Raw genomic sequence first — 54,282 nt, forward strand, 5'->3', positions numbered from 1 at the left:
GGAGTACCAGGCGGCGCAGTTCAAGCGGGTGCGCAAGGACGGCAGGCCCGTCTGGATCGAGGGGTCCTACAACCCGATCCTCGATGCCACCGGCAAGGTGGAAAAGATCGTCAAGTTCGCGACCGACGTTTCCGACCAGATCAAGCTGCTGGCCGACCTGAAGACGCTGATCGACAACAATTTCGGCGACATCGACGCGGCGATCGGCCTCTCCCTGGCCGAGGCCGGATCGGCAGCCCGCGCGGCGGACGAGACGGCCGGAAACGTGCAGACGATCGCCGCGGCGGCCGAGCAGCTCGCTTCCTCCGTGGGCGAGATCTCCGGGAACATGGCAAAATCCCGCATCGCCACGGAAAATGCCTCCGAGCAGGCAAGCCTGGGTGCGGAAAGCACCGAGAAACTGACTGCTGCCGCCCAGGCCATGAGCGGGGTGGTCAGCCTTATCCAGAGCATCGCGGGGCAGGTGAACCTGCTGGCGCTGAATGCGACCATCGAGGCGGCGCGCGCCGGCGAGGCTGGCCGGGGCTTCGCCGTGGTGGCGGCCGAGGTGAAGAACCTGGCCAGCCAGACCGCCCTCGCCACCGAGAAGATCGCGCGCGAGATCGAGGGCGTCCAGTCCATCTCCGACACCGTCACCGGCACGCTCTCGGCGATCCGCCAAGCGGTGGAATCGGTGCGGGAGAGCGTGGCCGTGACAGCTTCCGCGGTGGAGGAACAGAGCGCCGTGACCAGCGGCATGTCCGCCAGCATGGGCAGCGCATCGAGCGCCGTGCGCACCGTCTCAGCCAGTGTCGGGCAGATCTCCGCGGCCGTGAACCAGGTGGCCACGGCCGTCTCCAGGACGAAGGAGGCCGCACAGGTTCTCGTGCGCTAAAGCCCTGCCCTGGCGAGCTCGGGGAGCAGGGTCTAACCTCGGCTCGGAGGAACCGCCATGACCCCGTCGAGCCCCGAAGCCCTCGCTGCATCCGTGCCGGACGGCGCGCTGCTGGCCTTGCCGCCCGACAACTCCCTTCCCTCCGTCGCGCTGGCCAAGGCGCTGGTCCGGCGGGGGGTGCGCGGGCTGCGGCTGCTGGGCGTGCCCGTCTCGGGCTTCGCGACGGACCTGCTGATCGGCGCGGGCTGCGTGGCGGAGGTGGAGACGAGCGCGGTCTCTCTCGGGGAGGCGGGCTTCGCGCCGCGCTTCTCGTCCGCCGTGCGGGCGGGAAGCATTGTCGTGCGGGACGCGACCTGCCCGGCCATCCACACGATGCTACAGGCCGCCGAGAAGGGCGTGCCCTTCATGCCGCTGCGTGGGGTCATCGGCAGCGACATCCTGGCGCACCGCCCGGACTGGCGGGTGGTGCAGAACCCGATGTCCGAGGCGCCGGACCCGATCCTGCTGGTGCCGGCCCTGCAGCCGGACGTGGCCGCCATCCACGCCGTCATGGCGGACGAGGCCGGCAATCTTTGGGTGGGGCGGCGGCGGGAGCTTGCGACCCTTGCCCATGCCTCCCGCCGGCTGCTGGCGACGGTCGAGCGGGTGGTGCCCGGCAACCTGCTGGAGGACGAGCGCCTGGCCGCCGGCACCATCTCCGCCACCTATGTCGAAGCCTTCGCCGTGGCCGAGCGGGGGGCGCATCCTGTCGCGCTGCTCGATGAGTACGGCTTCGACGCCGCCTATGTCGCCACCTATGCCCGCGCCGCGCGGACGGAGGAGGGTTTCCGGGCCTGGGTGGAGGAACATGTGTTCGGCCAGGCCGCCCGGATCGCCGCCGAATGAGCGCGGTGCAGCCCGAGGAGCGGCTGGCGGCGGCGCTGGCGCGGCTGATCCTCGACCCCTCGGCGCCGCCCGCCCGCCACATCGCCGTCGGCGCCGCCTCCCCGATCCCGGCAGCGGCCTGCTGGCTGGTCGCGAAGTCCGGCCGCCCCGTGCGGCTGTCGCTGCTGCACAAGCGTTCCGGCAACCCCTTCACCGAGGGATCGCGCGAGCTGTTCGACCTCACCGGGCAGGGGCGGATCGACCTCTTCTTTCTCGGCGGCGGGCAGATCGACGGGGAGGCGAACCTCAACCTCATCGGCACCGGGGAATGGCCAGGAGACGGGGTGCGGTTTCCCGGCAGCTTCGGCTCCGCCTTCATGTACCTTATGACGCCGCGCACGATCCTCTTCCGCGAGGAGCACTCGCCGCGCGTGCTGGTGCCGCGCGTCGCCCATGTCTCGGCCGCCGGTGTCACCCCGCCCGAGGTGTTCCGGCGCGGCACGGCGCAGGCGCTGGTCACGGGCCGCTGCGTCTTCCGCTTCGACGCCCAGCGGGCGCGCTTCATGCTGGAGAGCGTCCACCCCGGGGAAAGCCTCGCCTCCATTCGCGCCGAGACGGGGTTCGACTTCGATGCACCAGCCGAGGTGCCGGTGACGCCGGACCCGACCGCCGCGGAACTGGCCCTGCTGCGCGGCCCGGTCTGCGAGGAGATGGCGGAGACCTATCCCGATTTCTGCGCCCGCGTGTGGGACCGCGCCGCCGTGGCCTGACCTTGGCGCGGCGCGGCGCCCGGCCCATGGTGCGCGCCGCTTACCGGAGGACCGCCCATGCGCATCGTGGACCTGAAGGAGGTGACGGCGCCGATCGCCTCCTCCATCGCCAACGCCTATATCGACTTCAGCAAGATGACCCTGTCGCTCGTCGCGGTCGTGACGGATGTGGTGAGGGACGGCCGACGGGTGGTGGGCTACGGCTTCAACTCCAACGGCCGCTACGGCCAGGGCGGGTTGATCCGGGAGCGTTTCGCCCCCCGCCTGCTGGAGGCACCGCCGGAATCCCTGCTGAACGACGCCGGCGACAACCTGGATCCCGACCGGATCTGGGCCACCCTGATGAAGAACGAGAAGCCGGGCGGGCACGGGGAGCGGTCCGTCGCGGTCGGCACGATCGACATGGCGGTTTGGGACGCGGTCGCGAAGATCGCGGGCAAGCCCCTCTTTCGCCTGCTGGCGGAGCGGCACGGGCGGGAGGCCGACCCGCGCGTCTTCGTCTATGCCGCCGGCGGCTACTATTACCCGGGCAAGGGCATCGAGCAGCTGCGGGCGGAGATGCGCAGCTATCTCGACCGCGGCTACTCCGTCGTGAAGATGAAGATCGGCAACGGCATCGCCGAGGACCGCCCGCGGATCGAAGGCGTGCTGAAGGAGCTGGACGGCAAGGCGCAGCTGGCGGTGGACGCGAACGGCCGCCTCGGCCTCGAGGACGCCATCGCCTACGCCAAGATGCTCCGCGACTACCCTCTCTTCTGGTACGAGGAGGCGGGCGATCCGCTGGACTACGCGCTCCAGGCCGCCCTGGCGGAGTTCTACCCGGGCCCGATGGCGACGGGGGAGAACCTGTTCAGCCACCAGGACGCCCGCAACCTGCTGCGCTACGGCGGGATGCGCCCGGACCGGGACTGGCTGCAATTCGACTGCGCGCTCTCCTACGGTCTCGTCGAGTATCAACGCACGCTAAAGGACCTGGAGGTCGCGGGCTGGTCGCCTTCCCGCTGCATCCCGCATGGCGGGCACCAGATGTCGCTGAACATCGCGGCCGGGCTGGGGCTGGGCGGCAACGAGAGCTACCCGGACCTTTTCCAGCCCTATGGCGGCTTCCCCGACGGCGTGCGGGTGGAGGACGGGCACATCACCATGCCCGACCTTCCGGGCATTGGCTTCGAGGGCAAGTCCGACCTCATCAAGGTGATGCGCGACCTCGCGGCCTGAGGGGATGCGCCCGGCGGCGGGGGGGGGTCAGGCCTTCCAGGCCTCCATCGTCGCCCGGGCGCATTCGTGCATGACGGTCAGCGCGCGCACCGTGGTGTCCGCGCCGATCACGAAGGGGTTGCGGCCTGCCGAGGGCATGGCCGCCAGCTTCGTGATCGCCTCGTCGTAGCCGGCGTGATTCGAGATGAAGACATCCACGTTGCGCTGGCGGGCGATGTCGCGCAGGCGGGCAGTGGCGTCGATGTAGCCCTGCAGGCGCTCAATCCGGTCGGGCTGCGCCCCGAAGTTGAAGGCGGTGCCGCCCCAGAGCAGCGCCCGGTGCTCCTGCCCGCCCTGCCGGACGGTGAAGAGAAGGGAGATGGTGCCTCTAGTATGGCCCGGCGTCACCAGCACCTCGACGGCGGTGTCGCCGAGGGTGATCCGGTCTCCGTCCCTCACCGCGACGTCGCGCTGGGGCGGGCGGCCCCATTCAGGCGCGTCGAATTCGAGCTTCGTTGCCATCATCGTCCAGTCGGCATCGGACGCGACAATCTTCGGCGAGGCGACGCGCTTCACCCAGCCGGCGCCGCCGTAGTGATCGCCGTGGCCGTGGGTGATGACCAGATACCGGATCTGCGCGGGGTCGAGGCCGAGGCGGCGCATGCCCGCGCCGATGACGCGCTCCGCCTCGTCGTCGTTGTTCAGGGCGTCAATCAGGATCAGCCCGTCGGAGGTGCGGATGATCCAGGCGCTGACCCAGCGGGCCCCGACGTAGAACAGGTTGTCGAAGGCCTGGCCCGGCGGCGGCACGGGCTGGTTGATGAGCGGGCCGAGATCCACCTGCGGCGCGGCCGGAGGCGTGAGCGCGGTGTTGCCCAGCCGTAGATAGGCGCCGAGATCGTTGCCGGCCGCCTCCTTCGCGAGGTTCAGGTGGCGCTGCACCGCCGGCGGGACGGCGGCGCCGGCCGGCAGGGCGGGAAGCGCCACCGCCGCGCAGCACGCGCAGCCCAGCGCCAGGAAGCGCCGCCGCCCGGGCTCGACCGCCTCCGCCCGCAGGGTTGTCCTCTCGGTCTTACGCCAGAAAGACATCGTCTCGTTCCTGCTCCCCGCGCAGGACAGAAGGCTCCCACCCCGGGGAACTGTAAAGGATGTGCGAGCCTCCGGGGCAGCCTTGAGCGCGGCGCCGGGCAAGGGCAGAAACAGGGCACGGAGGAAGAACCATGACCGACGCGCTGCCGACCACCGAGACCGGAGCGGATTCCCGCGCCGTGAGCCCCGGCGCCCTGGCCGGGATCAGGGTGATCGACCTCACCCGCGTGCTCGGCGGTCCCTACTGCACCATGATCCTGTCGGACCACGGGGCGGAGGTCATCAAGATCGAGCCGCCCCAGGGCGACGAGGTCCGCGCCTGGGGCCCGCCCTTCCTGGATGGCACCGCCAGCTACTTCCTCGGCGTGAACCGCAACAAGCGGAGCATCGCGCTCGACCTCTCCAAGCCCGAGGGGCGTGAGGTGCTGCTGCGCCTGCTGGAGGGCGCGGACGTGCTGGTGGAGAACTACAAGCCCGGCAGCATGGAGAAGTGGGGCATCGGCTACGACAAGCTGAGCGAGCGCTTCCCGCGCCTCGTGCACTGCCGCGTCTCCGGCTTCGGCGCCACGGGGCCGCTCGGCGGGCTGCCCGGCTACGATGCCATCGTGCAGGCCATGGTCGGGCTGATGTCCATCAACGGGGAGCCCGGCAGCGGGCCGCTGCGGATGGGAACGCCCGTGGTGGACCTCGCGACCGGTCTCTACTCCACCATCGGCATCCTCATGGCGCTGCAGGAGCGGGAGCGTTCCGGCCGCGGGCAGTATATCGACATGACGCTGCACGACTGCGGCATGGCGCTGCTGCACCCGCAGGCGGCGAACCACTTCCTCAACGGCAAGCGCCCGGCGGCCACGGGCAACCCGCACCCGAATATCTCCCCCTACTCGAAGTTCCGCACGGCCACCTGCGAGATCTTCGTCGCCTGCGGGAACGAGCCCGCCTGGCGGAAGTTCTGCGGCTTCCTCGGCCTGGAGCACCTCGTGGACGACCCGCGCTTCGCCACCAACGGGGACCGGGTGGTCAACCGCGCGGACCTCGACACCATCCTCGCCGCCCGGCTCCACACGGAGGATGGGCACGCGCTCTGCGACCGGATGCTGAAGGCGGGGCTTCCCGCCGGGCCCGTGCTCTTCGTGGACGAGGCCGTGGCCGCGCCCCACACGGCCGCCCGCAACATGGTCGCCGAGATTGGCGAGTTCCGGGCGCTGAACACCCCCATCAAGCTCTCCCGCACGCCCGGCGGCGCCCGCGCCGTGCCGCCCGCCTTCAACGAGCACGGAGAGGAGGTCCTGCTGGCCGCCGGCTACACGGCGGAGGAGGTGGCGGCGCTGCGCGAGAAGGGCATCCTCGTCGCGACGCCGCGGGGCTAGGGCCCGGTCAGGGGCACGGCCGGGCTGACCTCTCCGCCCGGCTGCTCCATCCGCGTCCTCGCCCGCTGGTAGGAGCGGAAGGAGAGCGGGATCATCGCCGCATAGGCCAGACCGGCCGCGGCGATGGCCGCCCAGGGCTCCGCGACGAGCAGCGCGACGTAGCCGGCGGCGCCGAGCAGCAGCGGCAGCACTGCCTTGCGCGGCACCTTGTAGTTCTTGAAGGACCAGGTCGGCAGCGTGCTGACCAGCAGCCCCGCGACGACCACGAGCACGAGGGCGGAGAAGACCGGGTGGCGGATGGCGCCGGCGAGGCCCGTCCAGCCCCAGCCCTCGAAGGCGAGGGCCGCGAAGATCGGAAAGAGCGCGAGCCCTGCCCCGGCCGGCGCCGGCACACCCGTGAAGAAGCCTGGCGGGCGGGGCGCGGCGCCGGGCTGGAGCGGCGCGTCGATCGCCGCGTTGAAGCGCGCGAGGCGCAGCGCCATGCAGGCGGCGAAGAGAAGGCAGGGGATGAAGCCGAAGCCCCGGGCGTCGTGCAGCGTCCAGAGGAAGAGGATGAAGGCGGGCGCCACGCCGAAGCAGAGGAAATCCGAGAGGCTGTCGAACTCCGCCCCAAAGCGGGAGGTGGCCTTCAGCAGCCGCGCCAGCCGCCCGTCGATCCCGTCGATGAAGGCTGCGACGACGATAAGGGTAACCGCCAGCTCCCACCGGCTGTCCAGGGCGAAGCGGATCGCCGTCATGCCCGCGCAGAGGCCGACCATCGTGAGGATGTTCGGCAGCAACCGGTTGAAGGACAGGCCGGGCAGCCGGCCGGAGCCCTTCGGCCGGAACCGCTGGGGGGCGAAGCGGAACCGGCGCGGCGGCATGCCCATGCGCCGTCAGGCCCGGATGGGGGCGGCGACGGGAGAGGCGAGGTCGGCGATGATCGTCTCGCCGCCGATCATCGTCTGACCTACCTCCACCAGCGGGCGCACACCCTCGGGCAGGTAGAGGTCCGTGCGGCTGCCGAAGCGGATGATACCGAAGCGCTCGCCCACACGGACGCGGCTGCCCTCGCGCACGTCGCAGAGGATGCGGCGGGCGATGAGGCCCGCAATCTGCACCACCGCGATATCGCGCCCGTCCGCCATGCGGATGGCCAGCGCGTTGCGCTCGTTGTCCACGCTCGCCTTGTCGAGGGAGGCGTTGACGAAGGCGCCGTGACGGTAGGCGATGCGGGTGACGGTGCCGTCGATCGGCGCTCGGTTCACGTGCACGTCCAGCACCGAGAGGAAGATCGCCACCCGCCAGCGGGCGGCCGGGCCGAGGCCCAGCTCCTCCGGCGGCACGGCGGGCTCGACCGAGACCACGTGCCCGTCGGCGGGCGCGATGAAGAGGCCGGGGCGGGTCGGCGTCACGCGCTCGGGGTCCCGGAAGAAGTAGAGGCAGAAGCCGGTGAAGGCCGCGCCGAGCCAGAAGAGCCAGCTTCCGAGGATGGCGCCCCCGATCACGGCGACGCCGGCGCCGCCGATAAGGAAAGGGCGCCCTGCCGGGTGCGGGGGCGCAATGACGAGGCGCAGGCTGTGCCCGAGTGACATGATGATCCAGGAGAAGGGGGACAGGGAGCGGACGAGTGCGCGTTATGGTTTCTCCCGCCCGCCCGGACAACCCTGAAGCTGCCCCCGGCGCCCCCGCTCAGTCCGCGAGCGGCAGGGTGAGGACCTGGCCGGGGAAAATCCGGTCGGGATGGCGGACCCCCTCGCGGTTGGCGCTGAGGATCACGGTATAGCGCGCCCCGCGGCCGTAGCTGTCGCGGGCGATGCGCCAGAGGTTGTGCCCGGGCTGGACCACCAGGCGCCCCTCGCGGAGGAGGCCGGGGGGAAGGAACTCGCGAGTGAAGGCCACCTGGATCCGCCCCGCCGGGGTTGCGCGGCCGGGCCGCGCCATCTCTTCCACCCGGAGGATGTGCTGGCCCGCCACCGGCGGATCCTCGAGGCCGAGGGACCAGCGGCCGGTCTCGTCCGCCGCGGTGTCCCCGAGGTGTCGGTCATCGGCGTAGACGCGAAGCCGCGCGCCGGGCGAGGCGGTGCCGGCGAAGCCCATGCCGCCTGCTTCGTCGTAGTCCAGCACGTCGAGCCCGAGCGCCACGGGACCGGCCGAGGGGGAAAGGCGGCGCGGGGCCGCGGCGCCAATCGGGGGGAGGAGAAGCACGAGGGAGGGAGGCGCCGCCGATCCAGGGCCGGCCGGCGCGGTGGCCAGCAAGCTGGCCAATGGCGGTTCCACCCGGGCCGGGCCCACCACGAGCACCGTGTCCGGGCCTCGCAGCTCCTCACCGCCGGGGAGGCGCGAGCGGAGCGACAACTCGCGCGGGCCGCCGGCGAGGGGCTCCGGCGGCAGGATAACCCATTCCCCACGCCCGTCCGCGCGGGCGCGGCCGATCTCCTCACCGCTGTCGAGCAGCACCACCTCCGCCCCCGGCGAGGCTCGGCCCGCCGTCACGGCCATCCCGCGGGCGCCGAGGCGGACCACGTCGAAACGAGGCAGGCCGGCGGTCGGACGGGGCGCCGGCTCTGCCGGAACATCGGCTGGCAAGGGCCCGGCGGCCGGGCCGGGAAGAGCGCCGGTGGCCGTGCCCGCCCCGCGCCAAGGCGCCGCGCCAGGTTGTTCCCTCGACCCGTGGTAGGCCCCTGCCGCCAGGGCAGCGAGAACCGCCGCGCCGCCGGCGACTCGCAGGCGCGCTGCTCTTGTCATGGGCACGCAACTAAGCCGCGCGCCCCTGCCCCCACAAGGGCACATCCGAGGCGGTGCCCTGCCTGCCGTGGCCAGGAGGGCCTGGGCGAGGGCCCCTCACCCTCCCTATCCTCACCTCCACGGTGGCGAACGGAGAGGCCGATGGCGGAGCCGACGGAGCGGGCGCAGGGACCGCTGGTGAAGGTGAAGGTCTGGGATGGCTGGATCCGGACGGTGCATTGGGCGTTGGTCGTGTTGATCGGCTTCTCCTGGTGGGCCGCCGAGACCGAGCGCTACGAGTGGCACATGCTTTCGGGCGAGGTGATCCTGACGCTGCTGCTGTTCCGCCTCGCCTGGGGGATCGCCGGTTCCGACACGGCGCGCTTCACGCGCTTGCTCCGCTCCCCGGTGGAGGGGTTTCGCCACCTGCGCCACCTCGCGCGGCGCGAGCCGGACACGGAGATCGGGCACAACGCGGCCGGGGGGTGGATGGTGCTGGTCATGCTGCTCGCGCTGCTGACCCAGGCGGTGTCCGGCCTCTTCACCGACGACGGCATTCTGACGAAGGGGCCGCTCGCGCGCAGTGTCTCCGGCGCCACGGCGGATGCGGCGCGGAGCATCCACCTGATCAACTTCGACCTCATCCTCGTGCTCGTCGCGCTGCACGTGGTGGCGGTGCTCGCCTATGCGGGGCTGAAGCGGCACGACCTCGTGCGGCCGATGGTCACGGGCTTCAAGCGCATGCCGGCGGCTCTGGCCGCGCGGGCGCCGCGGCTGGGCAATCCCTGGCTTGCCCTGGCGCTGCTGGCCGTCGCCGCCGGCATCGTGACGATGATCGCGCGCCAGGGTTAGGGGGAGGCGCGAGCCCCTCCCCCGCCCGGTTCAGCGGCCGCGGAAGTTGCGGTGGCAGGCGCCGCAGGCACCGCCCATGGCGCGAACGGCCTGGGCGGTCGCCGCCGCGTCGCCGCTGGCGGCGGCGTTGCGCAGCGCGCCCGCGGCGTTCACGGCATTCGCCGACGCCGCCTCGAAACCCGCCCGGTCCGCCCAGACGCTCGGCAGCGCCTTCGAGCCGTTATTGTCGGAGCCCGGCGGGAAGAGCGCGGGGAAGCCCGTGAAGAAGGCGATCATGTCCTCCGTGCGCGGCACCGTCTCGCGCACGTTGCCGCCGGCGGAGGCCACGGGGGTGATCGCCTCCAGATGCCCCTGCATGCGCTTCAGCCCCTCCTTGCGGGTGGCGACTGGGTCGGGCTGCGCGAGGGCGGCGCCGGTGCCGAGAAGCGACAGGACAGCGAGGAGAGCGGCGAGATGGGGCATGCGATGCGCCATGAGGACCTTCCGGGTTGAATGACGGCAGCGTAACCGTCTCCGCGCCCGCCGCACCGCGATTCGGCAGCCCATCCCTGCTTTTCACCCCATTACGACGGCCGTGTCGCGCCATCGTCACGCCTGCCCTTGCCGACATCTCGGCACGGCGCTATACGCCGCCGCCCGGACGTTGTCGTGACGGAGCGTAGCTCAGCCTGGTAGAGCACTGTGTTCGGGACGCAGGGGCCGGAGGTTCGAATCCTCTCGCTCCGACCATCGACAGCACCGCGTGAACCCCGCTAGGCGCCGCCTGGCGGGGTTTTTCGTCAGCGGCTGCCGTAGCGGCAATCCACGTGGCCGATCTGCAACAGTGCGGCACCGTCCGCACGCAGCACCCCGTGCGAGCCGTTCCGTTGGCATGCCAATCGCAGGATGGCGCCCTGCCACGCCGGAGCGTGAATGGGGATCAAGCCATGAAAACAAATGCCGTCGCTGCCGTCACACTCGCCCTCGGCCTCTCGCTCGCCGCCGGTTCCGCCGGGGCCTTCGAGCTCGAGGATGCCGGGCTGACCATCGGCCTCACGCCCACCATCTCGTCCGACTACCTCTTCCGCGGCGTCAGCCAGACGCAGAACCGCCCAGCAGCGCAGGGCACGATCGACATCCAGCACACCACGGGCTTCTACGTCGGCGCCTTCATCTCGAACGTCAGCTTCCTGGGCACGAATGCCCGGCAGGAGGTCGACGCGCTGGCCGGCTGGCGGACGACCGTCGCGGGGGTGAGCCTGGATCTCGGCGGCATCGCCTACACCTATCCCGGCTATCGCAACCCTACCGGCTCGGGGCTCTACGACCTGCAGTACTTCGAGGTCTCGGCCAAGGCGTCCTACGAGTTCGAGCCGGTGAAGGTGCTGGCGGCGATCAACTACTCGCCCAACTACCAGCTCGAGTCCGGCACGGGCGTCTATGTCGAGGGCGGCGTGGAAGTGGCGCTGCCCTTCAACCTGACCCTCGGCGGCCGCGTCGGCCACCAGTGGATCCAGAACAACACCCGCTGGGGCTCGCCGGACTTCACGAACTGGAACGTGACGGTCTCCACGAAGCTCTACGACTTCGTGCTCACCGCCGGCTACTTCGACACCGACCTCAACCGGGGCGAGTGCTTCGCCGGGCAGAAGATCTGCGCCGCGCGCGGCATGGTCTATCTCAGCCGCACCTTCTAACGGCGGGAACGGGACGGGCGGCGCGGGGGCTCTTTCCGCGCCGCCCAGTACATCAGCCGGCTGGCCGGCCAGACCCAGGCAATGCCCGCGACCGTGAAATACAGGACGTGCAGCGTCCAGTGGCCCGGCAGCACGGCGTCGGCCAGCGCCACGACCGCTGCGATGTAGAGCAGGAAGCCCAGGATTCCGGCGATGACCGCCACGGGAATGCGCGACATGCCCGCGCTCCTGCCGGATTCCGGGCGCAGTGGCCAGCCCTTTCGCGGCGCCCCTCCCCTTTTGGCAAGGCTCCTCGTCCACAGCGCCGGCGCTTCGCGCAGGCAGTGATTTGCGCAGGCCGGGGCCGGCCCTTATGAGGCGGACGCCCGAACGGAGCCCCGCGATGAACGACAGCCCCGCCGCCAGCCCGCCCGAGAACCAGGTTCTCGACCTGAAGCGGCACATCCGCGGGATCCCGGATTTCCCGAAGCCGGGCATCCTCTTCTACGACATCTCGACCCTGCTGCGGCACGGGCCGGCCTGGAAGGAGGCCATGCGCCGCCTGGCCGACATCGTTCGCCCGCACCGGCCGACGCTGCTCGCGGGGATCGAGAGCCGCGGCTTCCTCGTCGCGGCGCCGCTGGCGCTCGAGCTAGGCCTCGGCTTCGTCATGCTCCGCAAGCGCGGCAAGCTGCCGGGCGCGATCATCGGGCTGAACTATGCCCTCGAATACGGCACGGACCGGATCGAGATGCAGGCCGATGCCGTGCGCCCCGGAGACCGCGTGGTGGTGCTGGACGACCTGCTGGCCACGGGCGGCACCCTGGCGGCCTGCATCGCGCTTCTGCGCCAAGCCGGCGCGGAGGTGCCCGCCGCGGCCGCGCTGATCGAGCTGACCTTCCTCAAGGGGCGCGAACGGCTCGGCGGCACGGCTTTCGAGTCCCTCGTCGCCTATGACGACTAGCGGCGGTCGCCACATTCCTGCCCCATCGCGGCGGCAGCGTCCGCCAACATGACCGCCCTTCCGCCGCCGGGCCCGCGAGGCGACACCCCCCTGACTCGTCGGGCGCTTGGCCGGGGGGCGATGGGACTCGGCGTGCTGGGCGCCGCCCCTGCCCGGGCGAGCGAGGGCGCGACGATCCTCGCCCCAGGGCCGGAGGACGGTGACTGCGCGCGCTGGGCCGTGCGGGCGGGCCAAGCCCTGGCGCGCGGGATGCAGCGGCCGGGCACCATCCGCCTCGCCCTGCTCGGCGGGCCCGATGGGGTGACGGCAGCGAACCGCTTCGCCACCCTCGACGGTGCCGGGGGCCCCAGCCTTCTCGCCCTGCCCGGCTGGGCCTGCCACGCGCGCCTGACCGGATCACCCCGCGCGCGCTTCGAGCCGCGCGCCTGGGTGCCGCTGCTGCTCTCCTGGCGTGGGGCGGTGCTGGCGGGGCGGGGGCCCCTGCCCGGCCGCGGCGGCGCGCCACTGAGGGTCGCCATGCCTTCCGCTGAGGTGCCGGAGGCGGCGGCCCTCGCCGCGCTGGATCTGCTCGGCCTGCCGGCGCTTCCGCTGGTGGGCATGCCCGAGGCCAGCTTCGCAGCGGGTGGGGCGGACGCGCTGATCATCCTCGGCCCCGAACCGCTGACACGCGCGCAGGCGATGGGCGCCACGCCATGGTATGGCTTCCCGGGCCTGGCCGAGACCGAGCGGGCGGAGCTTGCCCCCTTTCCCCTCGCCGCACCCCTGGCGCGCGCGGTGGTGGCCGCCGTGGCGGCCCTGCAAATCCGGGCAGCGCTCGTCGCGCCCGTGCTGAGCCCGGCGGACAGCCTGGCCGCGTGGCGGATGGCTGCTCCGCGCTGGCAGGAGGAGGAGCGGGCGACCGCCGGGGATGATCAGCCGCTGGTTGGAACCTCCGCCGCCGAGGCCTTCGCCCTGCTGACCCCGCCGCCGGATGCCGTGCTCGACTACCGCAACTGGCTCGATCGCCGGCTCGGCTGGCGCGCGGGCTGACAGCGCCTCGTTAGCCGCCAGATAGGGCCGACCGACAGGCCACAGAGCGGCACGGCCACCGTGAGCACGCCCGCTTCCCACCGCGAGAAGCGTGCGGGCATCGACGGGACTCGACGGTCCCCGCGAGTCAGACGCCCGACCGTCGCGTCTCAGCCGAATAGGCTGAGCAGCGGGGAGCTCGCGCTGCCGGCGTTGTTGGCAGACATAACGTAGCGCTCCGCCAGCTTCGCGGCCTGCTTCGGATCGCTCAGCTTCGACAGGTCGACGCGCGAGGTGATGGCCCGTGCCTGGGTGGTCACCTCCTGGATGGCGAGGGAAGCCGGCAGGCCGAGCGCACCGGTGACCACGCGCCGCAGCACGGCATCGCCGAGCACCTCGTAGACCGAGGGTGCCTTCCCGGTGGCCATGCGCTTCTCGAAATAGAGGGCGTCCGAGATGCCCGAGGCTTCCCCATCCTTCGAGAGGCGCCACTCGTAGGAGGTGTAGCCGTCGATGAGCTTCTGCTGGACGGCGGGATCGCGCAGCGCGTCCATGCCACGCTTCGCGAGGTTGAGCGTGGTCGCGGCCGACTTCCAGCGCGTGTCGGACAGCTTGGCCACGACGGACTTCGGATCCTTGGGGTCCGATGTCAGGGCGCGAACCGCGAGGCCCGGCACGTCCGTCGCGTCCGGAAGCCCGAGGGCCGGCAGCAGCACGGCCGAAACCCGTGGGTCGCGCAGCGCTGTCTCGACATCCTTCGCGCGCGAAATCCCCTCCTTGAAGCGGGTGATCGCGAGCTTGACCGCGGCCTCCTTGGCGGTGGCAGCGACGCCCTTCGTCTCTGCGCCGGCGGCAGAGGCTCGGCGGAGCGCGGCCACGGCGCTGGCGGCATCCGCGGTGGCGGAGGTGCCGCCACCACCGAGCAGGGCAAGGGCGATCGAGCCGGACATGCCCCCACCCCGCCCGTCAGCCCGTTCCGGCCAGGCCAGCCGCGATGTTCTCGTTCACCTCGATAAGGAAGGCGAGATCAGGCTTCTCGGACTCCATCTCCTTCAGCACGGTGCGGCCGACGGAGATGATGGAGGCGCGGAGCGGCGGCGGCAGGCCGTTGGTGGGATCGACCAGCACGCCTTCCACCGCGAGCCAGAGGCGGCGGTTGTCGGAAAGGGCACGCGCGCGGCGCAGCGTGCTCTCTGCCCCGCCATCCAGCGCAGCGCGGAGCGAGCCGGTCACACGGCGGAACACGTCGGCCTCCTGCGCTCTCACCGGCATGGCCGACCTCGCCGCCCGATAGGCGGAAAGCGGGTTGCTGTGCTGCATCATGCGGTCATCTCCTCCGGCACGGGACGGGAGTTGGGTGGTGGGGCAATGCCGAGCACCGCCTCCTCGTGCCGCATCACGCGGCGGGCGAGCTTGAGGGCGGTGTAGCAGTCATCCTCCTCGGCCGCGGTCAGCGCGCGGTCGAGCATGGCGGAGGCCAGGGCCGAGGTGGTCGCGGCCTGGAACTCCGCGATCAGGACGCGGGCGGCTTCCAGACCCCGCTCGCGCTCGTCTTCCGTGCCGATATAGGCGGTCTGCAGGGCGAAGTAGATCCGGCGCGCAGGGGTATCCGCGGCCTCGGGCGAGAGGATCTGCTTGCCGAAGAGGAAGCGGGCCTTTGCCGTCAGCTCGATGCGCGTGCGGTTGCGGAAGCGTATGGGTGCACCATTCACGACCATGAGGTCGCCCTGGCGCAGCTCTAGAACCAACGTGGACACGATCTTCGCGTTCCTTCGTGGTAGGCGGTGGACGGCGGGCGGGGCCGTCGCCGCACCGCAGCCGGGGGCGTCTCGCCACCCGGCGCGATGGAGGGGAAACGGAGCGTGGCACCGTGGATCTTTCACGGCGCCGCACCGTTCAGCGGAAGAGGCTCAGCAGGCTCTGCGGCGCCTGGTTGGCGATGCTGAGGGCCTGAGTGCCGAGCTGCTGCTTGATCTGGAGCGACTGAAGTTTCGCGCTCTCCTTCGCGAGGTCGGCATCGACCAGGGCACCAAGGCCCGTGTCCAACGACACCATCTTCTCCTTGTTGAAGGATACCTGGGCATCCAGGTAGTTGTTGTTGCCGCCGAAGGTGTTCAGCGCCGTGTTGATGGCCCCCATCTTCGTCGTGAAGTCGCCGCCCGAGGCCAGCGCCGAGGCAGCCGCCTCCGCGCTGGTGGGCTTGTCCGCAATGGTCAGTGTCGTGCTGTCGACGGCCGAGAGCGTGTAGGTCGTGCCCGTCTCGTTGCGCACCGTCGCGATGTCGCCGCCGCCGGCGTCGGTGCTCGTGCTCAGCAGTGTGCGGCCGTTGTAGGTGGCATCCGAGAGGAAGTTCTCGACCTGCTTCTTGAGCCCGTCGTACTGCGACTCGTACTGCGAGCGCTGGTCGGTCGAGAGCGTGCCGTCGGCGAGCTTCACCAGCACGCCGCGGATGTTGCTCATGGTGTCCGAGACCTTGGTGAGCCCCGCGAGGGTGGTGTCGAGCACCCCCTTCACGCCGCCCATCTGCTCGTTCGCCGAGGTCAGGCCCGCGATGTCCGCGCGCACGGACTGGGCGACGGCGAAGGCCGCGCCGTCATCCTTGGCATCCGCCACGCGATAGCCCGTGGAAATGCGCTTCTGCGTCACGGCCAGCGCGTCGTTCGTGCGATTGAGCGACTGCAGCGCCACCTGCGCGCCGACATTCGTGTTGACTGAGTTCAGGGCCACGTCTTGCCCCTTTCCTGTCCGAAGGAGGCCTCTTCAGGCCTCACCCGTTGCGTTCCGCCTTTTGCGGTGAGAGCTCATCCTGAGCCCGGCGCGGTTAACAGGGGTTGAATCGGGGCATCAGCGCAGGAACTGCGTTAGTGACAGTCCCGAGAGCATTGAAAGGGCTTTCCAGGACGCCTGCAGCCGGTTCTGCGTGTCCTGCATGGCCGCGAGCGTCGAGGCGAGGTCCACCTCCTCAACATCCGCGAGCTGGGTCTTGAGGGTGACGCCGAGCTCCTCATGGCGGGTCTTGGCAGCCTCGAGCTTCGCCTCGGACATGCCGAGGGCGCCCGACTCGACACCTAGCCCGGTCATGGCGGATTTCAGCGCCCCGGTGATGCCGCCGAGCACCTTGTCGAAATCCTGCCCCGAGGCGGTCTTGTCGGGCGTGAGGCTGGCGAGCGTCATCAGCCCGCGCAGGAGGTCGCGTGACCAGCCTCCCTCCTCGGGGCTGCCGGGGTTGGCCGGCTCGGTGGCGTTGCGGTTGGCGAAAAGGCCGACGGCGACCGCCTGGCCATCCTCGGCGAGGACGTTCGGGCGGGCATCCTGCCGGCCCCGCGCGGGATCGAGGAGGTAGTCGGAGAAGGGGGTGTCTCCCGGCGCGGTGCTGCTGGCCGCCGCCAGCGCTGCCGCGTTCACCGCGTCCCCGTTGCCGGGCGCGAGCGAGGCGACCGCGTCCGCGATGCCCTGGGCCATGGGCGTCGCCATGATGCCATCAGGGTCCGGAATGGGCGGGTTCGCCGTGTCCGCCCCGCTAAAGAGGTAGTCGCTGCCGGATTTCGCGTTCAGCAGGGAGGCCACCTGCCCGATCGCCTGCCGGGCGCTATCCGCCAGGGCGCTGATGCGGCTGGTGTCGGCGCGGCTGATCTTGCCCGCCTGGGTGAGGAAGTTCTCCGCGATGGAGGAGAGCTGCGTCATCGTGCTCTGGGCGATGGTGGTGCGGCTCAGCGCGCGGTCGATCGCCTGCGCATGGGCCTCGCCCCGGGCCACCCCGCCGCGCAGGTTGATGGCGCGCCCCGCTTGCCCGGCGATGTCGCCGTAGAAGGTGCCGCGCTTCCCGTCCACCGACTGGGCGGAAAGCGTGCCGAGCTGCGTCTTCAGCGTCGAGGACTGCGCGATCAGCCAGGCCAGGCTGCCGTTCCCCACTCCTGCTATCGCCATCACCGCACCGCCTGGAGAAGGTTGTCGTACATCGACTGCACCACCGAGAGGATCCGGGCATTGGCCGAATAGGCGGTCTGCAGCGTGACCATCGCCGCCAGCTCCTTGTCCATGTCCACGCCCGAGCGCGCGGCAAAGCGGGTCTCGAGGGAGGTGAGCAGGTCCCCGCTGGACTTGCCCTCCACCTCGGCCACGGCGCGGAGGGAGGTCTGGGAGGAAACGACCTGCGCCGCCTGATCGCCCAGTGTCCTTGCCGCCCGCAGGCGGGAGGAGAGGGTTCCGTCGGGCCCGAGGCCGGTGATCGCGAAGCCGGGCTGGGCGGTGCCGGGCGCGACCTCCGGGCCGAAGGTGCGGTTCAGCACGCGGTCGAGCAGGGTGGTGAAGTCGGCCGGGCCGCCCGGGGGATTGGGCGTGAAGCCGCTCGCCCCGCCGGCGCCGTCCGCCACCGCGTGGGAACCGTCCCGCAGCTGGGCCGGTTCCGCCCTGACCGCGGCGTTCACCCCGATGAAACCGGCGAAGCCGATCCAGCCCCCGGTCGCGTAGGGGGTGGAGGGGTCGGGCACGGTGCCGGCGGCGTTGGAGAAGAGCGTGAGCCCCTGCGCGTCGAAGCGGGAGGCAAGGTTGGCGGCGGAGACGTCGAGCTCGGCCTGGGCCAGGGGTAGTTCCCGGTCGCGCAGGTCCGCATAGGCCGCGAGCGTCCCGCGTCCGAGCTGCGCGGTGATGTCGGTCTTGCCGAGTATCACGCCCGGCAGGCTGCCGCCGGCCCCATGGAAGGCCTCCACCCCCGTCGTCGCGGGGTCCATGAAGAAGGGACCGGTGGTGGAGCGGAGCGGCAGGTTCAGCCCGCCGGCCGAGATCAGCGTCACGCCGCCGTCAGGCTGGGCGACGGCGCGCACCTCCATGATGGAGGAGATGGTCGCGATGGCCGCGTCCCGCTGGTCCTCCAGCTCGGCGGTGCTCCGGCCCTGCACGCGCATGGGCAGGATCTGATCGGTCAGCGAGGAAACCTGGCGGAGCGCGCCGTTCAGCCGGTCCACATCGGCCACCATGCCGTCCTGCGCGTCCTGGCGGGCGGACTGGACGGCGGCCGAGACGGTGTTGTAGCGCGCGGCCAGCCCGTCCGCGGCATCGACGGCGCGGGCCTGGAGGAGCGCGTCCGAGGGGTTGGCGCGGAGCGCGACGAAGGCGTCGCCGAGCGCGGCCGTCAGGTCGCCGATGGACTGCCCGGCGGCGCCGTGGGCGACCTCCACCCCCTGGAGCAGGCGCGTGCGCACCTCGGCCGCGCCCGTTGCGGCGCGGGCGGCGTTCATCTGCATCACCAGCGCCGTGTCCACCTCCCGCGTCGCCTCCTGGCTACGCACGCCCGCAGACAGCCCGCCGGCGACATTGGAGGCTGCCTGGACCTCCTTGCGGGTGTAGCCGGGGGTGGCTGCGTTCGCGACGTTGGCGGCGGATTGCGCGAGCTGCCGGTTGATATGGGACAGGCCGCTGCGCGCGATGGAGAGGGCGAGGTCGAGGCTCATCGGCGCTGCTGGGCTCCTGCTGGGGGTGCGCCATGGCCGGCGCCGCGGCTAGGCATCGCCGTTCTGGCGAAGCCCGGCATCAGCGCCGCATGTTCAGCGTGTCCTGTAGCAGCTCGTCGGCCGCGGTCACGATCTTCGTGTTTGCGGAATAGGCACGCTGCGCGAGGATGAGCTTGGAGAATTCCGAAGCAAGATCCACGTTCGAGCTCTCGAGCGAGGAGGTAACGATCTTGCCTGCGCCGTTGGAGTTGGCGTCGTTCACCCGGGCGTCGCCGCTCTCGTTTGTGCGGAGGTAGGCCTGGCCGTCCGTCTTCTGCAGCTTGTCCGGATCGGCGAAGCTGACGATGGGCACGCGACCGATCGTGCGGGACTGGCCGTTGTCGTAGTTGACGGACACGTCACCGCTCTCTGACAGGGACACGTTCGAGAAGGCGCCGAGCGGCACGCCGTCCTGCGAGAAGGAGTTCTCATTCGTCTTCCCGTCGAACTGCGTGACGGTCGAGTTGGTGCCGTAATTGCCAAAGTTGAGGCTGACGGTCTGCGGCCCCTGGCCAAAATCGACGCTGAAGGCGACGCTGGCGGGATTTCCAAGCGTGGCGGCCGTCGGCAACAGGCCGTTGTCCGGGATTGGGTCGGGAGGTGTGATCGTGCCCTCGCCGGAGAAGGAGCCGAGCTGGCCGTCCGGCACTACAGGAGTCTCCGTGCTGCCCTCTGGCGGCAGAGGGGTCGCTGCGATGCCGAACTGCGCCTGGATGGTGCGCGTGGTGACGCCGCTCTTGTCGTCCGGGACGGAGACGTTGAGCGTCCATTGGTTCAGCTCGTCCCTCTTCCAGCTCAGGTTCACCGCGTGCTGAGTACCAAGGCTGTCGTAAACCTGGACCGGCATCGACACCTCGCCCGTCGCGGAGGTCACCGGCAGGGTCGCCGAGACGTTCACGTTCCCGGTGGGCACGGGGTTGTAGACGGACTTGTCGATGCGGATCGGTTTGACCACCGTCCGGTCTGGCGTGCCCGCAGCGTCAGTGGCCCAGCCCTGCAGGTAGTAGCCCTGGCTGTTAACCATGTAGCCGTCCTGGTCCATGTCGAAGTCGCCCGCGCGCGTGTAAAAGGTGCGGGCGTCGAAGGTGGGCTGATTGTTCTCCCGGCCCGCCGGCATGGCGACCGCGAACATTCCCTGCCCGGCGATGGCCATGGCAAGAGGGTTATCGGAGGGCTGCACCGTGCCCTGCACCGTCATGGTGTAGTTCGGTCGTGCGATCACGGACCCCGGCTGGTTCACCTGCTGGTTCGAGCGGGTGACGTAGGAGACGAAATTCGTGTCCGTCCGCTTGAAGCCGGTGGTCTGGCTGTTGGCGACATTGTCGGCCACGTTGCCCAGCGCACGGGCCTGCGCGGTGAGACCGCTGATGGCCGTGTTCATCGAGGCGTAGAGCGACATGCTGGCTCCCTGTCCTGTGGGGTTGTGGTGGGGCGGCCGGACCGGCGCCGGGGGGCCTAGAACTCCACCTGCACCGCCCGGCCCGGCCGCCCGGGTGGGGACGCTGGCGCAACCGATGTGCCAGCCATCGCGCGGGGTTTCGCGGCGCCCCTTGCCGCTCACCCGGCAAAGCCTGCCGACCTGAGGGACGAGCGTGCCGGCGCGGCGTGGCCAGGCGCTGGCAAGCGGCTTGCGGAGGGGGTTGCGGGGCCGTGCTGACAGTGCCCCCCGAGGAGCGGAGCCGAGCATGGAAGCGCTGGACAGCCTGCCGACAACCGGCCCCGCCACGGCGGCGCCCGCCGCGACCGGCGGGACCACCTCTGCCGGGAAGGGTTTCCACCAGACCCTCCGCCATGTGCGGGAGGAGGGTGGATCCGCCGCCACGACGCCGGTCGGTGCCGGGCCCAGGCCCGCTGCGGGTGGCGCGGCGCCGGCGATTCCTGCCCAAGGGGTTCCGGGGCAGGTCGCCCAGGGCCAAACCGCGGGGGCGCAGGCCGTCTTGGCCCAGGGTGGCACGGGTCAGGCTCTTCCGGGTCAGGCGTTGCCCCCGGGTGGGGTAGCGGGTGGGCAGGCCCAGCCTATGGAAGTCGCCGGCCAGGAAGGCCGGCCTGGGGAAGCAGCGATCCCTTCCCCAGTTTCTGCCGTCCCGCAAAATGCGGGGCAAGTCGTGGCGGGCAACCCGGCGAAGCTGGCGGCCGGCAAAACGCCGTTGCCTCCTCCTACCGGGAGCTCGCCAACCGGACAGGCCGCTCAGCCCGGCAAGGGGGCGCCCGTCGGCCAGGGGGTTCCCGCGCCGGTGGATGCGAAGGACGACGCCGACCCGAGCGCCGATGGCGAAACGAGCGAGCTCGCGCCGACGGAGGATGCGCCCGTGCTCCCCTTGTCGGCGCTGCCCACTGGTGCCGGGGCGGAGACGGCTGGCCCCGACCTCACGCCGCCGAAAATGGCTGCGGAGTCGGGCGTTCCGCCGCAGGAGCCCCCTGTGGCGGTGATTCCGTCCCCGACCGCCGGGCAGGCCCCGTCGCCCGCTTCGCCCGCGGCGAATCCGGCGACGGGCCCTGCGGGGACGGCCGGGGGGGGCGGAACGGGCCGGCCGACGACCGGGACTGCCAATAGGGCAGCCAACGGTCCCTCCTCCCCTGCGCCCGCCTCGGTCCGCTCGGCCGCGGCTGGCGAGGCGGGAATAGGTGGGACCGTGGCCGAGGCGGACGGAGCCAGGAAGGCCTCCGTCTCCGCGGAGAAACAGGCGCAGGCGGAGCATCCGGGGCAACAGGCCGATGGACCCGGCCTGTTGGGGCCACCGGTTGCAGAGCGATCCTCGAGATCCACACCCTCGGGCTTTGACATCCTTCTCGGCGAGGGTGGGAAAACCTCGGAAGCCGGCCAGGTGCGTGCGGCGGGCGAGGTCACGGCGGCACCCCTCGTGTCCGCCACGGCGTCGTCTGCCCTGCCCACTCCGGCCATGCCGGCGCAAAGCCCGCCCCTCGCCGCAATGCCGGTCGCCGCGCCTCCGTCGGAGGCAGGCGCGGCCCCGCGCCTGATGCCGCGCGTGGCGCCGTCCGAGCAGGTGGCGCCTGTTGCGATCGCGCTGGCCCTGGGGGGCGGCGCGGACGGGCGGATCAGCCTCAGCCTCGATCCCGTGGAACTAGGCCGGGTGGAGGTGACGGTGGAGCGGGTGGGGGAAGGCGCGCGCGTCCAAGTGGCGGCGGAACGGCCCGAGACCCTCGCGCTGCTGGCGCGGGACGGCGCCTCGCTGGACCGGGCCCTCGGGGGTGCCGGGATCGGCGGCGACGGCGGCCGGAGCATCAGCTTCTCGCTCCTGGGCGGGGATGCAGGGGGCCAGGGGAGTGCCCCCGGGAACGGCCAGAGCGGCACCGGCTGGTCCGAGGGTGGCCGCGGCGGCGGCCAGGGGAGTGGCCGCCAGGGTGGTCCCTGGCGCGGCACGGCGGGCGAGCCGCCGGAGGCATCGAACACGCAGCACCGGGCCCTGCTCGGCCTGCTCGATATCGCGATCTAGGAAGGTAACCATGGCCACCACCGCGACCGCCGGGGCAACCGCGGCGAGCAGCACGACGGCAACGTCCGCGGCCTCAAAGTCGGGCACGCAGCTTGCCGGCAACTTCAACAACTTCCTCTCGCTGCTCACGACGCAGCTGAAGAGCCAGTCGCCGACCGATCCGCTCGACACGAACCAGATGACGAACCAGCTCGTGCAGTTCGCCTCCGTCGAGCAGCAGATCTCGATGAACAAGAACCTCGAGCAGATGGTCTCGCTCCAGCAGGCGTCGCAGCTGACGGCGGCGGCGCCGCTGATGGGCCAGCGGGTGGAGGTGGAGGGCGATTCGCTGCCGCTGCAGAACGGCAGCGCCACCATCCGCCTGCCGGCCGCGGGCAATGCCCGGACGGCCCGGGTGGCGGTGCTGGACGGCGCCGGGCGGACGCTGCGGGAGGCGCAGGTGAGCCTCGGCCCGTCCGCGCAGGACTGGCAATGGGACGGGCGCGACGCAACCGGGAACAAGCTGGCGGACGGCGCCTACAAGGTGGCCGTGACGGGCGCGGATGCCTCGGGCGGCGCCGCCGCGACGAGCTTCACCGTCATCGGCACGGCGACGGCGGCGGAGCGCGCGGACGGGGTGCTGAATCTTCGCATCGGCGGCGCGACCTATACCTTCGACAAGGTGCGCTCGATCGGGGCCGGAACCTAACGCAAAGGGAACCTTGGTAACCTCCTCTTAACCCCGACCCGGCAAAGATTGCCGGGCCGGCAGAATGCCGGCTCGAGAGGGCCGCGGGATGCGAGAGGTTGGGGTTCGTTCTTCCGGACCGTTCGGCGCGGGGAGCCGCTGAATGCCGGGCTTCCTGGAGCAGCTGCGTGCCCTCGGGCCGGTGCGCCTCGCGGCGATGGGGGGAACGGCGCTCGCCGTTCTCGGGCTCCTCGCCTGGTTTGGGATGCGCGCCGGGCAGCCGGGCATGGCGCTCCTCTACTCCGACCTGGATGCGCGCGATGCCGGGGCGGTGGTCGCGACGCTGGATCGCCAGAAGGTGCCCTACCGGCTCGGCGCGGGCGGCACGACCATCCTCGTGCCCGAGGAAATGGTACCACGCCTTCGCCTCTCCCTCGCGCGTGAGGGGCTGCCCGCCGGCGGCAATGTCGGTTGGGAGATCTTCGACCGCGGCGAGAGCCTGACCACCACGCCCTTCCAGCAGGACGTTAACCGGCTGCGCGCCATGGAGGGCGAGCTGGCCCGGACCATCCGCGGCCTGGCCGGCGTGCGCGCCGCGCGGGTGCACCTCGTTCTTCCTCGCCGGGAGGCCTTCTCGCGCCAGCAATCCGAGGCGCAGGCGAGCGTGGTGCTGACCATGCAGGGCGTGCAGCGGCTGGACCGGGAGGGCGTGCAGGCGGTGCTGCACCTGGTGGCGACCGCCGTACCCGGGTTGCAGGCGAGAAACGTCTCCATCGTGGACAGCCGCGGCGAGCTGCTGGCGCGCGGTGGGCAGGCCGTGAGCGGCCCCGCCGCCGCCGCCACGCAGGAGGAGATGCGCCGTGCCGAGGGCATGCGCATCGCCCGCTCCCTCGAGGAGATGCTGGAGCGCAGCCTCGGCGCCGGCCGTGTGCGGGCCGAGGCGACGGTCGAGATGGACTTCGACCGCGTCCAGACGACCGAGGAGCGCTTTGACCCCGAGAACCAGGTGCCGCGCAGCGTCCAGAACAGCCAGGAGCAGTCGCGCGGCGCGGATGGCGGGAATGTCTCCGTCGCCAACCAGCTTCCAGGGGCGGACGGGGCTGGTGGGGGCGGCGGTTCCTCGGAGAGCAAGTCCGAGGAAACGACGAACTTCGAAATCGGCAAGACCGTCCGCAACACGGTCCGCGAGCACCCGGTGGTGCGCCGCCTCTCCGTCGCCGTGCTGGTGGACGGCGTGTGGGAGGGAACGCCGCCCGCCTTCCGCGAGCGAGGTGCCGAGGAGCTGGCCCGCATCGGCACGCTCGTGCGCAGCGCGGTCGGCTTCGATGAGCGGCGCGGCGACCGGGTGGAGGTGGTCTCCATGCGCTTCGCGGCGCCCGAGGGCGGCGACAGCCCGATGGATGCGGGCGTGCTGGGCCTGGGGATCGGGCCGGCGACGGTCGCCCGACTGGTGGAGTCGGCGCTCTACGCCGTCGTCGCCCTGCTCGCGATCCTCCTTGTCGTGCGCCCCATGACCCGGCGGCTTACCGCGACCCTCGTCCCGCCGGCGCTGGCCGCGGGGCCGGAGGGGACCGCACTGCCGGGCGTAACCGGGGCCGCGGGCGCGGCCCTCGCCGGGCCGGCCGCCATGGGCGCCCTGGCCGGACCGGGCAGTGTCCTGGCTGGTTCGGATGACGGCGCGCCTGAGGATGAATCGATGGTCACCATGAGCCGCGTGCAAGGCCAGCTCCGCGCCTCTTCGATCGCGAGAGTGAACGCCTTGGTCGAGAGCAACCCTGACGAGGGGCTGGCCGTGATCCGTGGCTGGCTTGCCCCTGAAGGAGCCTGACGATGGTATCGCCCCTGAACGGACCGCAGAAGGCTGCGGTCATCCTTCTCACCCTGGCGGAGGAGCACTCCGAGAAGCTCTTCGCCCGGCTGCACGAGGACGAGATCAAGGACGTTTCGGCCGCCATGGCGACGCTCGGCGTCGTGGACGCGACGGTGGTGGAGGATCTCTGCAAGGAGTTCTCCGACGCGCTGGGCGCGACCGGCAAGCTCGTCGGCTCCTACGAGACGACGGAGCGAATGCTGCTCAAGACGCTGCCGAAGGATCGCGTCCAGCAGATCATGGAGGAGATCCGCGGCCCCGCCGGCCGCACCATGTGGGACAAGCTCGGCAACGTGTCCGAGGCCGTTCTCGCGAATTACCTCAAGAACGAATACCCGCAGACGGTCGCGGTCGTGCTCTCCAAGGTGAAGCCCGATCATGCGGCGCGCGTGCTGGCGCTGCTGCCCGAGGGCTTCGCCATGGAGGTGGTGATGCGGATGCTACGCATGGAAACCGTGCAGAAGGAGGCGCTGGAGGGCGTCGAGCGCACGCTGAAGATGGAGTTCATGAGCAACCTGGCGCGCGCCAGCCGCCAGGACAGCCACGAGGTCATGGCCGAGATCTTCAACAACCTCGACCGCGCCGCCGAGGGGCGGATCATGGCCGCGCTGGAGGAGCGCAACCGCGAGAGCGCGGAGCGCATCCGGGCGCTGATGTTCACCTTCGACGATCTCGCCCGCCTGGACGGGCAGGGCGTGCAGCTCCTGCTGCGCAGCGTGGAGAAGGACAAGCTGGCGCTGGCGCTTAAGGGGGCGAGCGAGCCGCTGAAGGACCTCTTCTACCGCAACCTGTCGGAGCGCGCGGCGAAGATGCTGAAGGACGACGTGGCCGCGCTCGGCGCCGTCAGGCTGCGCGACGTGGACGAGGCGCAGGCCGCGATGGTCGCGGCCGCGAAGGATCTAGCCGCCTCCGGCCAGATCCAACTCGAGGACGGGCAGGAGGCCATGATCGCGTGACGCGCTTCGCCTGGATGCTGCCATGCTGAGTTCCTCGATCCTGATGACCGGTCTGCGGGGCCTCTCCCTTCCCGACCTGGACGCGCCGGCCCCGACGATCCCCGCCGAGCCGCCGCCGCCCGCAATCGAGGACCGACTGGAGGAGGCCCGCCGCGAGGGGCACGCCGCCGGCCTGCGGGAGGGCGAGGCCCGCGGGCGTGCGGCCGAGCAGGTGTCGCGCGACGCCCTGCGGGACGAGGCGATCCGCGTGGCGCTGCTGGAACTCGAGGGCGCCCGCGCCGCCGCACGGGAGGCGAGCGATGCGGGCGCGCATGCGCTGGCCTCGCTGCTGGTCGGCATGGTGGACGCCGCCCTCCCCGGCGCCGCCGCGCGCGAGGCGGCGGCGCTGCTGGAGCCGCTGGTAAAGGCCCTCGGCCCCGTGGAGGACGCGCCAAGTGGCGCGACACTGCAGGTGCCGCCTGCCCTGCTTGATCACGCGCGCACCCGCTTCGGTGCGCTTGGCCTGCCGATCGAGCCCGATTCAGCGCTGCCGGAGGGGGATGCGCGCATCACCTGGAAGCATGGCGGCCTCGAGCTCGACCTTTCCCGCCGCCGCGCGGCCATCAAGGAATGCCTGGAGGCGCTGCGGCTGACGCCCCCGGATGAAACAGGAGACAGCCTGTGACGAATGGATTCGAGCCCGTTTCCGCGAATGAGGCCGGCGAGCCCCGCCCGCCCGGTGCGAGCCAGGGCCTGGACGCCGTCTATGACATCCCCGTGCAGGTCAGCGCGGTGCTGGGACGCGCAACGCTTCAGGTCAGTCAGCTCCTGAAGCTGGGACGCGGCGCGGTTGTGGAGCTGGACCGCAAGCTGGGAGAGGCGGTGGACATCTATGTCAACAACCGCCTCGTCGCCCGCGGCGAGGTGGTCATGGTCGAGGACAATCGCCTCGGCGTGACGATGACGGAAATCGTGAAGGCGGACCGGGCAGGATGACGCGCCTTCTCATCATCGGCAGCCTCGAGGCGGAGCTCGGGCACGCGGCGCGGATCGCGATGTCGCGCGGGGCGCGTCTGCGGCAGGCGGACGGAGTCACCTCCGGTCTGGCCATGGCGCGGACGGAGGGTTTCGACCTTATCCTCTGCGACGTGCTGCACGACGTCGGCTGGATGGTCTCCTCCCTCGAGGCGGAGCGGATCTCCTGCCCGGTGATCGCCTGCGGGCGCAACGCGGACGCGGCCTCGGCCGTGCGGGCGATCCAGGCGGGGGCGAAGGAGTTCCTGCCCCTGCCGCCGGACGCCGACCTGATCGCGGCGATGCTGCAGGCCGCGACCGGGGAGCCCGACGCGCCCGTGCACCGCGACCCCGCCATGGCCGCCGTGCTGCGCCGTGCCGAGGGTGTCGCGCGCGCGGAGGCGAGCGTGCTGATCACGGGTGAGAGCGGCACGGGCAAGGAGGTGCTGGCCCGCTACATTCACCAGCACTCCCGCCGCGCCCAGGGCGCCTTCGTCGCGCTCAACTGCGCGGCCCTGCCGGAGGCCTTGCTGGAGAGCGAGCTGTTCGGCCACGAGAAGGGCGCCTTCTCCGGCGCCGTGGCGGCCAGGCGCGGCAAGTTCGAGCAGGCCGACGGCGGCACGCTGCTGCTGGACGAGATCGGCGAGATGGACCCCCGCCTGCAGGCGAAGATCCTGCGCGCCTTGCAAGAGCGGGAGATCGACCGGCTCGGCGGCGCGGGCCCGGTGAAGGTGGATGTCCGCATCCTCGCGGCTACCAACCGCGACCTCGCGGCCGAGGTGGCGGCGGGGCGCTTCCGGGAGGACCTGTTCTTCCGCCTGAACGTGGTGGCCCTGCGAATTCCCGCGCTGCGCGACCGCCCCGACGACATCCTGCCCATCGCCGAGCACTTCGCGCGGCGCTACGCGGAGGCAAATGGGCTGCCGCACCGCCGCTTCTCCCCTGCCGCGCGCGCGGCGCTGCTTGCCCATCCCTGGTCCGGTAATGTGCGGGAGCTGGAGAACACCGTGCACCGCGCCGTGCTGCTGGCCGAAGGCGACGAGATCGGCGCGGAGGCGGTGGAGTTGCACACCCCGCTGCCGCGCGCCGCGACCGCCGCCAGTGCCGTCAGCGAGGCTGCGGCGCAGCCCGCGCGGGCCGTTGGCGTCGCGGCGCTCGTCGGGCGGAAGATGGAGGAGGTCGAGCGCGACCTCATCATCGAGACGCTGACGCATTGCCTGGGCAACCGGACGCGCGCGGCAGAGATCCTCGGCATCTCGATCCGTACGCTGCGGAACAAGCTGCACGAGTACCGCGCGGCAGGGGCGCCGGTCCCGGTCGCGCCCGGGCAGATGCCCGTGGCCCCTTTCCCCTACGCGATGGGCTGAGCCATGGTCGCGCTGCCCGCCTGGGTCCGGACGATCGGCGCCTCCACGGACGTGGCGCTGGCGCTCGGCGTCGGCATGCTCATCGTCGTGCTCGTGGTGCCGCTGCCGGTGCCGATGCTGGACGCGGGGCTCGCGCTCTCGGTCACGCTGTCGGTGCTCGTGCTGATGACCGCGCTGTTCCTCCAGCGGCCGCTCGACTTCACCTCCTTCCCGACGATCCTGCTGCTGACCACGCTGCTGCGCCTGGCGCTGAACGTCGCGACCACGCGCACCATCCTCACCCACGGGCATGAGGGCCCTTCGGCGGCGGGCCACGTGGTCTCGGCCTTCGGCGGCTTCCTGATGGGCGGCGACGTGGTGGTAGGGCTGATCGTCTTCGCCATCCTCCTCGTCGTGAACTTCATGGTGGTGACGAAGGGCTCTGGCCGCATCGCCGAGGTCGCGGCGCGCTTCAGCCTGGACGCCATGCCCGGCAAGCAGATGGCGATCGACGCCGACCTCTCCTCCGGCCTCATCGACGAGAAGGTGGCGCGCATCCGCCGGGCGGAGCTGGAGGCGGAGAGCGGCTTTTATGGCGCCATGGATGGTGCCGCGAAATTCGTGCGCGGCGACGCCATCGCGGGGCTGATCGTCACCTTCATCAACCTGCTCGGCGGCATCGCGATCGGCGCTGGGCGGCACGGGCTGCCCTTCCTCGACGCCATTTCCACCTTTGCATCCCTCACGGTGGGCGATGGGCTGGTCTCGCAGATCCCGGCGCTGCTGACCTCGGTCGCGGCCGGCGTCGTGGTTACCAAGGGCAACACCGAGGGCACGGCGGACAAGGCGATGGTCCAGCAGCTGGGCCTGGCCAAGCCGCTCTGGATCGCCTCCGGTGCCGCCGCGATGATGGGTCTGCTGCCTGGCATGCCGCTGATCCCCTTCCTCTTGCTCGCCGCTGGCTTCGGCGCGGGCGCCTGGAGCCGCAACAAGTCCGACGACGCGGCGGAGGCCGTGGCTGCGGCGCCGCCAGCGGTCGCGCCCGAGCCACCGATCGCGGATACCCTGCGGATCGACCTGCTGCGCATCGAGCTGGGCTACGGGCTGCTCTCGCTCGCGGCCGGCGACGGGCCGCGGCTGACCGACCAGATCCGCAATCTTCGCAAGACCGTCGCGCAGGAGATGGGCTTCGTGCTGCCGAGCGTGCGCCTGCAGGACAACCTGCACCTGCGCCCGCACGAGTACGTGGTGCGCGTGAAGGAGATCGAGGCCGGGCGGGGCGAGCTGCGGATCCCGATGCAGCTCGCAATCGACCCCTCGGGCAATCGCCCGGATATGCCGGGCGAGGCCTGTGAGGAGCCCACCTTCGGGCTGCCAGCGCTCTGGATCGAGGAGCACCGGCGCGAGGAGGCACTGGCCCGCGGCTGCACCGTGGTGGACGGCGCCGGCGTGCTGGCCACCCACCTGACCGAGGTGGTGCGCGAGAACATGCCGGAGCTGCTGAGCCACGCAGAGGCGCAGAAGCTGCTGGACGACCTGCCGGCCGAGAACGCCAAGCTCCTGGCCGACCTCATCCCCGCGCAGATCACGACGGGCGGCGTGCAGCGCGTGCTGCAGGCGCTCCTGGCGGAGCGCGTCTCCATCCGCGACCTGCCGACGATCCTGGAGGGCGTCCAGGAGGCGCTGGCCACGGGCGCACGGGGCGTGCCCGGCATCGTCATGGTGGTGCGGACGCGGCTGGCCCGCCAGCTCTCGGACGCGGCGCGCGGGCCGGAAGGCTACGTGCCGCTGATCTCGCTCTCCGCGGAGTGGGAGCAGGCCTTTGCCGAGGCGCTGATCGGCCCGGGCGACGAGCGGCAGCTTGCGATGGCACCCTCCCGCCTGCACGAGTTCATGCAGCGCGTGCGGGACGCCTTCGACAAGGCGACCGCCATGGGTGACCAGCCCGTGCTCGTCTGCAGCCCCGCGGTGCGCGCCCATGTGCGCGCGATCGTGGAGCGCTTTCGCCCTTCCACCGCCGTGCTGGCGCAGACGGAGATCCATCCCCGCGCGCGCATTCGCACGGTGGGCGCCGTCTAGCCTTCATCATCGGGTAACCACGGGGGCCCCAGGCTGTACCCATGCGGCTTCGAGTCTTCCGCGCTGCCAGGATGGCAGATGCCATGGCGGAGTGTCGCCAGGCACTGGGTCCGGACGCGCTCATCCTCTCCACCCGGCGCACCGCCTCGGGCGTCGAGGTGACGGCCGCGCTGGAGCCGGCGGAGGAGCCTCCTCTCCCGCCGCCGCCGGCCGCCGCTGCACCGGTGCCGGGTCCGCCGGACGCTCTGGCGCGCCACAACATGCCCGCCGCCCTGCGCGCAAGGATCGGAGCTGGCAGCCCGTCCGCGCTGGCCACGGCGCTTCGCTTCGCGGAGGTGCCGGACGCATCGGCGCGGCCGCTGGCGCTGGTTGGCCCACCCGGCGCGGGCAAGACCCTCACCTGCGCCAAGCTCGCCACGCGCCTCGTGCTGCAGGGGAACATCCCGCTGGTCGTGACAGCCGATTCGCAGCGGGCGGGCGCGACGGAGCAGATCGCCGCCTTCACCCGCGTGCTCGGCGCACCACTGGCGGTGGCGGGTACCGGCGCACAACTCGCCCAGGCCCTGGCGCGGCGGACACGGGGCCAACCGATGCTGCTTGATACCGCCGGCTGCGACCCCTTCGACCCGGCCCAGGCGGAACAACTCCTCGCCCTGCTGCGCGTGACCGATGCCGCACCGCTGCTGGTCATGCCCGCGGGTCTGGATGCCGAGGAAGCGGCGGAAACGGCGCGCGCCTTTGCGGCGCTCGGTGCCCGCCACCTGCTGCCGACGCGCCTGGACGGCGCGCGGCGCCTCGGGGCCGTGCTGGCCGCCGCCCTCGCCGGGCCGCTCGCGCTGACCGAGGCCGGCACGGGCCCCGGCGCGGCCGATGGCCTGACCCCCCTCACCCCAGCCTGGCTGTCGGCGCGCCTCGCCGGCCCCGCACGCCGCCCGCAGGAGGCCGCATGAACATTGTCCCGACGAACGGGGCCCGGCTGATCGGGATCGCCTCCGGCAAGGGCGGCGTGGGCAAGACGGTGCTGGCCATCGGCCTCGCCCAGGCCCTCGCCCGCGCCGGGCGGCGCGTGCTGCTGGCGGACGGAGATCTTGGCCTCGCGAACGTGGACGTGCAGCTCGGGCTGTCCGTCCGGCAGGATCTCATGGCGGTGCTGGCGGAGCAGGTGCCGCTGCGCGAAGCCGTGGTCACGCGGGAGGAGGGGTTCGACGTGCTGCCCGGCCGCTCGGGTTCCGGCGGGTTGGCCGCGCTCGATCCCGGCTGGATCGACCGCTTTCTGGCGCTGCTGCGCGGCGCCCCCTACGATCACGTGGTGCTCGATATCGGCGCGGGGCTGGACCCGGTGCCGCGCCGGCTGTCGGCGGGATGCGACACCCTGCTGGTGGTGGCAACCGACGAGCCGACGAGCCTCACCGACGCCTATGCGGTGCTGAAGCTACTGGCGCGGGATGCGCCGGGGGCGGATGCGCGGGTGGTCGTGAACCTCGCGGCCGACGCGGCCCAGGGGGCGCGGACACACGGCGCGCTGGACCGGGCCTGCCGCGGCTTCCTCGGCCGGGGCGTGGCGCTGGCGGGTGTGGTCCGGCGGGATGCCAAGGTGCGGGATGCCATCCGCCACCAGGCGCCGCTGCTGACGCGCCATCCAGGCTGCAACGCCGCGCGGGACCTCGAGGCGCTGGCGGGCGGACTGCTGGGGGTGCGGGCCGCGGCTTGAAGGCGTTTTAGACGCGCCGCAGCACCAGCAGGGTGCCGGCCACGGGGGCGCCGCGCTCCTCGCGCAGCACCACCTCTTCCCGCGCGACGGGGTGCAGGCGGGTGGCCTCGGCGAGCTTCAGCACGTGGGCCGGGTCGTGGCGGTAGCGCATTCCCTCCCCCAGGGCATAGGGCGCGCCCTCGCCGGTCTCGATGCTGAAGGCGGCGTAGCCGCCGGGGCGAAGGGCCGCCGCGGTGGCGTTGAGGGCGGGGGCGAGGTCGCCGAGGTAGTTCAGCACGTCGGAGGCCGCGATCAGGTCGTACTCCCCGCGATGGGCGGCAAGGAAGGTGACCAGCTCCGCCTCCTCCAGCACGTCGTAGATGCCGCGCTGGCGCGCGATGTCGAGCATGCGCGGAGAGAGGTCCACGCCCGTCATCCGCCGCGCCCAGGGTCGGAGGGCTTGGCCGGAAAGGCCGGTGCCGCAGCCGAGGTCGAGCACCTCCAGCTCGCCGGTCGACGGGGTGGCGCCGCGGAGGAGTTCGGCCAGGGCATCGGGCGTTCGGTAGCCCAGGGTGCCCGTCAGCTCGGATTCGAAGCGGGGCGCGTAGGTGTCGAAGAGGTTGCGGACATAGGATTCGGGCGGGCGGGCCGGCGCCTTGCCCTCGCCAAGGGAGGCGAGGAAGAAGCGCGCCTGGGCACCCACCGCCCCGCCGGCCGAGAGCGCGCGGCGGGCGGCCTCGGCCGCGCCCGGGGCGCCGGCCTCGCGCAGGCCATGGGCGAGGGCGAGTTGCGCCTCGGGATCGACGGGGGCGAGAGCCACCGCCTCGTGCAGATGCGGCAGGGCTTCCCCCACGCGTCCGAGCGCGCAGAGGGCTTGGCCGAGGTTGCGGCGGGAGACCGCGTCGCCCGGCCGAATGGAGGCGACGCGGGAGAGGACGGTGACGGCCTCCTCCAGCTGCCCGGCAGCGGCCAGGGTCGCCCCGCGGGCGGCCAGAAACACCGGGCTGTCCGGCATGGCCGCGACGGCGCGGGAGGAGAGGACGAGCGCCCCCTCGAGGTCGCCGTGCTGGCGGGCGATGATGCCGAGGAGGTTCATCGCGTTCGGCTCGTTCGGCTCCAGCTCGAAGGCGCGGCGGTACAGGGCGATGGCGCCCTGGTCGTCGCCCACGGCCTGGCGCGCCGCGCCCTCCCGTACCAGGGCGGCGGCAGCCTGCCGGGAATCGGGGGGCGTGTTGGTCTGCGACATCGGATGCTCCGGAGAGGGCCGGCGGGGCGGGCGATCGGCCCCTCCCCTACAGGATCGGCCGGTTCCTGTCCCTGCCCGCCCGATCCGTTGGAGACCCATCTAGCGCGGCGGCGCGAGCCGCGCGAGAAATGGCGCCACGGGCACGGGAACGGCCGTGCCGGCCCCGGAGAGACGTCCATGACAACGCTGACCCGCCGCGCTGCCATTCTGTCCGCCGCCGCCCTGCCGGCGGCGCTGGCCCGCCCTGCCCTGGCGCAGTCGGGCGATCCGTTCAGGATCGGGCTGGTCCTGCCGATGACCGGCCCCTTCGCCAGCACGGGGCGGCAGATCGATGCGGCCATCAAGGCCTGGCTGCGCGCCAACCCTGCCGCCGTTGCCGGCAAGCGCCTCGAGATCCTGCTGCGCGACGACACCGGCGTGGCGCCGGACGTCACCCGCCGCCTGGCGCAGGAACTGGTGGTGCGCGAGCGCGTGCGGGCCCTGGCCGGCTTCGGGCTGACGCCGCTCGCGCTTTCCGCCGCCCCGATCGCGACCGAGGCGAAGGTGCCGATGATCGTGATGGCGGCGGCGACGAGCATCATCCCGCAGCGCTCCCCCTATATCGTGCGGACGAGCTTCACCCTGCCGCAGGCGGTGCGGCCGATGGCCGAATGGGCGGCGAAGAACGGCATCAAGTCCGTGGTCACGATGGTGACGGACTTCGCGCCCGGCCTCGACTCCGAGAAAGCCTTCAAGGAGGCCTTCTCGGCCGCCGGCGGCAATGTGGTGGCCGAGATCCGCACGCCGCTGCGCAACCCCGACTACGCGCCCTTCCTGCAGCGCGTGCGCGACCTGAAGCCGGACGCGCTGTTCATCTTCGTCCCCTCCGGCGAGGGATCGGCGCTCATCAAGCAGTTCAGCGAGCGTGGGCTGAAGGAGGCGGGCATCCGCCTGATCGGCACGGGCGACGTGCTGGACGACGACATCCTGAACGACATGGGTGACGCCGTTCTCGGTGCCGTCACCTCCCACCACTACTCCACCGCGCATGAGAGCCGCGAGAACGCGGCCTTCCGCGAGGCCTTCAAGGCGGTCGCGCCGGATATGCGCCCGAACTTCATGGCGGTGGGCGGCTGGGACGGCATGCACCTGCTGGCCGAGGCGCTGCGCCGCACGAACGGTGATGTGGACGGCACGAAGCTGGTGGAGGCGATGAAGGGCCAGTCCTGGACCTCGCCGCGCGGCCCTGTCTCGATCGACCCCGCCACGCGCGAGATGGTGCAGGACATCTACATCCGCCGCACGGAGCGCCGCGACGGGCAGCTCTGGAACGTCGAGTTCGACAAGATCCAGGGCGTGAAGGACGCAGCCTAAGGCAGTAGGGAAACTCCGGGCATGGCCGCAGCCATCACCGTCCTGCTCGACGGCGTCGCGAGTGGGATGCTGCTCTTCGTGCTGTCGGTCGGGCTGTCCGTCACGCTCGGGCTGATGAACGTGGTGAACCTCGCCCACGGGGCCTTCGGCATGGTCGGCGGCTATGTCTGCGTGGTGCTGCTGAGCCGCGCGGGCGTGCCCTTCCTGCCCAGCCTCGCGGCCGCGACGCTGGTGGCTGCGGCGCTGGGTTGGGTACTGGAGCGGCTGCTCTATGTCCGCCTTTATGGACGGGACCACCTGGACCAGGTGCTCTTCTCCATCGGGCTGGTCTTCGTGATGGGCGCGGCCGCGGACTGGCTGATGGGCGCGCGCCAGCAGCTCATCCAGCTGCCGGAATGGCTTTCGGGGCGCGTGGAGTTCGCGGGGATCGGCCTCGGACGCTATCGCATCTTCCTCATCCTCCTCTGCGGAGCGGTGGCGGCGGGGCTGCATTTCGGGCTCGTGCGGACGCGCTTCGGGGCGCGACTGCGGGCGGCGGTGGATGACGGCGTGGTGGCGCGCGGCATGGGGCTGCCGGTCGGGCGGATTTTCTCCCTTACCTTCGCGCTCGGCTCGGGGCTCGCGGGGCTGGGCGGGGCGCTGGGGGTGGAGGTGCTGGGCCTCGATCCGAACTTCCCGCTGAAATACCTCGTCTACTTCCTCGTGGTGGTGGCGGTGGGAGGCGCGAACTCCGTCATCGGCCCCTTCGTCGCGGCCATCCTGCTCGGCGTGCTCGACGTCGCCGGGAAGTACTGGGTGCCGCAGGTGGGGGCCTTCGTGATCTACACGGCCATGGTCGTGCTGCTGCTCGCCCGTCCCGACGGGCTGCTGGCGAAGGCGCGTTCCTAATGCGGGTGCTGTTGCACGCCGTGCCCTGGCTGGCAGCGATCGCGGCCTACTTCCTGATGCCGGAGAGGTTGCCGCTGCTCTCTTCCATCGCCATCGCGGCGCTGTTCACGGTCTCGCTGGACCTGATCGTCGGCTATGCGGGGGTGGTGACGCTCGGGCAGGCCGCCTTTTTTGGGGCCGGGGCCTATACGGCGGGGCTGCTGGCGCAGAACGGCTGGGGCGAGCCGCTTTCCGGGCTGCTGGCGGCGGCGGCGGTGGCGGCGGTGCTGGGGCTGGTGACGGCGCCGCTGGTGCTGCGGTCGGGCGCGCTGGCGGGGCTGATGGTGACGCTCGGCCTCGGGCTGATGCTCTACGAGGCCGCGAACAAGGCCGCCGCGATCACCGGCGGGGCGGACGGGTTGCAGGGGGTGGAGGTCTGGCCAGTGCTCGGCGTCTTCCGCTTCGATCTCTATGGACAGACCGCCTATCTCTACAGCCTTGCCGTTCTCTTCGTGCTGTTCTGGCTGGCAAAGCTGATCGTGGCCTCGCCCTATGGCCTCTCGCTGCGGGGGATCAACGGCAATCCGCGGCGGGCGCCGGCACTGGGCGTGCCGGTGAAGACGCGGCTGACGGTGGCCTATGCGCTGGCCGCGGCCTATGCCGGAGTGGCGGGGGCGCTGCTGGCGCAGACCACGGCCTTCGTCTCGCTCGACGCGCTCTCCTTCCAGCGCTCGGCGGACGGGCTGCTGATGCTGGTGCTGGGCGGATTGGGCAGCCTCTATGGCGCGCTGATCGGGGCGGCGGCCTTCACGCTCGCGCACCACGCGCTGAGCGAGGCGAGTCCGATCTTCTGGCAGTTCTGGCTGGGCATCGCGCTCATCGCGCTCGCCCTCTACGGGCGTGGCGGGCTGATGGGGTTGCTGCGGAAGCTCATGCCGCGGGGGGCGGGCTCGTGAGCGGCCCTGCCCTTCAGACGCAGGGGCTGACGCGCCGCTTCGGGGCCTTTACGGCGGTTGACAAGGTCTCCCTCTCGGTGGCCGCGGGGGCGCGGCACGCGCTGATCGGGCCGAACGGCGCGGGTAAGACGACCTTCGTGAACCTTCTCTCCGGCGCCATCCCCGCTACCGCCGGCAGCGTGGCGCTACTCGGCGAGGACGTGACGGCGGCGCCGCAGCACGCGCGGGTGCGGCGCGGGTTGGCGCGCACCTTCCAGGTGAACCAGCTCTTCGCCGAGCTCTCCCCGCGCGAGGCGGTGGTGCTGGCGGTATCGGAGCGTGCGGGGGCGGGCGGCACCTGGTGGCGCCCAGTTTCCTCCATGCCTGCGCTGCGGCGGGAGGCGGACGCGCTGCTCGACCTCGTACGCTTCCCCATCGCCGGGCGGGACGGGCGCACGGGCTCGCTTGCCTATGGGCGGCAGCGGCTGCTGGAGATCGCGCTGGCGTTGGCGATGAAGCCGCGCGTGCTGCTGCTGGACGAGCCCGCCGCCGGCGTGCCGCCTGCCGAGAGCCGTGAGGTGCTGGAGGCCGTCTCCGCCCTGCCGCGCGACGTGGCGGTGCTGCTCATCGAGCACGACATGGACCTCGTCTTCCGCTTCGCCGAGCGGATCACCGTGCTCGCCCAGGGCGCCGTGCTGGCGGATGGGGAGCCGGGCGCCATCGCGCGCGACCCACGCGTGAAGGAGGCCTATCTCGGCACAATGGAGATCGGGCATGGCTGAGCCGCTCCTCGTCGTGGAGGGCCTCACCGGCGGGTGGGGCGAGGGTGTGGTGCTGGAGAACCTCTCGCTTTCCCTGCGCGAGGGCGAGGCAATGGCGCTGCTCGGCCGCAACGGCGCCGGCAAGACGACGCTCATCTGCGCGCTGATGGGCGTGGCCCGGCGCCGGGCCGGCACGATCCGCCTCGGCGGGGTTCCGCTGGAGCGGCTGGCGACGGAGAAGCGTGCGGTGCTGGGCCTCGGCTGGGTGCCGCAGGAGCGCAACATTTTCCGTTCGCTCACGGTGGAGGAGAACCTCACCGCGGTCGCACGCCCCGGCCGCTGGGACCTCCGCGCCGTCTACGGGCTGATGCCCCGGTTGGAGGAGCGGCGGAGCAACCTCGGCAACGAGCTGTCGGGCGGGGAGCAGCAGATGCTTGCCCTCGGCCGCGCGCTGATGCTGAACCCGCGCCTGCTGCTGCTGGACGAGCCGCTGGAGGGCCTGGCTCCCGTGATCGTCCAGGCCCTGCTGGCCGCCATTCGCCGCCTCGTGCGGGACGAGGGGATGACGGCCATCATCGTGGAGCAGCACGCCCACCAGATCCTCCCCATCGCCGATTGCGCCGTGATCCTCGATCGCGGGCGGGTGGCGGCGGAGGGGGCCGCGGCGGAGATGCTGGCCGCGCCGGAAATCCTCGACCGGCATCTCGGCCTGAACGCGCATTAGAAGTCACCAAGGAGAACGTCATGACCAACGGCAAGCCACCCTTCCGCGCCGACCATGTGGGCAGCCTGCTGCGCCCGCCCGTGCTGCGCGAGGCCCGCGCCGCCCGCCTCGCCGGGCAGAAGGACGATGAGGCCGTGCGCGAGGTCGAGGACCGCTGCATCGTCGATGCCATCCGCGAGCAGAAGAATGTCGGCCTCAAGGCCGTGACGGACGGCGAGTACCGCCGCGCCTTCTGGCACTTCGACTTCCTGGCCAAGCTCGGCGGCGTCGAGATGTACGAGGCCGATCAGGGCATCCAGTTCCAGGGCGGGCAGACGAAGTCCTACGGGCTGAAGGTCACCTCGAAGCTCCGCTACGAGCCGCATCCCTTCGTGCAGGACTTCGCCTATGTCGCCGCCCATGCCGATGGCGCGGTCGCGAAGCAGACCATCCCCTCCCCCTCCGTGCTGCATTTCCGCGGCGGGCGGCGGGCGGTGGACGCGGCCGTCTATCCGGAGATGGACGCTTTCTTCGCTGACCTGGCCGGCGCCTATAACGGCGCGATGAAGGCCTTTGCCGCCGCCGGCTGCCGCTACCTGCAGCTGGACGAGGTGAACATCGCCTATCTCTGCGATCCGAATCAGGTCGCGATGCTGAAGGCCCGCGGGGACGACACCGACAACCTGCTGAATCGCTACGCGGACATCATCAACGGCACGATCGAGGGCCGGCCCTCGGACATGTTCGTTTCTATGCACCTCTGCCGCGGCAACTTCCAGTCGATGCACATCGCGGCCGGCGGCTACGACCCGGTGGCAGAGGTGCTGTTCAATGGCATCAACGTCGATGCGTACTTCATGGAATATGACGACGAGCGCTCCGGCAGCTTTGCGCCACTGCGCTTCTTGCCGAAGGGCAAGACGGTCGTGCTCGGCCTTGTCACCAGCAAGCGCGGCGAGCTGGAGACAAAGGACGAACTGAAGCGCCGGATTGAGGAGGCGGCGAAGCACTGCCCGATCGAGCAGCTCGCGCTCTCCCCGCAATGCGGCTTCGCCTCGACGGAGGAGGGCAACCTTCTGACCGTCGAGCAGCAATGGGCCAAGCTGCGGCTCTGCGTCGACGTTGCCCGCGAGGTCTGGGGCGAGGTGTAGTCAGGCCGGGCCGGGGGCGTTCCCCGGCCCTTCCTACTTCTCGCGCGCGGCCTTGATCGTGTCGGCCAGAACGCGCAGCACCTGCGGCACGCCCTCCCCCGTCGCGCCGCTGATGAGCAGCGGCTCCTTGCCGATGGCGCGCGCCAGCGCCTTAATGCGCGAGGTCTTCGCCTGCGACGTCATGGCGTCCATCTTGTTCAGCGCCACGATCTCGGGCTTGTCCACGAGCCCGCCGCCATAGCCTTCAAGTTCCGCCCGCACGGTGCGGTAGGTCTCGACCGGGTCAGCCTGGGTGCCGTCGATGAGGTGCAGCAGCACCGCGCAGCGCTCGATATGGCCGAGGAAGCGGTCACCGAGTCCCGCGCCCTCGTGCGCACCCTCGATCAGGCCGGGGATGTCGGCCAGCACGAATTCCTCGGTCGCGTTCAGGCGCACGACGCCGAGCTGCGGGTGCAGCGTGGTGAAGGGATAGTCCGCGATCTTCGGCCGGGCGGCGGAGCTGGCGGCCAGGAAGGTGGACTTGCCGGCATTCGGCAGGCCGACGAGCCCGGCATCCGCGATCAGCTTCAGCCGTAGCCAGACCCAGCGCTCCTCCCCGGGGTAGCCGGGATCGGCGCGGCGGGGGGCGCGGTTGGTGCTCGTCTTGTAATGGGCGTTGCCGTGGCCGCCATCGCCGCCACGGCAGAGGATGGCAGTCTGGCCGGGCTCCACGAGGTCGGCAAGGACCGTCTCCTTGTCGTCGGCCAGGATGACGGTACCGACGGGCACTTTCAGGATCACGTCGTCGGACGCCGCACCGGTGCGGTCCGAGCCGGCACCGTTGCCGCCCTTGCGGGCCTTGAAGTGCTGGGAATAGCGGTAGTCGATGAGGGTGTTCAGCCCCTCCACCGCCTGGGCGAGGACGTTGCCGCCGCGGCCGCCATTGCCACCATCCGGGCCACCGAACTCGATGTACTTCTCACGACGGAAGGCGACGACGCCGTTTCCGCCGTCACCGGCCTTCAGATAGACCTTGGCCTCGTCGAGGAACTTCATGGGAATCGGGGATCCAAAAACAGAAACGGGGGCCGCGAGGGGCCCCCGTGATCCGTCGCTATCAGGGGCCGTTGCCTATTCGGCGGCGGCCGCCAGCGGCTCGACCGAAACGGCCACGCGGTGGTCCGCCTTGCGCTCGAACTTCACGACGCCGTCGACCAGCGCGTGAAGGGAGTGGGTGCGGCCGACGAGGACATTGCGGCCAGCCATCATCTTCGTGCCGCGCTGGGTCACGATGATGTTGCCGGCGCGGACGGCCTGGCCGCCATAGAGCTTCACGCCGAGCCGCTTGCCGGCGGAGTCGCGTCCGTTGCGGGAGGAGCCGCCGGCCTTCTTGTGCGCCATGGTCTGTCTCCTTGGCTTTTCGGGGTTAGGCCGCGATGTCGCCGATGCGCAGAACCGTCAGGTTCTGGCGGTGGCCGTTCTTGCGGCGGCTGTTCTGGCGGCGGCGCTTCTTGAAGATGATCACCTTGTCGCCGCGCTTCTGCTCGAGCACGGTGGCGGTGACGGTGGCACCCGGCACCGTCGGCGCGCCGATGGTCAGGCCGGCTTCGCCGCCCACCGCCAGCACGTCGTGGAAGGTGATGGAGGCGCCGGCCTCACCCTCGAGCTTCTCCACGGTGAGGACGGCGTTCGGGGTCACGCGGTACTGCTTGCCGCCGGTGCGGATCACTGCGTAGGTCATGGGGGTGAGGGTCCGCTCTCGTCTCGGCCGGTTTGATGGAGGCCGGGCTGATCCTGGCCTAGTCGTGCTTTTACCGGCGGGGCCCACGCCCTGGAAGGGGGGCCTCACCGGAGAGGCGGGCATATAGCGGTCCGGTAGCCCGCCCGTCAACATCGGTCTCGCTCGTGGTGCGTTGCAAGGGGCGGCCAGGGGCATTATAGGGGCGCCACGCGCCGGAGAGGTGCCAGAGTGGCCGATTGGGCCGGTCTCGAAAACCGGAGTAGGGGCAACCCTACCGTGGGTTCGAATCCCACCCTCTCCGCCAGCGCCCTCCTCCCCGATCATCTCAGCATCGTCCTGGATCAACCCGATCAGGGTGGGATCAATGCTGTTTCCGGCTATTCGTGCCGGTCGCTGACCCCTGGCCCGTGGGCGGAAAGGCATCGAGCGTGCCGGCCGGCGTAAAGCGAGAACGGCAGGAAGCGGCGCCGCCGATCCCGCTTCCGCTTCTGGTCCCTCCGTAGTCAACTTCTCCCGCACGGCCGAAGGTCGGGAACGGGAGGAGAGCCAGGGTCATGGCCATTCAGCGACGTCTTCTGCTCGCCGCAGCGGGTGCATGCCTTGCAGCCGGCGATGCCGGTGCGGCCGAGGAGCAGCGCTTCGATTCCGCGGGCGTGCCGATCCGCTTCATCGAGGCCGGGCGCGGCGAGCCCGTGGTGCTGGTCCATGGCTACACGGTGGACACCGAGGCGCAGTGGGTCGAGCCCGGCGTCTTCGGTACGCTGGCCGAAGGCTTTCGCGTGATCGGCATGGACGCGCGCGGACACGGCCGCAGCGGCAAGCCGCACGATCCCGCGCAGTACGGGCCGGAAATGGGGATGGACGTCGTCCGCCTGCTCGATCATCTCGGCCTGCAGCGGGCGCATATCGTGGGCTACTCCATGGGCTCGCATGTCGTGGCCCAGCTCGTCACCCTGCGGCCCGAGCGCTTCGCGACCCTCACCCTTGGTGGGGCCTGCGGCCGCCTTGGCTGGACGGCCGAGGATCAGCGGCGCGTCGATGTCGAGTCGGCGGAGATGGATCAGGGGCTGCTTACCTCGCAGATTGTCCGCCTCGCGCCCCGCAACCAGCCGCCGCCGAGCGAGGCCGAGATCCGCGCGCAGTCGGAGCGCGCTCTGGCCGGCAAGGATCCCCGCGCGCTGGCCGCCGTGCGCCGGTCCAATCCGGCGCAGGTGATCGCGGTGGAGGGGCTTGCCGCGGCGCCGGTGCCGATGCTCGGCGTGGTCGGCACCGCCGATCCCTATCTGCGCGACTTCGAGCGGCTGAAGGCGGCGCGTCCCGCCCTCCAGCTCGTCACCATCGAGGGCGCTTCACACGGCACGGCACCGGGACGGCCCGAATTCGTCCGCGCCGTCGCCGACTTCCTGCGCGCCAACCGGATCGGCTAACATGAAGGCGCTGCATTTCGTCATCCCGGCCGCGGCGGTCCTGTTCGGCCTCGGGGGTACGGCGCTGGCGCAGGCGCCCGCCGTCAATCCCGGCGCCCCCGCTCCGGAATGCAGGGCGCGCGTGAACTTCGACCGCAATGCCGACCTGCCGGGCTACCTGGCGCAGGAGGGCGGGCAGGCGGTCTGCATCCCCTTCATGCCGACGGCGCAGCTCGCCCCGTCCGGCTTCAGCGGCGACTACTACGTGCAGGAGTTCACGGACGCGCGGATAAGGGCGCGCTGGGCGGAATGCCGCGCCAATCCGGCCTGCGCCGATCCCGCCCGCACCGGCGCCGCCACCTTCACCGCGGCCGAGCGGCGCCGCACGGGCACGGTCGATCCGCAGGGTCGAGTGGACCCGCAGGGCGAGGTGGACCTCCGCGCCATCCGCCGCCCCGGCTATTTCGCCCGCTTCGGGGAGCCGATCGCGGCCGCCGAGCCGCGCGCCTGGACCGTCGAGTTCACCGTGCCGCGCGACAGCTACGAGCGGCGCCACCTGAATCTCGACGCGCCGATCCGGCTTCGCGGCTGGTATCTTGAAGGCAGCGGCATCGAGGATGGCGCGGGCGGGCGGCGCCGCGCGCTGGTCATCCTCAACAACGGCGGCGGCGGCGAGATCACGGGCATCGACGATCCCGCGGCGACCGGCGTCGTGCGGACGGCGGCGGGCGATTTCGTCGCAGCGGCTGAAACCGGCACCTCGGAGCAGCCGGGCATGCGCCACTGGCGCGGCTTCGCCGCCGCGCTGAACGCGGCGGGGCTGGACGTGCTCGTCACCGATCGCCGCGGCAACGGCATCTCCGGCGGCGTGAGCGGTTACAACACGGCCGAGCAGGCGCGCGACATGTTCCGCATGCTCGACGCGCTCGAGACCGGGAAGGACCTTCGCCTCCTCTCGCCGGGCGGGGAGCTGCTGTCGGGCGAGGCCGCGCGGGGGCGCCTCCTCGCGGGGCAGCGCGCAACGGAGATCCCGGTGGTGCTCGGCGGCTACTCCCGCGGCTCCTACGCAACGGCCTGGGCGATGCAGCAGAACTTCGTGGCGGACTGCGACAGGGACCTGCCGGACGGCGCCTGCCGCCCGCCGCTCGACCGCACGAATATCCGCGGGGCCATTCTCTACGGCCCGAATTCGGGCGGCCTCGGCTGGCGCGTCGCGGGGCACGACATGGTCGAGGCGGCGCTTCGCGTGGAGCGGAACACGACCTACTACCCCGACGGGGACGTGCTCGCCGGCGTGGAGCGGTGGCCGGCGCTGTTGATCGTTAAGGGCACCTGGGACTATGTCGAGGGGCTGGAGGGATCGTTCTCCGTCCTTCGCCGCGCGCGGGGCCTGCGGGACATCCTTGTTTTCCGGGGGCCGCACCCGCTGCAGACGCAGCACGAGGAGAACATGCGCCTCGTTGGCCTCCGCATGGCCACCTTTGCCCGCGCCGCCGTGCTCGGCCAGCGGAGCGTGGAAGGGGCGCATGAACCCGCCGACCTGCGCGCGCTCGTGCTCTCCAGCCCGCCCTACTGGGAAGCCACCACCCCGCCCGGGAGGTGAATCGGTGGACATCCAACCGCCGGCTGGACCTGCTGAAGCGCTGTAAGCCCTCTTCAAGGGCGATCAGGACCGGCCCCCCGACCGGCATGCCCGCCCGGTCGCTGGGCGCATCAAGCCCAGAAAGTCACCCCAGGGGTGCGCCGAAAATGCCGGGGCCAGGGCAGCGTTCCGGTGGCCCGAGCATGGCCGCCAGGGCGTGCTCCACGGCCGCTTCCGGGAGGACGCTGCCGGCATAGCGACGGAACTTCACCAGCGCCTCCTCCTCACCCATTGGCCGATCCGGATCGCCGGTCACGCCGGTGACATCGGCCTCCGCCCGCGTGCCGTCCTGTAGGAGGAGCGCCAGCCGGGCCCCTCGCCGCCCTGCCGCCAGACCCGGATCTTCCGCCAGTTCCACCATCGCCTCGATCGCCCGCATGCGCGGGTCGGCGAGGGCTTCCTCGGCATAGGCGGCGGGGCCAAGGTCACCCTGCACGAGGGTCGCTGCCACCGCCCAGGAAAGGCTGAACTGGGCGGCGATCGGCACGGCCGGCGCGCGGTTGCCGGCGTAGTGCAGCGCCTCCGTATAGGTTTCCAGCCGGACTGCCCGCGGCAACGCGACGCCGAGGGCTGGGCGCAGCTTCAGGGCGGCAGCGGCGGCATAATGGGCGTGCCGCACCCCGGCGAAGGGCTTGAGATAAGCCTCCTCCAACAGCCAGCGGCCGGTGGGTTCCACCGCGGGCGGCTCCTCCAGGCCGAGGGCGAGGCGGCGGGCCACCAGCATCCCGTCCCCTGGCGCGTCCATGCCAGCCAATGCCGAGGCGGCGGCCAGGCCGCCCAGGAGCACGGCGTGCGAGGCGTAGCTGTTGCGGCCGTCCATTCCGGCGGCGATCGGCGCGTAGAGGCTGAAGGGGATCTGGCAGGCGGCGACCCGCACGGCGCGTGCCGCCGCCGCCCTGTCACCGCCGCCGAGCCGGGCTGCGGCGGCGGCGGCGCCGAGGCTATGCCAGGAGCCGTCCACATGCATCCCCGGACGGATGCGCCAGGCCTCCCCGGCGCGGGCGGCGACCTCGTAGCCGAGGGCATAAGCTGAGAGAGCCTCGCCGAGCCGGGCGCCCGTCGCGAGGGCAACGAGGGCAAGGGGTGCGACCGGCAGGCCGGGCCGTCCGTGGGCGCGCGCCAGTCCCTCGTTCGCCTCGTCCCAGAGAAGGGCGGCGGCCAGCACCGCGGCGGCCCCGGCCGGGCCGAGCGGTGGGCAGCCCGGCAGGGACAGCGTGCCAGGATGCAGCGGGGCGAGAGCCGCCGCTAGCGCGCGCGGCCGGGCGTGGGAGAGCCCCGCTAAGGAGCAGCCGAGACTGTCGATCAGCAGAAGCCGGGCCGCGCGTCCCTCCCTCGAGCCTGGAGGCGGCCCGTCCCAGGCCCAGTCCACCACGGCGTCAAGCATCCTCGTCGACTCCCTCAGTCGGCCCTGACACCCGTGCGGCGGACCACCTCCTGCCAGACTTCCCGTTCGCGCTCGATGCGGCTGGTCAAGGCGGCGCGGTCGCCCGGAAGCGGGTCGGCCTGCCGGTCCGACAGGATCCGCGCCCAGGTCGCTTCCGTCAGCACCGCCTGCAGCGCGGCTTCCAGTGCCGCGAGGATGTCCGGCGGCGTCGCGGCGGCGGCGAAGACGCCGTACCAGGGTGTGGCGTCGAAGCCCGGCACGGTCTCGGCGACGGAGGGCACTTCCGGCAGCAACGGGCTGCGCGCGGCGGAGGAGACGGCGAGCGCGCGCAGGGCCCCGGCCCGCACCTGCGGCAGGGAGGTGCCGAGCGCGTCGAAGGCGATGTCGAGGTTGCCTGCCACGAGGTCGGTCAGCATCGGCGCGCTGCCCCGGTAGGGCACATGCGTCATCTCCGCCCCCGTCAGGCTCCGCAGCAGTTCCATGGAGAGATGGGTGAAGGAGCCGGCGCCGTTGGAACCGTAGGAGAGGCCGCCGCTGCGTTCCTTGGCGGCGGCCAGCGCCTCCGCCAGGGAACCGAAGCCCCGGGCGCGGGCGACCAGAAGGTTCGGCTGCTGCGCCAGCATCCCGAGCGGCACGAAATCGGTATCCGGATCGTAGCCGAGCCGGGCGTAGAGGGCCTTGTTGATGGCCAGGATGCCCTGCGTGCCCACCAGAAGCGCGTGCCCGTCCGGCGCGGCCCGCGCCACCGCCTCGGCCGCCAGGTTGCCGCCGGCCCCGCCCCGGTTCTCCACGACCACGGTCTGGCCCAGGCGCGGCGTCAGCGCCTCCGCGGCCTGACGCGCCAGGATGTCGGTCAGGCCGCCCGGCGCGAAGGGAACCACGAGGCGCACGGGGCGGTTGGGCTTCCAGGGCGGCTGCGCCCGCGATCCGCGGGCCAGGAGGGGGAATGCCGCCGCCCCGAACAGGACGCCTCGCCGCGTGGTCATCATCGCCTCCATGCCTGGCCCGGCACCGTCGTCTCGCTTGCGGGGCCGCCCGTCACCGTACCGCCTCGCCCGCCGCCGTGCCGGCGATGCGGCCGAGCGCCACCGCCGTCAGCAGGCCGTTGCCGGAGAGATAGCCCGAGGCCTTGGACCCCGAGACGCCGCAGGCCGCGCCGCCTGCCGCAAAGAGATTGGGCAGGGCCCCACCATCCCGGCGCAGGACGCGCGCCGAGCTGTCTACGACCAGCCCGCCTTGGGTGTGGAACAGCGCGCCCGTGACACGGACCGCGCGGTAAGGCGACTCCAGTTGGGCAACGCCCGCGAAGTTCCGGCCGAAGCCGTCCGTGGCACCAGCTTCCTTCAGCCGGCGCAGCGCCGACAGCGTCACCGCCAGGGCGGTTTCCGGCAGGCCAGTGGCGGCGGCCAGGTCCGGCACCGTCTCGGCGGCCAGCACCGCGCCCGCCGCCTCGGCCTGGCGGAAATCCTCGAATTGCCGGGCGATGCCGGCGATGCGCGCGTCGAACACGGTCCAGGCGATGCCGTCCGGTTGCTCCAGCACCTTCGCGGCCTGCTCGGAGTAGCCGTGGCTCTCGTCGGAGAAGCGCTGGCCCTGGCGGTTCACCTGCACGCCGCCCTCGGTGATCGTGGCCCAGGTGATGAGGATGCCGGCGGGATGGGCGACCGATCCGTGCCCCTGGTGGCCGGAAAGATGCCGCGTGGCGGCGCCCAGCGCCTCGCCCCAGAGGACGGCCTCGCCCTGGTTGCCGGGATGGCCGAAATAGGTGGCCTCCGCCAGGGCGGGCACGTGCTGGCGGACAAGCTCCTTGTTGCCGCCATAGCCGTTGCAGGCCAGCACCAGCGTGCCGCAGCCCAGCGCGTCGTCCGTGCCGTCCGGACGGCGGAGGGTCAGGCCGGTAATGCGGCCATCGGGCGCGGCGTGCAGCGCGGTCACCTGGGCGTCGCAGAGGATGTCGATTCCGGCCGCCTCCGCCGCCTCGCGCAGCCGGTCCACCAGTTCCTCGCCGGAGCGGCTGGGCAGGCCGTGCATGCGGTTCGCGGAATGGCCGGGATAGCGGAAATCGGTGATGACGGAGAAATCCAGGCCGTGCACGTCGGCCAGCCATTCCAGCGCGGGCGCGACGGCGTCGGTGACGGTCTTCACCGCCGCCGGGTCGGGCTCGCCCTCCGCCTTCGCCGCGATATCGGCGGCGAAGCGCGCGGGGTCGTCCTCGATCCCCGCCGCGCGCTGCCAGCGGGTGCCGGCGGCCGGCACCAGCCCGGCCGAGAGGGCGGTCGAGCCGCGCGGCACCGGGTCGCGCTCGAGCACCAGCACCTCGGCGCCCGCCTCCCGTGCCGCCAGGGCCGCGCAGAGGCCCGCGGCGCCGGCGCCGACCACCACCACGGGGATGGCGACCTCGTAGGCCTCGCGTGCCGGAAGGATCGTCACGCGCCAAGCTCCGCCATCACCTCGGCGACCGTTGCCACCCGCGCGACGGGCCGCAGCGCCGCGATGGCCGTTTCGTGCGCCGCCCGGCCGAAGGTGGCGCAGCCGTCGGAGAGCACGGTGACGTCAATGTCCCGCACATGCGCGTCCCGCACGGTGGTGGAGACGCCGCCGTTGGTGGTGATGCCACCGACCACCAGCCGCTCGATCCCGCATTTGCGGAGCATCCATTCGAGGCGGGTCATGTAGAAGGCGGAGTAGGCGACCTTCTCGATCGGGATGTCGCTCGGACCCAGCTCCTCCACCAGTTGCTGCCCCCAGCTTCCCGGGGCGAAGTCGCCGCGGCGCAGAAAGGGGCGAAGGGTCTTCAGGTGCGGCGCGATGATCGGCTCCCCTCCCCTCCCCGGCCAGAGGGTGAAATGGGTGGAGGCGATCCAGCCGCCGGCGCGTCGCATCGCGTTTGCCAGCGGGGCCAGCCGCGCCGAAAGCGCCGCGATGTCGGGATCACCCTGCCCGCCGCGGGCATAGGCGCCTTCCGGGTGGATGAAGTCGTTCTGCAGGTCGAAGAGCAGCAGGGCCGTGTTCGCGGCGGGAATGGACGGGTGGCTCATGCCGCGGCCTCGACAATGACGTTGCCCAGGTGATCCACCCGCGCGGTCAGGCCGGGGTCCACCACGGTAGTGGCGTCGGGCTGCTCCAGGATCGCGGGGCCCGGGATCACGGCACCCACCGGCAGGTCGAGCCGCGAGAGGATGGCCGTCTCGTGCCAGGCGCCGCTGAACCAGACCGGCCGCGCGCCGCGCCGCGCGCCCTCGACTGTCGTGCCGGGCTCGGGCGCCAGGCTGGCGAGGTCGAAATGCGGGCGCCGCCCCACTGCTGCCGTGCGGAGATTCACGATCCGCGCGGGCACCCCGTGCAGCAGGCGGCTGAAGCTCGCCTGATAGGCCGCCTCGAAGGCCGCGCGGATCACGGCCTCGCTCACGCCCGCCGTGCCGCCCGTGACATCCAGCGCCAGGGGCACGGAAACGGTATGCGTCTGGCCGGCATAGTGCATGTCCAGCTCGAAGAGCGTGTCGATGCGCTCGACCGGCAGCCCCGCCTCCGCGACCACCGCCCGCACCGCTTCCGCCTCGGATACCATCAGTGCGTCGAGCGACGCGGCGTCGATGCCCTCGAGCGAGAGGTTCACCGTGCGAACCTGGTCGTGGCGGATATCGGCTATGACGCAGCCCAGCGCCGAGTTGATGCCGGGGAAGCGCGGCACCAGCGCGGCCTTCAGCCCGACCTCTCGGATCAGCGCCCCCGCGTGCAGGGCGCCGCCACCGCCGAAGGGCACGGCGGCGAAGCGCGAGGGATCGTGGCCGCGCTCGATGGAGACGAGGCGGATCGCCTTCGCCATATGGCCGTTTGCGACCCGCAGGATCGCCTCCGCCGCCGCCATGGCGTCGAGGCCGAGGGGGGCGCCCACATGCTCGAGGATCGCGGCCTTCGCGGCCTCCACGTCCAGCCGCTTGAGCCCGCCGCCTATCGGCCGCTCCGCGTTGATGCGGCCGAGGACGACATTGGCGTCCGTCAGCGTCGGCCGCGTGTTGCCGCCGCCGTAGCAGACCGGGCCAGGGCGCGAGCCCGCGCTTTCCGGCCCCACCTGGAGGAGCCCGCCCGCATCCACCCGCGCGATGGAGCCGCCGCCGGCGCCGATCGTGGTGATTTCGATCATCGGCGTGCGGATGACGAGGCCGAAGTCGATCGTCGTCTGCGCCGCCAGCGCCGTCTCGCCGCCGACGACGAGGGAAACGTCGAAGGAGGTGCCGCCGAGGTCGCCCGTGACCACGTCGGGGTAACCCGCCGCACGCGCGATCGCCGCCGCCGCGATCACCCCCGCCGCCGGGCCGGAGAGTGCCGTCCGCACCGGCAGCTTGCGCGCCGATTCCGTGGACATGACGCCGCCGTTCGACTGCACGATGTGGAAGCGGCCGGTGAAGCCATCCCCCTTCAGCGCCGCGTCCAGCTTGCCGAGATAGGAGCCGACGACGGGCTGGAGATAGGCGTTCAGGGCCGCGGTGGAGGTGCGCTCGAACTCGCGGATCTCGGGCAGGATGGCGGAGGAGCAGGCGATGCAGTCGCCTTCCCAGACCTCCTCGGCAGCGGCTAGCGCCGCGCGCTCGTTCGCCGAATTGGCGTAGGCGTTGATGAAAACGATGGCCAGCGCTTCCGCCCCCATCTCCCGCAGGCGCCGCGCCGCGCCGCGCACGGCGTCGAGGTCCACGGGCTGGCGCACGGTGCCGTCGGCGAGCGTCCGCTCCGGCACTTCCAGCCGGAAGTCGCGGTCCACCACCGGCACGAAGTCGCCCCAAAGGCCCCAGGTCCGCAGTCGGTCGCGCCGCCGCATCTCCAGTACGTCGCGGAAGCCCGCGGTGGTGATGAGGCCGACCCTCGCGCCCTTACGCTCCAGTAGCGCGTTGGTGCCAACCGTCGTGCCGTGAACCACCGAGGCGAGATCGGCCACCGCGCCGAACTGGCGCAGGCCGTTCAGGAATCCCACCGCCTCGTCGCCGCGGTTCGAGGGCACCTTGGCTGTGCGGAAGCTGCGCGCGGCCTCGTCGTAGAGGAAGAGGTCGGTGAAGGTGCCGCCGACATCGACGCCGACGACCTTGGCGGAAGCGGTCACTTCGCGGCACTCACATAGCCCAGCCGCACGTCGCGCGCGGCCGCGGCCGGATCGCGCGCGGCTGGGTCGCCCCAGCCGCCGCCGCCAGGCGTTTCCAGCCGCACCCGCTGCCCGGCCTCCAGGCGGATATCCGTAACCTTCGAGACCATCGGCGGGTTCCGCGGCCCCTCCGGCGTGTCGTAGGTGAAGCGGTTCCGCGCGGCCTCTCCGCCGCCGCCCACGCCGAAGGGCGCGACTTTGCCGCGTTCGCCAAGAAGGGACACGGAGGCCGGCACCAGCGCCTCGACCTCGTAGACCGCGCCCAGCCCGCCGCGATGCATGCCGGTGCCGGCGGAGTCCGGCCGCAGCGCCCACTGCGTGAACATCACGGGATAGGCGGCCTCCAGGATCTCCACCGGCGGGATGGTGGCGGTGGAGATGGGATTGTTCGCGTGGTTCAGCCCGTCGCTCTCCGGGTTGCCGCCAAGGCCGCCGCCGAAGAAGGAGAACATGACGAAGCGCGAGCCATCCTGCCGGTGCCCGGCGATGGAGAGCGCGTTGATCGTGCCGAAGGGCGCGGCGGTGGCGCGGGCAGGATCGGCCTTCGCCAGCGCGCCGAAGATCACGCCGATCAGACGCAGCACCGTTTCCGTGTAGCCCGCCATCGGATGCGGCGCGCCCGCACCGAGCAAGGTGGTACCGGGCACCACGAAGCGGATCGGCCGCAGGCAGCCCGCATTTGCCGGCACCTCGGTGAACACATGCTTCAGCGCGACATAGCAGCCCGCGATGGTCGTGGCGCGGCTGATGCTCACCGGCCCTTGCGCGGGCGGGGAGGAGCGGGAGAAGTCGAGCACCATCTCCTCCCCAGCGATGGTGAGGTCGAGCGCGATGGTCAGCACCTCGTCCGTTATGCCGTCGTTGTCCAGCACGTCCTCAAAGGTGTAGGTGCCATCGGGAAGGCTCGTGATCGAGGCACGCATCAGCGCCTCCGCCCGCGCGGAGAAGGCGGCGAAGGCGCCCTGCACCAGTTCCTCCCCGTGCTCGTCGACGAGTGCGTTGAGGCGCCGCTCGCCGAGGTCGAGCGCGTTGATCTGGCCGTTCAGGTCGCCCCAGTTAGAGGCGGGCACGCGGGAGTTCGCAGCCAGAATGTCCACGATATCCGAGTTCAGCACCCCATCCCGCATCAGCCGCACGGGCGGCAGGCGAAAGCCCTCCTGGAAGCTCTCCGTCGCCTTCGGGTTGTAGCCGCCGGGCACGTTGCCGCCGACATCGAGCCAGTGGCCCACGCTCGCGATCCAGCAGAACAGCTCGCCCTTGCGGAAGACCGGCCGCACCAGGCGGAAATCATTCAGGTGCGTGCCGCCCTCATAGGGGTCGTTGAACAGAAAGGTGTCGCCAGGGCGCAGGTCACCGTCGCGCGCGACCTTGTCGATCACCACCTTCACCGCGAAGGCCATGGCGCCGACGAATATCGGCAACCCGCTGGTGCCCTGCACCAGCGTTTCGCCGGTGGTCGCGTGGTACAGCCCGTGGCAGGCGTCCTTCGCCTCGGCGATGATGGGGTTGAAGGCGGAGCGGAAGAGGGTGGCGTCCATCTCGTCCGCGATGCCCTCCAGCCGCCCCTTGAGGATGGCAAGCGTGACGGGATCCGGCGTCATTCCGCGCCCTCCTCGTAGCGGCGCCCGAGCTCCAGCATCTCCGGCGTGCCGATGAGCGCGTTCAGGCCGCCAAAGTCGAACATGCGGTCGGCGAATGGCTTGTTTGAACCGTGCGCGGCCAGCGAACGGTAGTAGTCCTGTGCCGTGCGGGCGACGGCGCGCACGATGCCGCCGGGGAAGATCACCAGCCGGAAGCCCATCCGGCCCAGTTCCTCCCCGGTCGAGATCGGCGTATCCCCGCCCTCCACCATGTTCGCCATCAGGGGGCAGGTGCCGCCGAGCGCGGCCACGATGCCCTCCATCTGCGCGCGGTCGCGCGGCGCCTCCACGAAGAGCACGTCTGCGCCCGCCTCGGCGTAGCGGGCGGCGCGCTCCAGCGCGGCCTCGAAGCCCTCCACCGCCACCGCGTCGGTGCGGGCGATGACGAGGGTCTCCTCACTCGCGCGCGCATCCACGGCGGCGTGGATCTTTCCCACCATCTCACCCGTCGTGACGAGCGACTTGCCCTGAAGATGGCCGCAGCGCTTCGGCAGCGTCTGGTCTTCGAGTTGCAGCGCGTTCGCGCCGGCGCGCTCGAAGAGGCGCAGGGTGCGCTGCACGTTAAGCGCGTTGCCGTGGCCATTATCCGCATCGACGACGAGCGGGATGCCCACGCGGTCGCGAATCAGCGAGACCACCTCCGCCACCTCGGTCATCGAGACGAGGCCGATATCCGGCCGCCCGAGCCGTGTGTAGGCGATGGCCGCGCCGGAGACATAGGCCGCCTCGAACCCCGCCGCCTCGGCCAGGCTCGCGGTCAGCGCGTCGTAAACGCCGGGTGCGGTCACGGGCCGCGGCTCGGCCAGGCGGCGCTTCAGGGATGGGATCATAGCGTCCTCACAGGCCGAGGTAGACCCGGCGCAATTGGGGATCGTCGCGCAACTCGGCGGCGGGGCCGCTCATCGCGAAGATCCCGTTCTCCAGGATGAAGCCGCGCGAGGCGATCCCGAGGGACTGCACCACGTTCTGCTCCACCAGCAGGATCGGCAGGCCCGAGGCGTTCAGGCGGAGGATGAGCGAGAACATCTCCTCCACCAGCAGGGGCGAGAGGCCGAGGGAGGGCTCGTCGAGGATCAGCAGGCGCGGCTCGGCCATCATGCCGCGGCCGATCGCCAGCATCTGCTGCTCCCCGCCCGAGAGGGTGCCCGCCATCTGGCGTGTCCGCTCCCGCAGCCGGGGGAAGGTGTCGAACACGCGCTCCAGGTTCATGCGCCTGTTCGCGCGGCCGCGGCGGTAGGAGCCGAGTTCCAGGTTCTCGCGCACGCTCATGTTGGGGAAGATGCGCCGCCCCTCCGGCACGTGGATCAACCCGGCCTCGACGATGGCGTCCGGCCCCGCGCCGTCCAGCCGCCGGCCATCGAAGTGGATCTCGCCCGCGCGCGCTGGCAGCACGCCGGAGAGCACCTTGTTGAGCGTCGTCTTGCCCACACCGTTGGCGCCGAGCACCGCCACGATCTCGCCGGCGGAGACCGCCATGTCGAGACCGCGAAGCACCTCCACCTGGCCATAGCCCGCGCGAAGTCCCTTGACCTCAAGCATGGGCGGACCCCGCCGCGATACGCGCCGCCGCACCGTGGCCGAGATAGGCTTCGATCACCCGTGGATCGGCCGTCACCACCTGCGGCGGCCCCGACGCGATCATCCGCCCGCCCGCCAGCACGTGGACGTGGTCGCAGAGGTTCATCACCGCTTGCATCACGTGCTCGATCATCAGGATCGCTACGCCGCGCTCCCGGATGGTGCGGATCACGGGAATGATGTCCCGCACCTCCGAGGGATTGAGCCCGGCCAGTACCTCGTCCAGCAGGAGCAGGCGCGGCTCGGTCGCCAACGCGCGGGCGAGTTCCAGCCGCTTCCGTCCCGCGACCGTCAGCGCGGCAGCCTGGGCGTCGAGCATCGGCCCAAGGCCTACCTCCTCCGCCACCGCCTCGGCGCTGCGGATCGCGTCCCGTCGCGCGGGGTGGCGAAGATAGGCGCCGACCGCGATGTTCTCCCGCACCGTAAGGCCCGCAAAGGGCTGGACGATCTGGAAGGTGCGGGCCATGCCGCGCACAGCGCGCCGGTGCGGCGGTTCCGCCGTCACGTCCGCTCCCGCGAAGTCGACGCGCCCCGCGCTGGGCGTGAGGAAGCCGGAGAGAAGGGCGAAGAGCGTCGTCTTCCCTGCCCCGTTCGGCCCGATAAGCCCGATGAGCCCGCCCTCCGGCACCTCAAGCGAGGCGCCATCCACCGCCAGCAGCCCGCCGAAGCGGCGGGAAAGGCTCTCGGCGCGCATCAGGCTCATCGTGCCAATCCCCGGACAAGACGCTGCACCCCGTCCATCACGCCGCGCGGAAGGAAGGCGACTGCGAGGATCAGCAGGGCGCCGAACACCACGAGATCCACACCCGGCACCGGGCCCGCCACGCGGCCCAGTGCGAGTTTCGCCAGTTCCCCCACCCCGTGCAGG

General features: G+C 71.6%; 54 protein-coding genes and 2 tRNA genes (1 of these 56 only partly in view). 29 read left to right on the plus strand and 27 right to left on the minus strand.

The features are described from left to right. The 4 genes from BO39_RS08375 to BO39_RS08390 all read left to right on the plus strand — a co-directional run. Nucleotides 1-874: methyl-accepting chemotaxis protein (locus tag BO39_RS08375; RefSeq protein WP_043832002.1), on the plus strand; the 874-nt coding region annotated here is incomplete at its 5' end. A gap of 57 nt (nt 875-931) precedes the next feature. Then, a complete protein-coding gene (locus BO39_RS08380) occupies nt 932-1,759 on the plus strand; it encodes a CoA transferase subunit A (protein WP_043832005.1) in 828 nt (275 codons plus the stop codon). Further along, nucleotides 1,756-2,508 (plus strand): CoA-transferase, encoded by a 753-nt coding sequence (locus tag BO39_RS08385; protein ID WP_043832007.1) that lies wholly within the window; start codon nt 1,756-1,758, stop codon nt 2,506-2,508. The genes BO39_RS08380 and BO39_RS08385 overlap by 4 nt, the downstream gene beginning before the upstream one ends. Before the next feature lie 57 nt (nt 2,509-2,565). Then, a complete protein-coding gene (locus BO39_RS08390; RefSeq protein ID WP_043832009.1) occupies nt 2,566-3,726 on the plus strand; it encodes a mandelate racemase/muconate lactonizing enzyme family protein in 1,161 nt (386 codons plus the stop codon). A 27-nt stretch (nt 3,727-3,753) separates the two neighbouring features. Here BO39_RS08390 and BO39_RS35205 read toward each other — a convergent pair whose 3' ends face one another. Beyond that, nucleotides 3,754-4,428: an MBL fold metallo-hydrolase gene (locus tag BO39_RS35205; RefSeq protein WP_408735165.1), complete on the minus strand. Its 675-nt coding sequence runs from the start codon at nt 4,426-4,428 to the stop codon at nt 3,754-3,756. A gap of 497 nt (nt 4,429-4,925) precedes the next feature. Here BO39_RS35205 and BO39_RS08400 point away from each other — a divergent pair, with 497 nt between their 5' ends. After that, nucleotides 4,926-6,164 carry a CaiB/BaiF CoA transferase family protein gene (locus BO39_RS08400; protein WP_052401818.1) on the plus strand — a complete coding sequence of 413 codons (1,239 nt, stop codon included), beginning with the start codon at nt 4,926-4,928 and terminating at the stop codon, nt 6,162-6,164. On the opposite strand, the gene BO39_RS08405 is transcribed toward BO39_RS08400, so the two are convergent. The 3 genes from BO39_RS08405 to BO39_RS08415 all read right to left on the minus strand — a co-directional run bounded on the left by BO39_RS08405 (nt 6,161) and on the right by BO39_RS08415 (nt 8,891). After that, nucleotides 6,161-7,027: a CDP-alcohol phosphatidyltransferase family protein gene (locus BO39_RS08405; protein WP_245615049.1), complete on the minus strand. Its 867-nt coding sequence runs from the start codon at nt 7,025-7,027 to the stop codon at nt 6,161-6,163. The genes BO39_RS08400 and BO39_RS08405 overlap by 4 nt on opposite strands. Nucleotides 7,028-7,039: 12 nt before the next feature. Further along, the gene (locus BO39_RS08410; RefSeq protein ID WP_043832017.1) at nt 7,040-7,738 is read right to left on the minus strand and encodes a phosphatidylserine decarboxylase; all 699 of its coding nucleotides are present in this window, start codon (nt 7,736-7,738) and stop codon (nt 7,040-7,042) included. Between the two features lie 97 nt (nt 7,739-7,835). Beyond that, nucleotides 7,836-8,891 carry a LysM peptidoglycan-binding domain-containing protein gene (locus tag BO39_RS08415; protein ID WP_156963588.1) on the minus strand — a complete coding sequence of 352 codons (1,056 nt, stop codon included), beginning with the start codon at nt 8,889-8,891 and terminating at the stop codon, nt 7,836-7,838. Nucleotides 8,892-9,032: 141 nt separating this feature from the next. Here BO39_RS08415 and BO39_RS08420 point away from each other — a divergent pair, with 141 nt between their 5' ends. Beyond that, complete coding sequence (locus BO39_RS08420; protein WP_043832019.1) at nt 9,033-9,722, plus strand: cytochrome b/b6 domain-containing protein; 690 nt, start codon at nt 9,033-9,035, stop codon at nt 9,720-9,722. Nucleotides 9,723-9,752: 30 nt separating this feature from the next. Here the strand turns inward: BO39_RS08420 and BO39_RS08425 are convergent, their stop codons facing one another. Continuing rightward, nucleotides 9,753-10,196, minus strand: a complete 444-nt coding sequence (locus tag BO39_RS08425; RefSeq protein ID WP_043832021.1) for a cytochrome c — start codon at nt 10,194-10,196, stop codon at nt 9,753-9,755. A gap of 178 nt (nt 10,197-10,374) precedes the next feature. Between BO39_RS08425 and BO39_RS08430 the strand changes: the two genes are divergently transcribed. Together BO39_RS08430 and BO39_RS08435 are read left to right on the plus strand one after the other, a co-directional pair. Continuing rightward, nucleotides 10,375-10,451: transfer RNA gene (locus BO39_RS08430), tRNA-Pro, on the plus strand. Nucleotides 10,452-10,648: 197 nt separating this feature from the next. Next, nucleotides 10,649-11,398: a TorF family putative porin gene (locus BO39_RS08435; protein WP_043832023.1), complete on the plus strand. Its 750-nt coding sequence runs from the start codon at nt 10,649-10,651 to the stop codon at nt 11,396-11,398. On the opposite strand, the gene BO39_RS08440 is transcribed toward BO39_RS08435, so the two are convergent. Continuing rightward, nucleotides 11,395-11,616, minus strand: coding sequence for a DUF2842 domain-containing protein (locus BO39_RS08440; protein ID WP_043832025.1), 222 nt, complete (start codon nt 11,614-11,616; stop codon nt 11,395-11,397). The genes BO39_RS08435 and BO39_RS08440 overlap by 4 nt on opposite strands. Before the next feature lie 164 nt (nt 11,617-11,780). Between BO39_RS08440 and BO39_RS08445 the strand changes: the two genes are divergently transcribed. Together BO39_RS08445 and BO39_RS08450 are read left to right on the plus strand one after the other, a co-directional pair. Then, nucleotides 11,781-12,341: an adenine phosphoribosyltransferase gene (locus BO39_RS08445; RefSeq protein WP_052401820.1), complete on the plus strand. Its 561-nt coding sequence runs from the start codon at nt 11,781-11,783 to the stop codon at nt 12,339-12,341. A 48-nt stretch (nt 12,342-12,389) separates the two neighbouring features. Next, nucleotides 12,390-13,370, plus strand: a complete 981-nt coding sequence (locus BO39_RS08450; RefSeq protein ID WP_156963589.1) for a hypothetical protein — start codon at nt 12,390-12,392, stop codon at nt 13,368-13,370. Nucleotides 13,371-13,519: 149 nt separating this feature from the next. On the opposite strand, the gene BO39_RS08455 is transcribed toward BO39_RS08450, so the two are convergent. The 7 genes from BO39_RS08455 to flgE all read right to left on the minus strand — a co-directional run bounded on the left by BO39_RS08455 (nt 13,520) and on the right by flgE (nt 20,237). After that, nucleotides 13,520-14,299 carry a DUF1217 domain-containing protein gene (locus BO39_RS08455; RefSeq protein ID WP_043832029.1) on the minus strand — a complete coding sequence of 260 codons (780 nt, stop codon included), beginning with the start codon at nt 14,297-14,299 and terminating at the stop codon, nt 13,520-13,522. 16 nt (nt 14,300-14,315) lie between these two features. Beyond that, on the minus strand, nt 14,316-14,672 hold the full coding sequence (locus BO39_RS08460; protein WP_052401821.1) for a flagellar biosynthesis regulator FlaF: 357 nt from the start codon (nt 14,670-14,672) through the stop codon (nt 14,316-14,318). Further along, entirely contained in the window at nt 14,669-15,106 is a 438-nt protein-coding gene (locus BO39_RS08465; RefSeq protein WP_052401822.1) for a flagellar biosynthesis repressor FlbT, read from the minus strand. Before BO39_RS08465 ends, BO39_RS08460 begins: the two co-directional genes overlap by 4 nt. 139 nt (nt 15,107-15,245) lie before the next feature. Next, complete coding sequence (locus BO39_RS08470; RefSeq protein ID WP_052401823.1) at nt 15,246-16,076, minus strand: flagellin; 831 nt, start codon at nt 16,074-16,076, stop codon at nt 15,246-15,248. 117 nt (nt 16,077-16,193) lie between these two features. Continuing rightward, a complete protein-coding gene (locus tag BO39_RS08475) occupies nt 16,194-17,276 on the minus strand; it encodes a flagellin (protein WP_084697963.1) in 1,083 nt (360 codons plus the stop codon). Further along, complete coding sequence (locus BO39_RS08480; protein ID WP_043832033.1) at nt 17,276-18,799, minus strand: flagellar hook-associated protein FlgK; 1,524 nt, start codon at nt 18,797-18,799, stop codon at nt 17,276-17,278. The genes BO39_RS08475 and BO39_RS08480 overlap by 1 nt, the downstream gene beginning before the upstream one ends. A gap of 79 nt (nt 18,800-18,878) precedes the next feature. Continuing rightward, nucleotides 18,879-20,237, minus strand: a complete 1,359-nt coding sequence (gene flgE, locus BO39_RS08485; protein WP_043832035.1) for a flagellar hook protein FlgE — start codon at nt 20,235-20,237, stop codon at nt 18,879-18,881. 1,426 nt (nt 20,238-21,663) lie between these two features. Here flgE and fliK point away from each other — a divergent pair. The 10 genes from fliK (at nt 21,664) to BO39_RS08535 (ending at nt 31,915) form a co-directional block, all read left to right on the plus strand. After that, the gene (gene fliK, locus BO39_RS33590) at nt 21,664-22,293 is read left to right on the plus strand and encodes a flagellar hook-length control protein FliK (RefSeq protein ID WP_169742745.1); all 630 of its coding nucleotides are present in this window, start codon (nt 21,664-21,666) and stop codon (nt 22,291-22,293) included. A 10-nt stretch (nt 22,294-22,303) separates the two neighbouring features. Continuing rightward, nucleotides 22,304-22,981: a flagellar hook assembly protein FlgD gene (locus BO39_RS08495; RefSeq protein ID WP_043832040.1), complete on the plus strand. Its 678-nt coding sequence runs from the start codon at nt 22,304-22,306 to the stop codon at nt 22,979-22,981. A 142-nt stretch (nt 22,982-23,123) separates the two neighbouring features. Next, the gene (fliF, locus tag BO39_RS08500; RefSeq protein WP_043832041.1) at nt 23,124-24,788 is read left to right on the plus strand and encodes a flagellar basal-body MS-ring/collar protein FliF; all 1,665 of its coding nucleotides are present in this window, start codon (nt 23,124-23,126) and stop codon (nt 24,786-24,788) included. A gap of 2 nt (nt 24,789-24,790) precedes the next feature. Further along, nucleotides 24,791-25,786 carry a flagellar motor switch protein FliG gene (gene fliG, locus BO39_RS08505; protein ID WP_043832042.1) on the plus strand — a complete coding sequence of 332 codons (996 nt, stop codon included), beginning with the start codon at nt 24,791-24,793 and terminating at the stop codon, nt 25,784-25,786. A 22-nt stretch (nt 25,787-25,808) separates the two neighbouring features. Beyond that, a complete protein-coding gene (locus tag BO39_RS29755) occupies nt 25,809-26,450 on the plus strand; it encodes a FliH/SctL family protein (protein WP_052401824.1) in 642 nt (213 codons plus the stop codon). Continuing rightward, nucleotides 26,447-26,761 (plus strand): flagellar motor switch protein FliN, encoded by a 315-nt coding sequence (gene fliN / locus BO39_RS08515; RefSeq protein WP_043832043.1) that lies wholly within the window; start codon nt 26,447-26,449, stop codon nt 26,759-26,761. Before BO39_RS29755 ends, fliN begins: the two co-directional genes overlap by 4 nt. Then, nucleotides 26,758-28,146: a sigma-54-dependent transcriptional regulator gene (locus BO39_RS08520; protein ID WP_043832044.1), complete on the plus strand. Its 1,389-nt coding sequence runs from the start codon at nt 26,758-26,760 to the stop codon at nt 28,144-28,146. The genes fliN and BO39_RS08520 overlap by 4 nt, the downstream gene beginning before the upstream one ends. Before the next feature lie 3 nt (nt 28,147-28,149). Then, the gene (flhA, locus tag BO39_RS08525; RefSeq protein WP_052401825.1) at nt 28,150-30,204 is read left to right on the plus strand and encodes a flagellar biosynthesis protein FlhA; all 2,055 of its coding nucleotides are present in this window, start codon (nt 28,150-28,152) and stop codon (nt 30,202-30,204) included. A gap of 83 nt (nt 30,205-30,287) precedes the next feature. Further along, nucleotides 30,288-31,154, plus strand: a complete 867-nt coding sequence (locus tag BO39_RS08530; protein WP_084697967.1) for a flagellar biosynthesis protein FlhF — start codon at nt 30,288-30,290, stop codon at nt 31,152-31,154. Beyond that, nucleotides 31,151-31,915, plus strand: a complete 765-nt coding sequence (locus tag BO39_RS08535; protein ID WP_043832046.1) for a nucleotide-binding protein — start codon at nt 31,151-31,153, stop codon at nt 31,913-31,915. The genes BO39_RS08530 and BO39_RS08535 overlap by 4 nt, the downstream gene beginning before the upstream one ends. A 7-nt stretch (nt 31,916-31,922) precedes the next feature. On the opposite strand, the gene BO39_RS08540 is transcribed toward BO39_RS08535, so the two are convergent. Continuing rightward, nucleotides 31,923-33,140: a methyltransferase gene (locus tag BO39_RS08540; protein ID WP_084697968.1), complete on the minus strand. Its 1,218-nt coding sequence runs from the start codon at nt 33,138-33,140 to the stop codon at nt 31,923-31,925. A gap of 177 nt (nt 33,141-33,317) precedes the next feature. Between BO39_RS08540 and BO39_RS08545 the strand changes: the two genes are divergently transcribed. Genes BO39_RS08545 through BO39_RS08570 form a run of 6 tightly spaced genes read left to right on the plus strand, consistent with a single transcriptional unit; the run spans nt 33,318 to nt 38,910 of the window. Continuing rightward, nucleotides 33,318-34,493, plus strand: a complete 1,176-nt coding sequence (locus BO39_RS08545) for an ABC transporter substrate-binding protein (RefSeq protein ID WP_043832047.1) — start codon at nt 33,318-33,320, stop codon at nt 34,491-34,493. A gap of 21 nt (nt 34,494-34,514) precedes the next feature. Beyond that, entirely contained in the window at nt 34,515-35,381 is an 867-nt protein-coding gene (locus tag BO39_RS08550; RefSeq protein WP_043832048.1) for a branched-chain amino acid ABC transporter permease, read from the plus strand. After that, nucleotides 35,381-36,316 (plus strand): branched-chain amino acid ABC transporter permease, encoded by a 936-nt coding sequence (locus BO39_RS08555; protein ID WP_043832051.1) that lies wholly within the window; start codon nt 35,381-35,383, stop codon nt 36,314-36,316. The genes BO39_RS08550 and BO39_RS08555 overlap by 1 nt, the downstream gene beginning before the upstream one ends. Further along, complete coding sequence (locus BO39_RS08560) at nt 36,313-37,077, plus strand: ABC transporter ATP-binding protein (RefSeq protein WP_043832053.1); 765 nt, start codon at nt 36,313-36,315, stop codon at nt 37,075-37,077. The genes BO39_RS08555 and BO39_RS08560 overlap by 4 nt, the downstream gene beginning before the upstream one ends. Next, a complete protein-coding gene (locus BO39_RS08565; RefSeq protein WP_043832056.1) occupies nt 37,070-37,780 on the plus strand; it encodes an ABC transporter ATP-binding protein in 711 nt (236 codons plus the stop codon). The genes BO39_RS08560 and BO39_RS08565 overlap by 8 nt, the downstream gene beginning before the upstream one ends. A gap of 20 nt (nt 37,781-37,800) precedes the next feature. Further along, nucleotides 37,801-38,910, plus strand: coding sequence for a 5-methyltetrahydropteroyltriglutamate--homocysteine S-methyltransferase (locus BO39_RS08570; RefSeq protein WP_043832058.1), 1,110 nt, complete (start codon nt 37,801-37,803; stop codon nt 38,908-38,910). Between the two features lie 33 nt (nt 38,911-38,943). Here BO39_RS08570 and obgE read toward each other — a convergent pair whose 3' ends face one another. From obgE to rplU, 3 genes are all read right to left on the minus strand, one after another. Further along, on the minus strand, nt 38,944-39,945 hold the full coding sequence (gene obgE, locus BO39_RS08575) for a GTPase ObgE (protein WP_043832060.1): 1,002 nt from the start codon (nt 39,943-39,945) through the stop codon (nt 38,944-38,946). 75 nt (nt 39,946-40,020) lie between these two features. Next, nucleotides 40,021-40,290 carry a 50S ribosomal protein L27 gene (gene rpmA / locus BO39_RS08580; RefSeq protein ID WP_043832062.1) on the minus strand — a complete coding sequence of 90 codons (270 nt, stop codon included), beginning with the start codon at nt 40,288-40,290 and terminating at the stop codon, nt 40,021-40,023. A gap of 25 nt (nt 40,291-40,315) precedes the next feature. After that, nucleotides 40,316-40,630, minus strand: a complete 315-nt coding sequence (gene rplU / locus BO39_RS08585; RefSeq protein ID WP_043832064.1) for a 50S ribosomal protein L21 — start codon at nt 40,628-40,630, stop codon at nt 40,316-40,318. Between the two features lie 214 nt (nt 40,631-40,844). On the opposite strand from rplU, the gene BO39_RS08590 reads away from it, so the two are divergent. From BO39_RS08590 to BO39_RS08600, 3 genes are all read left to right on the plus strand, one after another. Beyond that, nucleotides 40,845-40,934: transfer RNA gene (locus BO39_RS08590), tRNA-Ser, on the plus strand. 250 nt (nt 40,935-41,184) lie between these two features. Next, nucleotides 41,185-42,057: an alpha/beta fold hydrolase gene (locus BO39_RS29760; protein ID WP_052401826.1), complete on the plus strand. Its 873-nt coding sequence runs from the start codon at nt 41,185-41,187 to the stop codon at nt 42,055-42,057. A gap of 1 nt (nt 42,058) precedes the next feature. Continuing rightward, the gene (locus tag BO39_RS08600; RefSeq protein ID WP_043832066.1) at nt 42,059-43,639 is read left to right on the plus strand and encodes an alpha/beta fold hydrolase; all 1,581 of its coding nucleotides are present in this window, start codon (nt 42,059-42,061) and stop codon (nt 43,637-43,639) included. A 124-nt stretch (nt 43,640-43,763) separates the two neighbouring features. Here BO39_RS08600 and BO39_RS08605 read toward each other — a convergent pair whose 3' ends face one another. The 10 genes in view from BO39_RS08605 to BO39_RS08650 are tightly spaced (at most 49 nt apart) and all read right to left on the minus strand, a layout consistent with a single transcriptional unit that may run on beyond the window. Further along, nucleotides 43,764-45,062 carry an MmgE/PrpD family protein gene (locus BO39_RS08605; protein WP_052401827.1) on the minus strand — a complete coding sequence of 433 codons (1,299 nt, stop codon included), beginning with the start codon at nt 45,060-45,062 and terminating at the stop codon, nt 43,764-43,766. A 14-nt stretch (nt 45,063-45,076) separates the two neighbouring features. Further along, complete coding sequence (locus BO39_RS08610; protein WP_052401828.1) at nt 45,077-46,051, minus strand: Bug family tripartite tricarboxylate transporter substrate binding protein; 975 nt, start codon at nt 46,049-46,051, stop codon at nt 45,077-45,079. Between the two features lie 49 nt (nt 46,052-46,100). Further along, on the minus strand, nt 46,101-47,492 hold the full coding sequence (locus BO39_RS08615; protein ID WP_043832070.1) for an FAD-dependent oxidoreductase: 1,392 nt from the start codon (nt 47,490-47,492) through the stop codon (nt 46,101-46,103). After that, entirely contained in the window at nt 47,489-48,100 is a 612-nt protein-coding gene (locus BO39_RS08620; RefSeq protein ID WP_043832072.1) for a cysteine hydrolase family protein, read from the minus strand. The genes BO39_RS08615 and BO39_RS08620 overlap by 4 nt, the downstream gene beginning before the upstream one ends. Further along, nucleotides 48,097-50,157, minus strand: a complete 2,061-nt coding sequence (locus BO39_RS08625; RefSeq protein WP_043832074.1) for a hydantoinase/oxoprolinase family protein — start codon at nt 50,155-50,157, stop codon at nt 48,097-48,099. The genes BO39_RS08620 and BO39_RS08625 overlap by 4 nt, the downstream gene beginning before the upstream one ends. Then, nucleotides 50,154-51,797 (minus strand): hydantoinase B/oxoprolinase family protein, encoded by a 1,644-nt coding sequence (locus tag BO39_RS08630; RefSeq protein WP_043832077.1) that lies wholly within the window; start codon nt 51,795-51,797, stop codon nt 50,154-50,156. Before BO39_RS08630 ends, BO39_RS08625 begins: the two co-directional genes overlap by 4 nt. Further along, on the minus strand, nt 51,794-52,666 hold the full coding sequence (locus BO39_RS08635) for an isocitrate lyase/PEP mutase family protein (RefSeq protein ID WP_043832079.1): 873 nt from the start codon (nt 52,664-52,666) through the stop codon (nt 51,794-51,796). The genes BO39_RS08630 and BO39_RS08635 overlap by 4 nt, the downstream gene beginning before the upstream one ends. A gap of 7 nt (nt 52,667-52,673) precedes the next feature. Next, nucleotides 52,674-53,375 carry an ABC transporter ATP-binding protein gene (locus BO39_RS08640; RefSeq protein WP_043832081.1) on the minus strand — a complete coding sequence of 234 codons (702 nt, stop codon included), beginning with the start codon at nt 53,373-53,375 and terminating at the stop codon, nt 52,674-52,676. Further along, nucleotides 53,368-54,117, minus strand: a complete 750-nt coding sequence (locus BO39_RS08645; RefSeq protein WP_211257403.1) for an ABC transporter ATP-binding protein — start codon at nt 54,115-54,117, stop codon at nt 53,368-53,370. The genes BO39_RS08640 and BO39_RS08645 overlap by 8 nt, the downstream gene beginning before the upstream one ends. Continuing rightward, nucleotides 54,114-54,282, minus strand: partial view of a branched-chain amino acid ABC transporter permease gene (locus BO39_RS08650; RefSeq protein WP_043832083.1) — the 3' end only. It continues 797 nt past the right edge of the window; the window shows 169 of its 966 coding nt (coding positions 798-966); its start codon lies off the right edge, out of view — the gene reads right to left on this strand; the stop codon is at nt 54,114-54,116. Before BO39_RS08650 ends, BO39_RS08645 begins: the two co-directional genes overlap by 4 nt.

The organism is Roseomonas aerilata DSM 19363, assembly GCF_000711725.1.
GTDB lineage: Bacteria > Pseudomonadota > Alphaproteobacteria > Acetobacterales > Acetobacteraceae > Roseomonas > Roseomonas aerilata.

What these genes read in the sequence shown, in the direction of transcription:
- BO39_RS08380 (WP_043832005.1), top strand. Translation starts at nt 932, where the DNA reads ATGACCCCGTCGAGCCCCGAAGCCCTCGCTGCATCCGTGCCGGACGGC.
- BO39_RS08385 (WP_043832007.1), top strand. Translation starts at nt 1,756, where the DNA reads ATGAGCGCGGTGCAGCCCGAGGAGCGGCTGGCGGCGGCGCTGGCGCGG.
- BO39_RS08390 (WP_043832009.1), top strand. Translation starts at nt 2,566, where the DNA reads ATGCGCATCGTGGACCTGAAGGAGGTGACGGCGCCGATCGCCTCCTCC.
- BO39_RS08400 (WP_052401818.1), top strand. Translation starts at nt 4,926, where the DNA reads ATGACCGACGCGCTGCCGACCACCGAGACCGGAGCGGATTCCCGCGCC.
- BO39_RS08405 (WP_245615049.1), bottom strand. Translation starts at nt 7,027, where the DNA reads ATGCCGCCGCGCCGGTTCCGCTTCGCCCCCCAGCGGTTCCGGCCGAAG.
- BO39_RS08410 (WP_043832017.1), bottom strand. Translation starts at nt 7,738, where the DNA reads ATGTCACTCGGGCACAGCCTGCGCCTCGTCATTGCGCCCCCGCACCCG.
- BO39_RS08415 (WP_156963588.1), bottom strand. Translation starts at nt 8,891, where the DNA reads ATGACAAGAGCAGCGCGCCTGCGAGTCGCCGGCGGCGCGGCGGTTCTC.
- BO39_RS08420 (WP_043832019.1), top strand. Translation starts at nt 9,033, where the DNA reads ATGGCGGAGCCGACGGAGCGGGCGCAGGGACCGCTGGTGAAGGTGAAG.
- BO39_RS08425 (WP_043832021.1), bottom strand. Translation starts at nt 10,196, where the DNA reads ATGGCGCATCGCATGCCCCATCTCGCCGCTCTCCTCGCTGTCCTGTCG.
- BO39_RS08435 (WP_043832023.1), top strand. Translation starts at nt 10,649, where the DNA reads ATGAAAACAAATGCCGTCGCTGCCGTCACACTCGCCCTCGGCCTCTCG.
- BO39_RS08440 (WP_043832025.1), bottom strand. Translation starts at nt 11,616, where the DNA reads ATGTCGCGCATTCCCGTGGCGGTCATCGCCGGAATCCTGGGCTTCCTG.
- BO39_RS08445 (WP_052401820.1), top strand. Translation starts at nt 11,781, where the DNA reads ATGAACGACAGCCCCGCCGCCAGCCCGCCCGAGAACCAGGTTCTCGAC.
- BO39_RS08450 (WP_156963589.1), top strand. Translation starts at nt 12,390, where the DNA reads ATGACCGCCCTTCCGCCGCCGGGCCCGCGAGGCGACACCCCCCTGACT.
- BO39_RS08455 (WP_043832029.1), bottom strand. Translation starts at nt 14,299, where the DNA reads ATGTCCGGCTCGATCGCCCTTGCCCTGCTCGGTGGTGGCGGCACCTCC.
- BO39_RS08460 (WP_052401821.1), bottom strand. Translation starts at nt 14,672, where the DNA reads ATGATGCAGCACAGCAACCCGCTTTCCGCCTATCGGGCGGCGAGGTCG.
- BO39_RS08475 (WP_084697963.1), bottom strand. Translation starts at nt 17,276, where the DNA reads ATGGCGATAGCAGGAGTGGGGAACGGCAGCCTGGCCTGGCTGATCGCG.
- BO39_RS08480 (WP_043832033.1), bottom strand. Translation starts at nt 18,799, where the DNA reads ATGAGCCTCGACCTCGCCCTCTCCATCGCGCGCAGCGGCCTGTCCCAT.
- flgE (WP_043832035.1), bottom strand. Translation starts at nt 20,237, where the DNA reads ATGTCGCTCTACGCCTCGATGAACACGGCCATCAGCGGTCTCACCGCG.
- BO39_RS08495 (WP_043832040.1), top strand. Translation starts at nt 22,304, where the DNA reads ATGGCCACCACCGCGACCGCCGGGGCAACCGCGGCGAGCAGCACGACG.
- fliF (WP_043832041.1), top strand. Translation starts at nt 23,124, where the DNA reads ATGCCGGGCTTCCTGGAGCAGCTGCGTGCCCTCGGGCCGGTGCGCCTC.
- fliG (WP_043832042.1), top strand. Translation starts at nt 24,791, where the DNA reads ATGGTATCGCCCCTGAACGGACCGCAGAAGGCTGCGGTCATCCTTCTC.
- BO39_RS29755 (WP_052401824.1), top strand. Translation starts at nt 25,809, where the DNA reads ATGCTGAGTTCCTCGATCCTGATGACCGGTCTGCGGGGCCTCTCCCTT.
- BO39_RS08520 (WP_043832044.1), top strand. Translation starts at nt 26,758, where the DNA reads ATGACGCGCCTTCTCATCATCGGCAGCCTCGAGGCGGAGCTCGGGCAC.
- flhA (WP_052401825.1), top strand. Translation starts at nt 28,150, where the DNA reads ATGGTCGCGCTGCCCGCCTGGGTCCGGACGATCGGCGCCTCCACGGAC.
- BO39_RS08530 (WP_084697967.1), top strand. Translation starts at nt 30,288, where the DNA reads ATGGCGGAGTGTCGCCAGGCACTGGGTCCGGACGCGCTCATCCTCTCC.
- BO39_RS08535 (WP_043832046.1), top strand. Translation starts at nt 31,151, where the DNA reads ATGAACATTGTCCCGACGAACGGGGCCCGGCTGATCGGGATCGCCTCC.
- BO39_RS08540 (WP_084697968.1), bottom strand. Translation starts at nt 33,140, where the DNA reads ATGTCGCAGACCAACACGCCCCCCGATTCCCGGCAGGCTGCCGCCGCC.
- BO39_RS08545 (WP_043832047.1), top strand. Translation starts at nt 33,318, where the DNA reads ATGACAACGCTGACCCGCCGCGCTGCCATTCTGTCCGCCGCCGCCCTG.
- BO39_RS08550 (WP_043832048.1), top strand. Translation starts at nt 34,515, where the DNA reads ATGGCCGCAGCCATCACCGTCCTGCTCGACGGCGTCGCGAGTGGGATG.
- BO39_RS08555 (WP_043832051.1), top strand. Translation starts at nt 35,381, where the DNA reads ATGCGGGTGCTGTTGCACGCCGTGCCCTGGCTGGCAGCGATCGCGGCC.
- BO39_RS08565 (WP_043832056.1), top strand. Translation starts at nt 37,070, where the DNA reads ATGGCTGAGCCGCTCCTCGTCGTGGAGGGCCTCACCGGCGGGTGGGGC.
- BO39_RS08570 (WP_043832058.1), top strand. Translation starts at nt 37,801, where the DNA reads ATGACCAACGGCAAGCCACCCTTCCGCGCCGACCATGTGGGCAGCCTG.
- obgE (WP_043832060.1), bottom strand. Translation starts at nt 39,945, where the DNA reads ATGAAGTTCCTCGACGAGGCCAAGGTCTATCTGAAGGCCGGTGACGGC.
- rpmA (WP_043832062.1), bottom strand. Translation starts at nt 40,290, where the DNA reads ATGGCGCACAAGAAGGCCGGCGGCTCCTCCCGCAACGGACGCGACTCC.
- rplU (WP_043832064.1), bottom strand. Translation starts at nt 40,630, where the DNA reads ATGACCTACGCAGTGATCCGCACCGGCGGCAAGCAGTACCGCGTGACC.
- BO39_RS29760 (WP_052401826.1), top strand. Translation starts at nt 41,185, where the DNA reads ATGGCCATTCAGCGACGTCTTCTGCTCGCCGCAGCGGGTGCATGCCTT.
- BO39_RS08600 (WP_043832066.1), top strand. Translation starts at nt 42,059, where the DNA reads ATGAAGGCGCTGCATTTCGTCATCCCGGCCGCGGCGGTCCTGTTCGGC.
- BO39_RS08605 (WP_052401827.1), bottom strand. Translation starts at nt 45,062, where the DNA reads ATGCTTGACGCCGTGGTGGACTGGGCCTGGGACGGGCCGCCTCCAGGC.
- BO39_RS08610 (WP_052401828.1), bottom strand. Translation starts at nt 46,051, where the DNA reads ATGATGACCACGCGGCGAGGCGTCCTGTTCGGGGCGGCGGCATTCCCC.
- BO39_RS08620 (WP_043832072.1), bottom strand. Translation starts at nt 48,100, where the DNA reads ATGAGCCACCCGTCCATTCCCGCCGCGAACACGGCCCTGCTGCTCTTC.
- BO39_RS08630 (WP_043832077.1), bottom strand. Translation starts at nt 51,797, where the DNA reads ATGACGCCGGATCCCGTCACGCTTGCCATCCTCAAGGGGCGGCTGGAG.
- BO39_RS08635 (WP_043832079.1), bottom strand. Translation starts at nt 52,666, where the DNA reads ATGATCCCATCCCTGAAGCGCCGCCTGGCCGAGCCGCGGCCCGTGACC.
- BO39_RS08640 (WP_043832081.1), bottom strand. Translation starts at nt 53,375, where the DNA reads ATGCTTGAGGTCAAGGGACTTCGCGCGGGCTATGGCCAGGTGGAGGTG.
- BO39_RS08645 (WP_211257403.1), bottom strand. Translation starts at nt 54,117, where the DNA reads ATGAGCCTGATGCGCGCCGAGAGCCTTTCCCGCCGCTTCGGCGGGCTG.